The sequence below is a fragment of the Streptomyces sp. NPDC047453 genome, from assembly GCF_040643155.1.
In the GTDB taxonomy this organism is placed as follows: Bacteria; Actinomycetota; Actinomycetes; order Streptomycetales; family Streptomycetaceae; genus Streptomyces.
The window spans coordinates 1-56,554 of sequence record NZ_JBEYTS010000002.1 but is presented as its reverse complement, the minus strand read 5'-3'; the positions used below and the strand labels follow the sequence as shown (position 1 = coordinate 56,554).

Annotated in this window: 49 protein-coding genes and 2 pseudogenes (1 of these 51 cut by a window edge); 18 read left to right on the top strand and 33 right to left on the bottom strand. The window is 72.4% G+C overall.

The window, feature by feature from the left end; translation table 11 throughout:
• The 6 genes from ABZ818_RS02805 to ABZ818_RS02780 all read right to left on the bottom strand — a co-directional run.
• Window positions 1-101 carry the start of a substrate-binding domain-containing protein gene (locus ABZ818_RS02805; RefSeq protein ID WP_361409755.1) on the bottom strand. Its footprint begins 943 nt before the window's first position, so the window shows 101 of its 1,044 coding nt (coding positions 1-101); the start codon lies at window positions 99-101; the stop codon falls past the left edge of the window.
• 60 nt (window positions 102-161) lie between these two features.
• The gene (locus ABZ818_RS02800; RefSeq protein WP_361410471.1) at window positions 162-1,142 is read right to left on the bottom strand and encodes an ABC transporter permease; all 981 of its coding nucleotides are present in this window, start codon (window positions 1,140-1,142) and stop codon (window positions 162-164) included.
• Window positions 1,143-1,159: 17 nt separating this feature from the next.
• A complete protein-coding gene (locus ABZ818_RS02795) occupies window positions 1,160-2,716 on the bottom strand; it encodes a sugar ABC transporter ATP-binding protein (protein WP_361409752.1) in 1,557 nt (518 codons plus the stop codon).
• A gap of 288 nt (window positions 2,717-3,004) precedes the next feature.
• The gene (locus ABZ818_RS02790; RefSeq protein WP_361409750.1) at window positions 3,005-4,186 is read right to left on the bottom strand and encodes an ROK family transcriptional regulator; all 1,182 of its coding nucleotides are present in this window, start codon (window positions 4,184-4,186) and stop codon (window positions 3,005-3,007) included.
• Window positions 4,187-4,463: 277 nt separating this feature from the next.
• Window positions 4,464-5,141: a GntR family transcriptional regulator gene (locus ABZ818_RS02785; RefSeq protein WP_361409747.1), complete on the bottom strand. Its 678-nt coding sequence runs from the start codon at window positions 5,139-5,141 to the stop codon at window positions 4,464-4,466.
• A gap of 238 nt (window positions 5,142-5,379) precedes the next feature.
• Window positions 5,380-6,327 (bottom strand): beta-ketoacyl-ACP synthase III, encoded by a 948-nt coding sequence (locus ABZ818_RS02780; RefSeq protein WP_361409744.1) that lies wholly within the window; start codon window positions 6,325-6,327, stop codon window positions 5,380-5,382.
• A 327-nt stretch (window positions 6,328-6,654) separates the two neighbouring features.
• Here ABZ818_RS02780 and fdhD point away from each other — a divergent pair, with 327 nt between their 5' ends.
• Window positions 6,655-7,503 (top strand): formate dehydrogenase accessory sulfurtransferase FdhD, encoded by an 849-nt coding sequence (gene fdhD, locus ABZ818_RS02775; RefSeq protein ID WP_361409741.1) that lies wholly within the window; start codon window positions 6,655-6,657, stop codon window positions 7,501-7,503.
• Window positions 7,504-7,535: 32 nt separating this feature from the next.
• Here fdhD and ABZ818_RS02770 read toward each other — a convergent pair whose 3' ends face one another.
• Complete coding sequence (locus tag ABZ818_RS02770) at window positions 7,536-8,585, bottom strand: bile acid:sodium symporter family protein (RefSeq protein WP_361410468.1); 1,050 nt, start codon at window positions 8,583-8,585, stop codon at window positions 7,536-7,538.
• A gap of 180 nt (window positions 8,586-8,765) precedes the next feature.
• Here ABZ818_RS02770 and ABZ818_RS02765 point away from each other — a divergent pair, with 180 nt between their 5' ends.
• The 4 genes from ABZ818_RS02765 (at window position 8,766) to ABZ818_RS02750 (ending at window position 13,597) form a co-directional block, all read left to right on the top strand.
• Window positions 8,766-9,638, top strand: coding sequence for a LysR substrate-binding domain-containing protein (locus tag ABZ818_RS02765; protein ID WP_361409738.1), 873 nt, complete (start codon window positions 8,766-8,768; stop codon window positions 9,636-9,638).
• 356 nt (window positions 9,639-9,994) lie between these two features.
• A complete protein-coding gene (locus tag ABZ818_RS02760) occupies window positions 9,995-11,821 on the top strand; it encodes an AMP-binding protein (RefSeq protein ID WP_361409735.1) in 1,827 nt (608 codons plus the stop codon).
• A gap of 125 nt (window positions 11,822-11,946) precedes the next feature.
• Complete coding sequence (locus ABZ818_RS02755; protein WP_361409732.1) at window positions 11,947-12,783, top strand: aldo/keto reductase; 837 nt, start codon at window positions 11,947-11,949, stop codon at window positions 12,781-12,783.
• Between the two features lie 124 nt (window positions 12,784-12,907).
• Complete coding sequence (locus ABZ818_RS02750; RefSeq protein ID WP_361410465.1) at window positions 12,908-13,597, top strand: glycoside hydrolase family 75 protein; 690 nt, start codon at window positions 12,908-12,910, stop codon at window positions 13,595-13,597.
• Here the strand turns inward: ABZ818_RS02750 and ABZ818_RS02745 are convergent.
• The 4 genes and pseudogenes from ABZ818_RS02745 to ABZ818_RS02730 form a co-directional block, all read right to left on the bottom strand.
• Window positions 13,581-14,347, bottom strand: a pseudogene (locus ABZ818_RS02745) (SDR family NAD(P)-dependent oxidoreductase). The gene ABZ818_RS02750 and the pseudogene ABZ818_RS02745 overlap by 17 nt on opposite strands.
• 81 nt (window positions 14,348-14,428) lie before the next feature.
• Window positions 14,429-15,349, bottom strand: coding sequence for a class I SAM-dependent methyltransferase (locus ABZ818_RS02740; RefSeq protein WP_361409729.1), 921 nt, complete (start codon window positions 15,347-15,349; stop codon window positions 14,429-14,431).
• Window positions 15,350-15,527: 178 nt separating this feature from the next.
• The gene (locus ABZ818_RS02735; protein ID WP_361409726.1) at window positions 15,528-17,231 is read right to left on the bottom strand and encodes a glycoside hydrolase family 6 protein; all 1,704 of its coding nucleotides are present in this window, start codon (window positions 17,229-17,231) and stop codon (window positions 15,528-15,530) included.
• A 125-nt stretch (window positions 17,232-17,356) separates the two neighbouring features.
• Entirely contained in the window at window positions 17,357-18,832 is a 1,476-nt protein-coding gene (locus ABZ818_RS02730; RefSeq protein ID WP_361409723.1) for a cellulase family glycosylhydrolase, read from the bottom strand.
• 296 nt (window positions 18,833-19,128) lie between these two features.
• Between ABZ818_RS02730 and ABZ818_RS02725 the strand changes: the two genes are divergently transcribed.
• Entirely contained in the window at window positions 19,129-22,047 is a 2,919-nt protein-coding gene (locus tag ABZ818_RS02725; RefSeq protein WP_361409720.1) for a glycoside hydrolase family 48 protein, read from the top strand.
• 184 nt (window positions 22,048-22,231) lie between these two features.
• Entirely contained in the window at window positions 22,232-24,910 is a 2,679-nt protein-coding gene (locus ABZ818_RS02720) for a cellulose binding domain-containing protein (RefSeq protein WP_361409717.1), read from the top strand.
• 110 nt (window positions 24,911-25,020) lie between these two features.
• Here the strand turns inward: ABZ818_RS02720 and ABZ818_RS02715 are convergent, their stop codons facing one another.
• The 3 genes from ABZ818_RS02715 to ABZ818_RS02705 form a co-directional block, all read right to left on the bottom strand.
• Window positions 25,021-25,779 (bottom strand): class I SAM-dependent methyltransferase, encoded by a 759-nt coding sequence (locus ABZ818_RS02715; RefSeq protein WP_361409714.1) that lies wholly within the window; start codon window positions 25,777-25,779, stop codon window positions 25,021-25,023.
• A gap of 31 nt (window positions 25,780-25,810) precedes the next feature.
• A complete protein-coding gene (locus ABZ818_RS02710) occupies window positions 25,811-26,116 on the bottom strand; it encodes a 4a-hydroxytetrahydrobiopterin dehydratase (protein ID WP_361409711.1) in 306 nt (101 codons plus the stop codon).
• 97 nt (window positions 26,117-26,213) lie between these two features.
• Window positions 26,214-27,317: an ADP-ribosylglycohydrolase family protein gene (locus ABZ818_RS02705; protein ID WP_361409708.1), complete on the bottom strand. Its 1,104-nt coding sequence runs from the start codon at window positions 27,315-27,317 to the stop codon at window positions 26,214-26,216.
• A 29-nt stretch (window positions 27,318-27,346) separates the two neighbouring features.
• Here ABZ818_RS02705 and ABZ818_RS02700 point away from each other — a divergent pair, with 29 nt between their 5' ends.
• Window positions 27,347-28,210, top strand: a complete 864-nt coding sequence (locus tag ABZ818_RS02700) for a helix-turn-helix transcriptional regulator (protein ID WP_361409705.1) — start codon at window positions 27,347-27,349, stop codon at window positions 28,208-28,210.
• A complete protein-coding gene (locus ABZ818_RS02695) occupies window positions 28,203-29,066 on the top strand; it encodes a helix-turn-helix transcriptional regulator (protein WP_361409702.1) in 864 nt (287 codons plus the stop codon). Before ABZ818_RS02700 ends, ABZ818_RS02695 begins: the two co-directional genes overlap by 8 nt.
• A 254-nt stretch (window positions 29,067-29,320) precedes the next feature.
• Here ABZ818_RS02695 and dnaK read toward each other — a convergent pair whose 3' ends face one another.
• Window positions 29,321-31,183 carry a molecular chaperone DnaK gene (dnaK, locus tag ABZ818_RS02690; protein ID WP_361409699.1) on the bottom strand — a complete coding sequence of 621 codons (1,863 nt, stop codon included), beginning with the start codon at window positions 31,181-31,183 and terminating at the stop codon, window positions 29,321-29,323.
• 151 nt (window positions 31,184-31,334) lie between these two features.
• Window positions 31,335-31,760, bottom strand: a complete 426-nt coding sequence (locus ABZ818_RS02685) for an OsmC family protein (RefSeq protein ID WP_361409696.1) — start codon at window positions 31,758-31,760, stop codon at window positions 31,335-31,337.
• A 162-nt stretch (window positions 31,761-31,922) separates the two neighbouring features.
• Here ABZ818_RS02685 and ABZ818_RS02680 point away from each other — a divergent pair, with 162 nt between their 5' ends.
• The gene (locus ABZ818_RS02680) at window positions 31,923-32,696 is read left to right on the top strand and encodes a hypothetical protein (protein ID WP_361409693.1); all 774 of its coding nucleotides are present in this window, start codon (window positions 31,923-31,925) and stop codon (window positions 32,694-32,696) included.
• Window positions 32,686-35,466, top strand: coding sequence for a VWA domain-containing protein (locus ABZ818_RS02675; RefSeq protein ID WP_361409690.1), 2,781 nt, complete (start codon window positions 32,686-32,688; stop codon window positions 35,464-35,466). Before ABZ818_RS02680 ends, ABZ818_RS02675 begins: the two co-directional genes overlap by 11 nt.
• Before the next feature lie 16 nt (window positions 35,467-35,482).
• Here ABZ818_RS02675 and ABZ818_RS02670 read toward each other — a convergent pair whose 3' ends face one another.
• Both ABZ818_RS02670 and ABZ818_RS02665 read right to left on the bottom strand, forming a co-directional pair.
• Complete coding sequence (locus ABZ818_RS02670) at window positions 35,483-37,555, bottom strand: phage holin family protein (RefSeq protein ID WP_361409687.1); 2,073 nt, start codon at window positions 37,553-37,555, stop codon at window positions 35,483-35,485.
• 453 nt (window positions 37,556-38,008) lie between these two features.
• Window positions 38,009-38,446 carry a hypothetical protein gene (locus ABZ818_RS02665; RefSeq protein ID WP_361409684.1) on the bottom strand — a complete coding sequence of 146 codons (438 nt, stop codon included), beginning with the start codon at window positions 38,444-38,446 and terminating at the stop codon, window positions 38,009-38,011.
• A gap of 86 nt (window positions 38,447-38,532) precedes the next feature.
• Between ABZ818_RS02665 and ABZ818_RS02660 the strand changes: the two genes are divergently transcribed.
• Both ABZ818_RS02660 and ABZ818_RS02655 read left to right on the top strand, forming a co-directional pair.
• On the top strand, window positions 38,533-39,306 hold the full coding sequence (locus tag ABZ818_RS02660) for an MBL fold metallo-hydrolase (protein ID WP_361409681.1): 774 nt from the start codon (window positions 38,533-38,535) through the stop codon (window positions 39,304-39,306).
• Complete coding sequence (locus ABZ818_RS02655; protein WP_361409678.1) at window positions 39,303-39,944, top strand: DedA family protein; 642 nt, start codon at window positions 39,303-39,305, stop codon at window positions 39,942-39,944. The genes ABZ818_RS02660 and ABZ818_RS02655 overlap by 4 nt, the downstream gene beginning before the upstream one ends.
• A 42-nt stretch (window positions 39,945-39,986) precedes the next feature.
• On the opposite strand, the pseudogene ABZ818_RS02650 reads toward ABZ818_RS02655, so the two are convergent.
• The 4 genes and pseudogenes from ABZ818_RS02650 to ABZ818_RS02635 form a co-directional block, all read right to left on the bottom strand.
• A pseudogene (locus ABZ818_RS02650) lies at window positions 39,987-41,057 on the bottom strand (MBL fold metallo-hydrolase).
• Complete coding sequence (locus ABZ818_RS02645; RefSeq protein ID WP_361409675.1) at window positions 41,054-42,304, bottom strand: aminotransferase class I/II-fold pyridoxal phosphate-dependent enzyme; 1,251 nt, start codon at window positions 42,302-42,304, stop codon at window positions 41,054-41,056. Before ABZ818_RS02645 ends, ABZ818_RS02650 begins: the two are co-directional and overlap by 4 nt.
• Before the next feature lie 236 nt (window positions 42,305-42,540).
• Entirely contained in the window at window positions 42,541-43,809 is a 1,269-nt protein-coding gene (locus ABZ818_RS02640) for a hypothetical protein (RefSeq protein WP_361409672.1), read from the bottom strand.
• Between the two features lie 165 nt (window positions 43,810-43,974).
• Entirely contained in the window at window positions 43,975-44,769 is a 795-nt protein-coding gene (locus ABZ818_RS02635; protein WP_361409669.1) for an RNA polymerase sigma factor SigF, read from the bottom strand.
• 286 nt (window positions 44,770-45,055) lie between these two features.
• On the opposite strand from ABZ818_RS02635, the gene ABZ818_RS02630 reads away from it, so the two are divergent.
• Complete coding sequence (locus ABZ818_RS02630; RefSeq protein WP_361409666.1) at window positions 45,056-45,457, top strand: DUF2795 domain-containing protein; 402 nt, start codon at window positions 45,056-45,058, stop codon at window positions 45,455-45,457.
• Window positions 45,458-45,555: 98 nt separating this feature from the next.
• Complete coding sequence (locus ABZ818_RS02625) at window positions 45,556-46,098, top strand: type 1 glutamine amidotransferase domain-containing protein (RefSeq protein ID WP_361409663.1); 543 nt, start codon at window positions 45,556-45,558, stop codon at window positions 46,096-46,098.
• A 23-nt stretch (window positions 46,099-46,121) separates the two neighbouring features.
• On the opposite strand, the gene ABZ818_RS02620 is transcribed toward ABZ818_RS02625, so the two are convergent.
• Window positions 46,122-46,370, bottom strand: a complete 249-nt coding sequence (locus ABZ818_RS02620; RefSeq protein WP_361409660.1) for a DUF6158 family protein — start codon at window positions 46,368-46,370, stop codon at window positions 46,122-46,124.
• Between the two features lie 87 nt (window positions 46,371-46,457).
• Between ABZ818_RS02620 and ABZ818_RS02615 the strand changes: the two genes are divergently transcribed.
• Window positions 46,458-47,570 (top strand): Vms1/Ankzf1 family peptidyl-tRNA hydrolase, encoded by a 1,113-nt coding sequence (locus ABZ818_RS02615; RefSeq protein WP_361409657.1) that lies wholly within the window; start codon window positions 46,458-46,460, stop codon window positions 47,568-47,570.
• A 25-nt stretch (window positions 47,571-47,595) separates the two neighbouring features.
• Here ABZ818_RS02615 and ABZ818_RS02610 read toward each other — a convergent pair whose 3' ends face one another.
• Both ABZ818_RS02610 and ABZ818_RS02605 read right to left on the bottom strand, forming a co-directional pair.
• Window positions 47,596-49,215: an ATP-binding cassette domain-containing protein gene (locus ABZ818_RS02610; RefSeq protein WP_361409654.1), complete on the bottom strand. Its 1,620-nt coding sequence runs from the start codon at window positions 49,213-49,215 to the stop codon at window positions 47,596-47,598.
• A gap of 42 nt (window positions 49,216-49,257) precedes the next feature.
• Window positions 49,258-49,911, bottom strand: a complete 654-nt coding sequence (locus ABZ818_RS02605; RefSeq protein ID WP_361409651.1) for a histidine phosphatase family protein — start codon at window positions 49,909-49,911, stop codon at window positions 49,258-49,260.
• A 75-nt stretch (window positions 49,912-49,986) separates the two neighbouring features.
• On the opposite strand from ABZ818_RS02605, the gene ABZ818_RS02600 reads away from it, so the two are divergent.
• Window positions 49,987-51,480, top strand: coding sequence for a phosphatase PAP2 family protein (locus tag ABZ818_RS02600; RefSeq protein ID WP_361409649.1), 1,494 nt, complete (start codon window positions 49,987-49,989; stop codon window positions 51,478-51,480).
• Between the two features lie 125 nt (window positions 51,481-51,605).
• On the top strand, window positions 51,606-52,424 hold the full coding sequence (locus tag ABZ818_RS02595; protein ID WP_361409646.1) for a class I SAM-dependent methyltransferase: 819 nt from the start codon (window positions 51,606-51,608) through the stop codon (window positions 52,422-52,424).
• A 46-nt stretch (window positions 52,425-52,470) separates the two neighbouring features.
• Here the strand turns inward: ABZ818_RS02595 and ABZ818_RS02590 are convergent, their stop codons facing one another.
• From ABZ818_RS02590 to ABZ818_RS02555, 8 genes are all read right to left on the bottom strand, one after another.
• Window positions 52,471-52,752 (bottom strand): gas vesicle protein K, encoded by a 282-nt coding sequence (locus ABZ818_RS02590; RefSeq protein WP_361409643.1) that lies wholly within the window; start codon window positions 52,750-52,752, stop codon window positions 52,471-52,473.
• 2 nt (window positions 52,753-52,754) lie between these two features.
• Complete coding sequence (locus tag ABZ818_RS02585; RefSeq protein ID WP_141356740.1) at window positions 52,755-52,937, bottom strand: gas vesicle protein; 183 nt, start codon at window positions 52,935-52,937, stop codon at window positions 52,755-52,757.
• The gene (locus ABZ818_RS02580; protein WP_361409640.1) at window positions 52,934-53,692 is read right to left on the bottom strand and encodes a GvpL/GvpF family gas vesicle protein; all 759 of its coding nucleotides are present in this window, start codon (window positions 53,690-53,692) and stop codon (window positions 52,934-52,936) included. The genes ABZ818_RS02585 and ABZ818_RS02580 overlap by 4 nt, the downstream gene beginning before the upstream one ends.
• On the bottom strand, window positions 53,689-54,075 hold the full coding sequence (gvpJ, locus tag ABZ818_RS02575; protein WP_361409637.1) for a gas vesicle protein GvpJ: 387 nt from the start codon (window positions 54,073-54,075) through the stop codon (window positions 53,689-53,691). Before gvpJ ends, ABZ818_RS02580 begins: the two co-directional genes overlap by 4 nt.
• Entirely contained in the window at window positions 54,072-55,211 is a 1,140-nt protein-coding gene (locus tag ABZ818_RS02570; protein WP_361409634.1) for an SRPBCC family protein, read from the bottom strand. The genes gvpJ and ABZ818_RS02570 overlap by 4 nt, the downstream gene beginning before the upstream one ends.
• Window positions 55,208-55,915, bottom strand: coding sequence for a DNA primase (locus ABZ818_RS02565; protein ID WP_361409631.1), 708 nt, complete (start codon window positions 55,913-55,915; stop codon window positions 55,208-55,210). The genes ABZ818_RS02570 and ABZ818_RS02565 overlap by 4 nt, the downstream gene beginning before the upstream one ends.
• A complete protein-coding gene (locus tag ABZ818_RS02560; RefSeq protein ID WP_361409628.1) occupies window positions 55,912-56,199 on the bottom strand; it encodes a gas vesicle protein GvpG in 288 nt (95 codons plus the stop codon). Before ABZ818_RS02560 ends, ABZ818_RS02565 begins: the two co-directional genes overlap by 4 nt.
• Window positions 56,200-56,203: 4 nt before the next feature.
• Window positions 56,204-56,554 (bottom strand): GvpL/GvpF family gas vesicle protein (locus ABZ818_RS02555; RefSeq protein ID WP_361409625.1); only part of this gene is annotated, 351 nt, incomplete at its 5' end.

Below are 56,554 nucleotides of genomic sequence, written 5' to 3'. Positions count from 1 at the left end.
TCGTTCTTGGGCTCGTTGCTGGTGCAGGCGGCGAGGAAGGCGGTGGCGCCGACGGCGGCGCTGCCGAAGAGCAGACCTCTGCGGCTCGGTGTCTGAGGCATGGCGATGGCCTTTCCGGTGAGGGCCGTACGGAGCGGGCGGCTCGGCTGGGCTGGGCTGGGCTACGTGGTGGAGGCGGTGCGCCGCTGGACGAGGACGGCGGCGACGATGATGGCGCCCTTGGCGATCTGCTGGACGTCGGTCTGCAGATTGTTCAGGGCGAAGATGTTGGTGATCGTGGTGAAGATCAGGACGCCGAGGACGGAGCCGACGATGGTGCCCCGGCCACCGCTCAGCAGGGTCCCGCCGATGATCGCGGCGGCGATGGCGTCGAGTTCGTACAGGTTGCCGTTGGTGTTCTGGCCGGAGCCGGCCAGGACGATCAGCAGGAAGGCCGCGATGCCGCAGCACAGACCGGACAGCAGGTAGAGGTAGAGGCGCTGGCGGCGGACGTCGATGCCCGCGAGGCGGGCCGCCTCCGCGTTGCCGCCGACGGCGACGGTGCGCCGCCCGAACGTGGTGCGGTTCAGCACGAGCCAGCCGATGACGGTGACGGCGGCGAAGACGAGGACCAGCGGCGGCACGCCGAGGACGTAGGAGTCGCGTTCGCCGAGGCTCAGGATGCCGTCGATGGTGACGATCTGGGTCTTGCCGCCGGTGATCTGCAGGGCGAGTCCGCGTGCGGAGGCGAGCATGGCGAGGGTCGCGATGAACGGGACCATGCCGCCGTACGCGATGAGGACGCCGTTGACGAGTCCGCAGCCGACGCCGACGAGCACGGCCGTGAACAGCACGCCCACGAAGCCGTACTCCTGGGTGGCCACCGTGGTGGCCCACACGGAGGAGAGGGCGACGATCGCGCCGACGGACAGGTCGATGCCGCCGCTCATGATGACGAAGGTCATCCCGACGGTGACGACGCCGATGATGGACGCCTGCGTGAGCACCAGTTGCAGGTTGCGGGTGTCCAGGAACTGGTCGGGTTTGGTGATGCCGCCGATGAGGACGAGGACGGCGAGCACGCCGAGCAGCGACAGGGTGCGCACGTCGGCGCGCGCCCACAGGAGGCGCAGCGGGCCGGCGCCGCCGGCCGGGGCGTCCATGCGGGCGGTGGGGTGCGTCATGACGTCGCGCTCCCTTCCTCGGTTACGGACTGCGTGGACACGGGGCTTCCTTCCATGACCAGGTCGAGTACGCGGTGTTCGTCCAGTTCCCGGGCGGGTGCCGTGTGGACGACGAGCCCCTCGCGGAGCACCAGGACGCGGTCGGCGAGGCCGAGCACCTCGGGCACCTCGCTGGAGACCAGGAGGACGGCCAGGCCCTCGTCGGCGAGGCGGCGCACCACCGCGTACAGCTCGGCGCGTGCGCCGACGTCGACGCCGCGGGTGGGTTCGTCGAGGAGCAGGACGCGGCAGCCGCGCAGCAGCCAGCGGGCGAGGACCGCCTTCTGCTGGTTGCCGCCGGAGAGGGTGCGCACCGGGGCGTCGGGGTTGTCGGGGCGCAGAGAGAGTTCGCGGGTGGCCTGCCGGGCGGCGTTCCGTTCGGCGCGCCGGTCGAGCCAGCCGACGCGGGCGAAGCGCGACAGCGTGGAGACGCTGACGTTGCGGGTGACGGACTCCAGCATCAGCAGGGCCTGGGCCTTGCGTTCCTCGGGGGCGAGCCCGAGTCCGGCGCGGACGGCGGAGCGCACGCTGCCGGGGCGCAGGGGTGTGCCGTCGACGAGGACGCGGCCCGCGCTGGGTTTGCGGGCGCCGTAGATGGTCTCCAGGATCTCGGAGCGGCCGGAGCCGACGAGTCCGGCGAGGCCGACGATCTCGCCGGGCCGCAGTTCGAGGTCGAGGGGAGCGAACTCACCGTCGCGGGCGAGTCCTTCGACGGTGAGGACGGGCGCGGGGTGCACGGCGTCGGCCGGCGGGCGCGGCGGGAAGACGTACTCGACGTTGCGGCCCGTCATCAGGGAGACGATCTCGCGGGTCGGAGTGGATTCGGCGGGCAGTCCGCCGGCGACGGCGCGGCCGTCCTTGAGGACGGTGACCCGGTCGCCGATACGGCGGATCTCCTCCAGGCGGTGGGAGATGTAGACGACGGCGACGCCGTCGGCGGTGAGGTCGCCGACGATGCGGAAGAGGTTGTCGACCTCGTCCGGGTCGAGGGCGGCGGACGGTTCGTCCATCACGATGAGCCGGACGTCGTGGGAGAGGGCCCGGGCCATGGAGACGACCTGCTGCTGGGCGGCGGAGAGGTCGCCGACGAGCCGGGCCGGGTCGATCTCGGGGTGGCCGAGCCGCTTGAGGAGGCCGGCTGCGGCGGAACGGGCCTCGCGGCCGCGGACGACGAAGCCGGCGGTGGTGGGCTCGTGGCCGAGGAAGACGTTCTCCGCCACGGACAGGTGTCCCACCAGGTCGAGTTCCTGGTAGATGGTGGCGATGCCCAGGCTCATGGCGGCGATCGGGGACTTCAGGGTGATGGGCTCGCCCCGCCAGGTGATCTTCCCGTCGTCGGGCTGGTGGGCCCCGGCGAGGACCTTGATGAGGGTGGACTTCCCGGCGCCGTTCTGGCCGAGCAGGCAGTGGACCTCTCCGGCCAGGACCTCCAGGTCGACTCCGTCCAGGGCACGGACTCCGGGGAACGACTTGGTGATGCCGGACATGCTGAGCAGGGGTGATTCTGGAGCCATGGTGGTTCCCCTCGGCGGATACGGCCGGTCTCAGGGCAGGGCTGACGTACGCGGGGCGTACCGGTGCCGGTGCGTGGTACGCGGCGTGTGCTGGGGTGTCGGGGTACGGGGGTGGTATGCGGGTACTCGGGGATGTACGGGGCTGGGATACGCGGGGCGGGCGCGCCGGTCGCACGTGGTGCGTGCCGGTGCTCGGGACGTGCTGGTGGTGCGCGGGACGTGCCGGTGGTGCCGTGCTGCGTGCTGGTGGTGCGGGACGTGCCGGTGGTGCGGGGTGGTGCGCGCCGGTCAGGCCGGCGAGAACAGGTGGTCGCTGATGAGCCGGGCCGCGCCGATGACTCCGGCGGCGGGCCCCAACTCGCCCAGGACGATGGGCAGGTTGCCGGTCGCCAGGGGCAGCGACTGGCGGTAGACCTGGGTGCGGATCGCGGCGAGCAGTGTGTGGCCGAGGCCGGTGACCCCACCGCCGATCACCACCAGGCCGGGGTTGAAGAAGGAGACCAGTCCGGCGATGACCTGGCCGGTGCGGGTGCCGCCCTCCCGGATCAGGCCGAGCGAGGTGGCGTCGCCCGCGGCGGCCGCGGCGGCCACGTCGACGGCGCTGAGGGCTCCGTTCGTCTCCAGCCGGGTCGCCAGCTCGGCCGACAGTCCCTGCTGGGCCGCCTCCAGCGCGTCACGGGCCAGGGCCGCGCCGCTGAAGTGGGCCTCCAGGCAGCCCCGGTTGCCGCAGACGCAGGGGTGTCCGCCGGGCACGGCCTGGATGTGCCCGATGTCGCCCGCGCTGCCGGTCGTTCCGCGGTGGACCTCGCCGCCGACGACGATGCCGCAGCCGATGCCGGTGCCGATCTTGACGCAGAGGAAGTCGCCCACGGAGCGGGCGACGCCCGCGTGCTGCTCCCCCATCGCCATGAGGTTCACGTCGTTGTCGACCATGACCGGGCAGCCGAGTTCCTGGCTGAGCGCCTCCCGCACGGGGAAGCCGTCCCAGCCCGGCATGATCGGGGGTGCCACGGGGACGCCCTGGGGGAAGCGGACGGGGCCGGGGACGCCGATGCCGGCGCCGTCGTAGCCCTCCGCGAGCCCCGACACCTTCAACTTCGCGGCCATGGCGAGGACTTGCTCGAAGACCGCGACGGGCCCCTCGCGTACGTCCAGCGGCTGGTTGAGGTGTCCGAGCACTTCCAGTTCGGCGTTGGTGACCGCGACGTCGACCGAGGTCGCGCCGATGTCGACGCCCAGGAAGCGCAGTTCGGGTGCGAGCCGGACGTTGTGGGAGCGGCGGCCGCCGCGCGAGGCGGCGAGTCCGTCGGCGACGACCAGTCCCGTCTCCAGGAGCCGGTCCACCTCCACGGCCAGCTTCGACCGGGACAGCTCGACGCGGTCGCCGAGCTGTGCCCGGGAGCTGGCTCCCCCATCGCGCAGCAGCTTCAGCAGCCGGGCCTGGTGTGCGTTGGCGGGTCGTGCCGTCATACGTCTCACGTGCCCCTCCCCGCCTCAATTCGGCCTATGCGCAAGGGATTCCGGCCACTTGGCCGCTTGCTTGAGAGAGGAACGTAGCAGCGACTGCCGGAACTGGGAAGAAGTTGCGCATGGATTGCCGCCAACTTTCTCCACCGACAGGACAAAGTTGGCGGCGCCGAGCGGGGCCCCGGACCGGTCTTCATGAGGTCGGGGCCGGGCTCGTTCGGGTCAGGGCACGGCCTGTGGGATCAGAGATCGCCCCGGGGGCAGGGCTCGACGCGCAGGGTCAGGGCTTGGCCTGGCCGTGGTACGACCTGCGGGTGTGCTCCGTGTGCTCGCGCATCAGACGGGTCGCGCGCTGCTCGTCGCGGTCGGCGATCGCCTCGATGAGCGCGCGGTGCTCGATCCAGGACTGGCGGCCGCGCTGCCGGGCCACCGGCGTGTAGTACCAGCGCACCCGGCGGTCGACCTGGGCGGCGAGCTCGGCGAGCACCGCGTTGCCGGCCAGCGCCACGACCTTGGCGTGGAAGCGGGCGTTCAGGGCGACGGCCGTGTCCACGTCGTCGGCGGCGACGGCCTCGAACCCCTGCGCCACCAGCTCCTCCAGGGCGGTGACGCCGTCGCGGTCCGCGTTCGCGGCGGCGAGGCGGGCCGCCTCGGCCTCCAGGAGCATGCGCACGCTGAGGAGCTGGTCGGCCTCCTCCTCCGTCGGCTCGTGCACGAAGGCGCCCTGGGCGGGCCGCAGATCGACCCACCCCTCGGTGTTCAGCCGCTGGAGCGCCTCGCGCACCGGCTGCCGGGAGACGCCGAGGTGCCCGGCGAGTTCGCTCTCGACGAGGTGCTGGCCCGGCTGGAGGGCACGCGTGGTGATGAGCTCCAGCAGGGCTTCGTAGACGCGCTCGCGCAGCGGGCCGGGGCGTTCGAGCCTGGGCACCGCCCCCTGCGGCAGTCCTGTCGACAACATCGCGGTCCCCTCCTCGGCCGGGCGCCGGCGCAGCAGGCGGACACCCGGGTCCTTGACACTCGGCGGAGCGTCGATCGCCGTTCGTCTACAGTCTACGATGCACAGTCGCCACGATCAGCGGCTGTCGCGGGCTTCACACCCGCGCGCGACGCACACGCGCGCGTGAAGCCCGCGCGGGTGTGAAGCCCGCGCGCGTGAACCCCTCACACCCACCGGGCGAGGACCCACGGGCCGCCGATCACGGGCAGCGCACGACCTGCCCGGCGTAGGACAGATTGCCGCCGAAGCCGAACAGCAGCACCGGGTCGCCGGTGGCCACCTCACCCCGTTCGACGAGCTTGGACAGGGCCAGCGGGATGCTCGCGGCCGAAGTGTTGCCGGACTCGCTGACGTCGCGGGCGACCACGGCGTTGACGGCTCCCAGCTTCGCGGCGAGCGGCTCGATGATGCGCAGGTTGGCCTGGTGCAGGACGACCGCGGCGAGTTCCTCGGGCGCGAATCCGGCCCGCTCGCAGGCCTGCCGGGCCAGCGGCGGCAGCTGCGTGGTGGCCCACCGGTAGACGCTCTGCCCCTCCTGCGCGAACCGCGGGGGCGTGCCCTCGATCCGTACCGCGTGCCCCATCTCGGGCACCGAGCCCCACAGCACCGGACCGATTCCGCGCTCCTCGCCCGGCCGGCAGGCCTCGACCACGGCGGCCCCGGCCCCGTCGCCGACGAGCACGCAGGTCGTGCGGTCGGTCCAGTCGGTCACGTCGGTCATCTTGTCGGCGCCGATGACCAGGGCGCGGGTCGCGGCGCCGGCGCGCACGGTGTGGTCGGCGGTGGCCAGGGCGTGGGTGAAGCCCGCGCACACGACGTTGACGTCCATCGCGGCCGGCCGCGGCACGCCGAGCCGGGCGGCGACCCGGGCGGCGGTGTTCGGCGAGCGGTCCGTGGCCGTTGAGGTGGCGACGAGTACCAGGTCGATGTCGGCGGGCGCGAGGCCGGCCGCCGCGAGCGCCTTGGCGGCGGCGTGCGCGGCGAGCTCGTCGACCGGCTCGTCGGGCGCGGCGATGTGCCGGGTACGGATGCCCACCCGGCTCCTGATCCACTCGTCGCTGGTCGCCACGATGCCCTCCAGGTCCTCGTTGGTGAACACCTTGGCGGGCTGGTAGTGACCGACGGCGGTGATGCGCGAGCCGTTCATGGGATCCCCCTCGTGGCCGTGGGTAGCGGGATTCACCAGTCTGATCAGTGACTCACGGGTAACGCGGCAGGTGAAGTCACAGGATTGGCGGGCCCCGCTTGTCGGCTTCCGTCAGAGGGACGCCCACCCTCGCGGCCAGGGACCCTTGCTCCCGTGACGCAGCCAGTAGACAATACATCGTCGACAGTATTCACAGCGTCAGGACAAGGTCACGGCCGCCATGGGCGGGGTTCTCCCGCCGCGATCCCCCTGCCGTGCGTGCAGGACAATGGAGATCGTCAAGGCCGCTTCGGCCGGAGAGCGCACAGAACCGGAGCTGATCAGGACATGGGACGAGTCACGGAACGACGCAAGGTGATCCGCATCCGGGACGGCGCCGTCTCGTCCCGTCCCGACACGCTGGTCGCCGAGGAGCCGCTGGAGATCCGGCTGAACGGCAAGCCGCTCGCGATCACCATGCGCACGCCGGGTGACGACTTCGCGCTGGCGGCCGGTTTCCTGGTGAGCGAAGGCGTGCTGGCCGCCACGTCCGACCTGGTGAACATCGTGTACTGCGCGGGCGCGACGGCGGACGGCTCGAACACGTACAACGTGGTGGACGTGAAGACCGCGCCGGACGTCGTCCTGCCCGACATCACCCTCGAACGCAACGTGTACACGACCTCGTCCTGCGGCCTGTGCGGCAAGGCGAGCCTGGACGCGGTCCGTACGACGGCCCGCTGGCCGATCTCCGACACGCCCCCGCTGCGGGTCGGGCCCGAGCTGCTGGCGAGCCTGCCCGACCGGCTGCGGGCCGCCCAGCGCGTCTTCGACCGCACCGGCGGACTGCACGCGGCGGCCCTGTTCACCGAGGACGGCGAACTGCTGGACATACGGGAGGACGTGGGCCGGCACAACGCGGTCGACAAGCTGATCGGCCGCGCCCTGCAGAACGGCGAGCTGCCCCTGTCCCGCAGGATCCTGCTGGTCTCCGGCCGCGCCTCCTTCGAGCTGGCCCAGAAGGCCGTCATGGCGGGCATACCGGTGCTGGCGGCCGTCTCGGCGCCGTCGTCCCTGGCGGTGGACCTGGCCGCGGAGACGGGACTGACGCTGGTGGGCTTCCTGCGGGGCAGCTCCATGAACGTGTACGCGGGCGCGGAGCGGATCGCCCTGCGGGAGGCGGCCGCCCACGGCTGAGCCGCCCCCACTGTCAACGGGACCTGTCAACGTCAACGGGAACGGGTCGCCGTACCGACCACGGTGCGTGACGCCACGGCCGTCGCCCGCTCGGCGCCCTCCTGCCGTGCCTCGGGGTCGCGTGCCCGGCGCTTGGCGATCACCGCGCACACCATGAGCTGCATCTGGTGGAAGAGCATCAGCGGCAGCACGGCGAGCGAGGCATGGGCGCCGAACAGGACGCTCGCCATGGGCAGCCCGGAGGCCAGCGACTTCTTCGAGCCCGCGAACTGCACCGCGATGCGGTCCTCCCGGGAGAAGCCCAGCGCCCGTGAGCCGTACCAGGTCAGGGCGAGCATCACGGCGAGCAGCAGGGCCTCGACGACGAGCAGCCCACCGAGCCGTACGGGACTGACCTGGTGCCAGATGCCGCGCACCATGCCCTCGCTGAACGCGGTGTAGACGACGAGCAGGATCGAGCCGCGGTCGACCAGCCCGAGGACCTTCTTGTGCCGGGCGACGAAGCCGCCGATCCACGGCCTGAGCACCTGCCCGGCGGCGAACGGCACGAGCAGTTGCACCACGATCGTGACCAGCGAGTGCCCGGAGAAGCCGCCGCCGCTGCTGCCGAGCAGTGCCGCCGCGAGCAGCGGGGTCAGGATGATGCCGACCAGCGAGGAGAAGGAGCCGGCGCAGATCGCGGCGGGCACGTTGCCGCGGGCGATGGAGGTGAACGCGATCGACGACTGGATGGTCGACGGGACCAGGGTGAGGAAGAGCAGGCCCTGGTAGAGCGGCTGGTTCAGCAGCACCGGGACGAGTCCGCCGGCGGCGATGCCGAGCAGCGGGAAGATCAGGAAGGTGCAGGCCAGGACCGTGACATGCAGTCGCCAGTGCTTCAGGCCGTCCAGCGCCTCACGGGTGGACAGCCGGACGCCGTAGAGGAAGAACAGCAGGGCGATCGCGGCGGTCGAGGCGCCCGAGGCCGCATGGGCGGCGGTGCCGCGGGCCGGGAGGAGTGCGGCGATGCCCACCGTCGCCAGCAACAGGACGATGTACGGGTCGATCGGCAGCCAGTTCGTCGTCCGGCGCAGGCGTTTCACGGTGCTCCACTTGCTCGTGCTCTTCGGTTCGGTACGGGCGCCGTCACGCCCGTGCGGCCCTTTCGGTGCGGGGCCGACGGATCCCCCCTCCATCGTGCTCCTTCCGGCGCCGATCGGGAATCCGTCATACCGCTCTGACTGTCATCGCGTTTTGCGATCACCGCTGGTAACCTGAGCCTCGTGTACGACCCCGCCCAGCTGCGCACCTTCCTGACCGTGGCCCAGACCCTCAGCTTCACGGGGGCGGCCCGGCGGCTCGGGCTGCGTCAGTCGACCGTCAGCCAGCACGTGCGCCGTCTCGAGGACGCGACCGGCAGGCTGCTGTTCTCCCGCGACACCCACTCGGTGGAGCTGACCGAGGACGGCGAGGCCATGCTGGGCTTCGCGCGCCGGATCCTCCAGGTGCACGAGCAGGCGACGGCGTTCTTCACCGGCGCCCGGGTGCGCGGCAGGCTGCGGTTCGGCGCGTCGGAGGACTTCGTGCTCACCCGGCTGCCGGAGATCCTGGAGGGCTTCCGCTACGAGCATCCCGAGGTCGACCTGGAGTTGACGGTGGAGCTGTCGGGCACCCTGCACGAGCAGCTCGCCGCCGGAAAGCTCGACCTGGTGCTGGCCAAGCGGCGCCCCGAGGACCCGCACGGCGAGCCGGTCTGGCAAGACCGCCTGGTCTGGATCGGCGCCGAGCGGCTGCGCCTGGACCCCGACCGCCCGGTGCCGCTCATCGTCTACCCGCCGCCCGGCATCTCCCGGGCCCTCGCGCTGGAGGCCCTGGAGCGCCAGGGCCGGCCGTGGCGCGTCGCCTGCACCAGCGGCAGCCTCAACGGCCTGGTCGCCGCCGCCCGCGCGGGCCTCGGCGTGATGGCCCACTCCCGTGGCCTGATCCCGCCGGGCCTGGTGCGCGTCCCGGACCGCGCGGGCCTGCCGGAACTGGGCGGAGTCGACTTCGTCCTCGTCCACGGCCGCCGTCACGACACGCCCCACCACGCGGCCGACGCCCTGGCCACGGCCATCCTGACCAGCGGCGACCGCCTCCACCGGCGCGGAGTCGGCTAGAGCCTCTCGTTTGGCTCATGCCGGGCTCGCGGGCCCTGGCACCGCTCCCCAGACCGCGACCGGTCCGGGCCGTCAACGGCCGTCGCCGCCACCGGCGCCTGGCTTGTTCACGACGGTCGCCGCGACGTCGCGCCGGCCGGTCGCGAGGGCCGTAATCGGGCCGTACAGATTCGGTGGAGATAACGGCACCGAAACTTACTGATCCGTAAGAAAGTCTGTCCGACCCTTCCCCTTGTGAGGGCATTTTCCGGCGTCCGCCGGGGCGCTGCCCGCCTTCGCGGGCCCTCCCGCCCCCTGCCTCACTGGGGTAGCTTTCACGGCGCTGTGCGGAGCGTCACAAGGAACGGGAGCGGGGTTTGCGCGAGTTCACCAACCCTCCGTCGACGTTGCCACCGCCGGTGGGCGGACTGGCCGACGTCGTCTTCCAGCATGCGCTGGACGACCCGCTCCACATCGCGCTCGGCCGCAAGGACGAGTTCGGCAGGTGGCGGGATGTGACCTGCGCCGAGTTCCGCGACGAGGTGCTGGCCCTCGCCAAGGGCCTGCTCGCCCAGGGCATCCGCTTCGGCGACCGCGTCGCGATCATGTCCCGTACCCGCTACGAGTGGACGCTGTTCGACTTCGCGCTGTGGACGATCGGCGCCCAGGTGGTGCCGCTCTACCCCACCTCCTCGGCCGAGCAGTGCTTCTGGATGCTGTACGACGCGGAGGTCACGGCGGCGGTCGTGGAGCACGAGGAGCACGCGATGACGATCGCCACCGTCATCGACCGGCTCCCGCAACTGCGCCTGCTGTGGCAGCTGGACACCGGCGTCGTGCAGCAACTGTACGACGCGGGCGGGCACATCGACGACGACGTGGTGCACCGGCACCGGGAGGCGGTCACCCCGGACTCGGTCGCGACCGTCATCTACACCTCCGGCACCACCGGCCGCCCCAAGGGCTGCGTGATCTCGCACGGCAACTTCATGTTCGAGTCGGACACGGTGATCGAGCGCTGGGAGCCGGTGTTCCAGAGCAGGAAGGACGAGGAGGCGGCGACGCTGTTGTTCCTGCCGCTCGCCCATGTCTTCGGCCGGATGGTGGAGGTCGCCGCGATCCGCGGCAAGGTCCGTTTCGGCCATCAGCCGCAGCTGAACGCCTCCGCGCTGCTGCCCGACCTCCAGGCGTTCCGGCCGACGTTCATCCTGGCGGTGCCGTACATCTTCGAGAAGGTGTTCAGCGCCGCCCGCCGCAAGGCGGAGAAGGAGGGCAGGGACGGGCCGTTCGAGAAGGCCGTCGAGGTCGCCGTGAAGTACGCGGACGCCGTCGAGGCCAAGGCATGGGGCATCGGGCCCGGCCCCTCGGCCGGCCTGCGGATGCAGCACCAGTTCTTCGACACGTTCGTGTACTCCAAGGTGCGCGCCGCGATGGGCGGCAGGATCCGGAACGCGGTGTCCGGCGGCTCGGCGATGGACCGCCGGCTCGGTCTGTTCTTCGCGGGCGCCGGCGTGCAGATCTACGAAGGCTACGGACTGACCGAGTCCACCGCGGCGGCCACCGCCAACCCGCCCGAGCGCACCCGCTACGGCACGGTCGGGCAGCCCATTCCGGGCACCACCGTGCACATCGCCGACGACGGCGAGATCTGGCTGCGCGGCGACAACGTCTTCCAGGGCTATCTCCACAACGAGAAGGCCACCGACGAGACCCTGCACGACGGCTGGCTGGCCACCGGCGACCTCGGCTCCCTCGACGAGGACGGCTATCTGACGATCACCGGCCGTAAGAAGGAGATCCTGGTGACTTCCGGCGGCAAGAGCGTGGCGCCGGGCCTGCTGGAGGAGCGGGTGCGCGATCACCCGCTGATCTCCCAGTGCATCGTCGTCGGCAACGACCGCCCCTACGTCGCCGCGCTGGTCACCCTCGACGCGGAGGCCGTCGAGCACTGGCTCCAGATGCGGGGCAAGCCGCGGATGCCGGCGGCCCGGCTGGTGCACGACCCCGACCTGGAGACGGAGGTCCGCCGTGCGGTGGTCGCCGCCAACACGCTGGTCTCCCAGGCCGAGTCGATCCGCACCTTCCGTATCCTCGCCCAGCCGTTCAGCGAGGAGCACGGTCTGCTGACCCCGTCCCTGAAGCTCAAGCGCAAGGCCATCGAGAACGCGTACGCCGACGAGGTGGAGGCGCTGTACCAGGTCTGAGCGGGGCCGCACGCCCCAGCCGCCCGACGGGTTCCGGCCGGATCGGCCGCTCAGGAATGCGAACAGGCTCGTGATCGTTGACGATGGGACCGACACACGACGACAAGCGAAGGATCGAGAAGCTCGTGAGCAGCAAGGTCCCCCCGATCATCCTCAACAACGGCGTCGAGATGCCCCAGCTGGGCTTCGGCGTCTGGCAGGTGCCGGACGACGAGGCGGAGCAGGCCGTCGCCACCGCACTGGAGGCCGGGTACCGCAGCGTCGACACAGCGGCGATCTACGGCAACGAAGAGGGCACCGGCAAGGCCATCGCCGCATCCGGCATCCCGCGCGAAGAGGTCTTCGTCACCACCAAGCTGTGGAACAGCGACCACGGGTACGACTCCACGCTCCGCGCCTTCGACGCGTCGCTGACCAAGCTCGGCCTGGAGTACGTGGACCTCTACCTGATCCACTGGCCGACACCGGCCCGGGGGAAGTTCGTCGACTCCTACAAGGCGTTCGAGAAGCTGCACTCGGACGGGCGCATCCGGGCGATCGGCACCTCCAACTTCCTTCCCGAGCACCTGGAGCGCCTGATCGCCGAGACCTCGGTGATCCCGGCGGTCAACCAGATCGAACTGCACCCGCACCTCCAGCAGCACGCCGCCCGCGAGTACCACGCGGAGCAGGGCATCGCCACCGAGGCCTGGTCGCCGCTCGGCCAGGGCAAGGGCCTGCTGGAGGTCCCGGCGATCGTGGCGATCGCACAGAAGCACAACCGCACGCCCGCCCAGATCGTGCTGCGCTGGCACCTCCAGCTCGGCAACGTCGTGATCCCGAAGTCCGTGACGCCCTCCCGGATCCGGGAGAACATCGAGGTCTTCGACTTCAGCCTGGACAACGAGGACCTCGCGGCGATCAGCGCCCTGAACGAGGACCGGCGCCTGGGCCCGGACCCGGCGACGTTCGAGATCGTCTGACTCGGACGGCGTAGGGCGCGCCCCGGACCACTGCCCGCGGTTCCGGGGCGCGCCGCGCTTCGTCGCTGTTGCAACGCACCTCCCGGTAAGGAAACTTTCCTGACAGAAGGAGCCCGCAGTGCACATACGAAGACCGCCCCTCGCCACGGCCCTGAGCGCGGCCCTGCTCAGCACCGGAATACTCCCCGCGCACGCCTCCGGCGCCACCGGACCCCGGTTCATACGGGAGGGCTCGGTCGGCGCCGCCGACCTGCTCGCCAGGGTGAAGACCTGCCGGCAGATCTCCAACGGCAAGTACCGCAAGGACGCGGGCGCTTCGGCCACGGTCCCGGTGTGTGGCAAGAACGGGGCGGTGTTCTGGAAGGCCGACATGGACATCGACTGTGACGGCCAGCGCACCACCCACTGCAACGAAAATATCGACCCCTGGTTCCAGAACGACACGGCCTTCCACCAGTCCGACGGCCGGCCGCTCAAGTCCGAGTCGCTGCCGTACGTCGTGGTCCCGAGCGCGAGCAGCATCTGGAACTACGCCGGAGCCGGCATCCGCGGCGGCAGCGTGGTGGCGGTGATCCACGCCGGCAGGGTCGAGTACGCGGTCGTCGGCGACGCCGGCCCCTCGGAGATCATCGGTGAGGCCTCGTACGCCACTGCCAAGGCCCTCGGCATCAACCCGGACCCGGTCACCGGCGGCGTGCACTCCGGCGTGACCTACATCCTGTTCAAGAACTCCCGGGCATCGCCGATCGAGAGCCACGGCGCGGCGGTCGCGCTCGGCGAGCGGCTGGCGAGGCAGTTCATCGCCGCCAACTGAGCGAGGAGGGCGGGCGGGCGCAGTTGGGCCGGCCGAGCGGTCGTACGACGACGGTGTTGACGTCGACTCCCTTCGGCTGCCGGAGCGCCCACAGCACCGAGTCGGCGATCTGGTCGGCGGTCAGCAGACGTCCCGGCGGGAGGCCGCCGTTCTCGTCCCAGAACGGCGTCTCCACCCGGCCGGGCGCGATCAGGGTCACCCCCACGCCCCATTCGGTGACCTGGCGGCGGGTGTTCTCGGCGAGCGCGGTGACCGCCCTCCCCCACCCTCGGCTTCGCTCGAGCGGGCGGTACCCCCATGGTCGCCCCGTAGAGGTTTCCGGGCGTGGGCACGAACCCGGCGACACTGCCGACCAGCACGATCCGCCCCCGGGTCTCCTTCAGGGCGCCGATGGCGGCGCGGACCAGCAGCGCGGGACCGAGCACATTGGTCAGCACCATCTCCCGCCAGCCGGCCGGGGCGCCCTCGGCGACCGTGTCGTGGCCCGGCGTTGGCGACGACCGCGTCGAGCCGGCCGAACTCCTTCACGGTGCTCTCCACGGCGGCCCGCACCTGGCCGTACTCGGCGGTGTCCCCCGCGATCGTCAACAGCCCTTCGGGACGGCCCAGTCCGTCGGCGAAGTCACGGAGGCGCCGCTCACCGCGCCCGGTGACGGCCACCCGGTGCCCGGCGCCGAGCAGCTGCCGGGCGACGGCGGCGCCGATGCCGGAGCCGCCGCCGGTGATGAGCGTGACAGGAGAGTCGGTCATGGTTGCCCCCTACGTGTCGGTGGACGCAGGGGAGTCCATCACTTGGAGCGCTCTTGAAGTCAACCGCCGTGCCCGTCCGGCTCAGCCGGTCCGCACCCCCGTGTGCACCGTGTACGCCTTGAGCACGAAGAGGTCGCTCCTGCGGTGCACGCTCGCCTCGTCCTCGGGGTCGAGGAGCCGGTCGAGGGTGGCACGGTCCTCGTCGTCGATGCCGCTCTCCAGGGACTCGCGGAGCCGGTTCAGTTCGGCGGCGACATAGGCGCGCGCCGGGTCGGAGACCGGGGCGGGCAGGTCCAGCAGGAAGCTGCGGGTACCGCTGGGCTTCAGGCCCGCGGAGGCCAGCAGCGCCGGCCAGTCCTCGGTCTCGGCGACCGAGCCCGGCAGCTCGGCCCGCATACGCGCGAACCAGTCCTCCAGCACCACGTCGAGACGGGCCTGGAGGCCGGGCCGGCCGATGCCGAGGTCGCGGGGCAGGAACCGGGCGGGCAGGCCGCCCTCCAGCAGGGCGAGCGTGCCGCCGGGCGCCAGCCGCTCGGCGAAGGCGGCGAGGGCGGCCCGCTGGTCGCCCAGGTGGTGCAGGCTGTTGCCGGCCCACAGCACATCCGCCGGGTACTCCAACTCATGCAGCACGCCGGGGAGTTCACCGGCGAGGGTGCCGAGGCGATCGGCCAGGCCGAGGCGGGCGGCGCGGGCCCGGGCCCGCTCCAGCAGCGGCTCGGAGCCGTCCACTGCGACGACCCGCGCGCCCGGGAACGCCTCGGCGAAGAGGCAGGAGATCACACCCGGCCCGCTGCCGGCGTCGACGATCAGGCCGGGCTCGGGCGCCTTCTCCCCCAGCCACGCCATGACCTTCCCGTACAGGGGCGCGAACAGCTCCGCCTGGGCTTCGAGCAGCGGAGCCATGACGGCCCAGTCGATGTCGGTGTGACCGTGGCCGTGGTGGTCGTGCCGGCCGGGGTGGGCCCCCTCGTGGCCGTGGTGTCCGTGGGGTGCGTGCGCCATGCTGATCAGCCTCTCTTGTCCGGTGCGGCCAGCCTGCGCCGACGCACCGGGAGAGGGCCACTCCTGTTGCCGAGGCGGCAAAACGGCCGGGGGGCACATGCCCCCCGGCCGCGGGGAGGAGCCGTTCGCCGCCCGCCGGGGCCGCCCGGCAGGGCCGGCCCCGGCGGATCGCCTCAGATCACGGCAGTGCCGGGTACGCGTTCTTCATCAGCTCCTGGAACTGGGCGGAGAACCAGTGCCCGGAGACCGGAGCGTTCGGCAGCGCGCCCGACATGCTGTTGCCGTTGCGGGCGTTGCCGCCGTAGGTCGGGTCGCACATGCGGTCGAAGCCCTTGCCCTCGTCGTTCGGGATGGCCGAGCTGGAACCGTCGGACTCCCCCGGGGGCTTCATCCACACATAGGCGTCGATGCCGGCGGCCGGCGCCGCCTTCGGACGCTCGCCGAGACCGGCGCCCGCCTGGTTGCACCAGTTGCCCGTGTTGAGGCGCCGGTCGTAGCGCCCGCCGTCGACGTAGGTGTCCACGCTGGTCTTGGCGCCCGGGCCGGCCGGACGGGCCGATCCGCCCCAGCCGTTCCTGGAGGTGTCGATCAGCATGCCGATGTTGGAGTTGAAGCCGACCGAGACGAGCTTCTGGCGGAAGGCCTGCGCGAAGGACAGCTCGTCGACGTACTGGTTCCAGTCCACCCACTTGGACTGGCGTACCGACACGCCGTTCACCTGGTCGTTGATCGTGAAGTTGTTCTCCTTCAGCGCGCTGTAGTTGGCGGTGTTGGTGATGAAGCCGGTCACGTCGTTGACGGACGCGCCCTCACTGGTGGCCGCCTGCTTGAAGATGTCGGCCGACGGGCCGAAGTTGTCGTCCCAGCCGATCCAGCCGTGGTGCCCGGCGTCGATGTAGTTGTAGACGTTCGGGATCTTGCCGAGCTTGGCGAGCGCGTAGCCGACACCCTTGACGTAGTTGCCGTTGGCCTTCATGGTGTCGCACTGCGGTGTGGCGGTAGCGCGGCTGCCGGTGTTGGTGACCAGGTTCGGCAGCGAGTCGATCTCGATGGTGGTCACGATCCGCAGCGAGGAGTACTTGGCGTCGCCGAGGATGGCCGCGATCGGATCGATGAACTGGGTCTTGTACTTGTCGATCTCCGTCGGGCCGAGCTCGCCGTTGGAGGCGAGTGCCGCGCAGTCGCGTCCCGGCAGGTCGTAGACGACGACCTGGATGACCTCTTCGCCGCTGCCCTTCTGCTTCAGGGCCTCGTCCAGGTGGGCGCGCAGGCCCATGCCGCCGTTCACGCCGTTGATCGCGGCGATGCGGTCGAGCCAGACGCCGGTGGGCTGGTTGGAGACGCGGGTGCCGCCCGGCTCCGCGGCGGCCTTCGCGGACCACTCCGGGTTCACGTACACCTTGGCGCCGGTGTACGGGTTGTCGACGCGGCTTCCGCCACCGGGGTCACCACCGCCACCGGGGTCACCGCCACCGCTGTCGACGTTGCAGGTGACACCGTCGAGGGTGAAGGCGGCCGGGATCGCGTTGGTGCCGCTGTAGGTGCCCTGGAAGCCGAAGTTGACGGAACCGCCCGTGGGGAGGCTGCCGTTGTAGCTCTCGTTGGCCGCGGTGACGTTGGCACCGCTCTGGCTGATCTTCGCGTTCCAGCCGCTGGTGACCTTCTGGTTGCCGGCGTAGGTCCACTTCAGCGACCAACTCGACTTGGCGGCGCCGTTGTTCTTGACGGTGACATCAGCGGTGAAGCCGCTGTCCCACTGGTTGACCTTGTAGTCGACGGTACAGGGGACGGCGGCGCTGGCGGGAGCGGCGGTCAGCGCCGCCCCTGTGGCGCCGGCCACCAGGGCCATGGCGGCGAGTATCGATGTTCTGGTGCGGCTCATGAGTGCGAAGTGCTCCTTCTTTCGAACGTGACTTGCGGACAGGGGACGTGCGGCCTTTCGGAAGGGGACATGCCGACTCGGAGTTGTGGACTGGAAGTTGCGGTCTCGGACGTGCAGGAAGGGGCTCAGGGGCTGAGGGCGCGCAGGTGGTCGCGCAGCCCGGCGCCGAACGCCGTGGGCGTACCGTCGTAGGCGGAGATCAGGGACGGCCCGGAGGAGCAGTCCCAGGTGTTCCAGGTCCAGCCCAGGTAGGACAGGCCACGGTCGTCGAACCACTTCATGACCTGGTCGATGAATCCGTGCGAGCAGGTGTTCTCGCCGATCTCCCCGGCCACCAGCGGCACCTGGGCCGCGACCGGGGCGAGGGTGGAGTTCCAGCAGCTCGCGCTGGAGCAGGTGTTGAAGTTGTAGACGTGGTAGGAGGCACCCAGATTGCCGGTCGGGTCGCTGGGCCGGTAGGTGAGCCACTGCCCGAGGTCGTTGGAGTACGCGAGACCGCCGGCGAGGATGACGTTCTTGGCCCCGGCACCGCGGATCGCGTCGACGAGGCTCTGCATGCCGGCGACCGGGTATCCGATGCCCGGACAGGTGCCGCCGTCGCGCCAGCACTTCCAGGCGTCGGTGAGACTGGAGGTCGCCCGGTCCGGATAGGGCTCGTTGAACAGGTCGAAGACGACGGCCTGGTCACCCTTGAAGGTACTGGCGACCGAGGACCAGAACGACGGGGTGTACTGGGCGTCTGGCATCGGCTTCTGGCAGGTGGCGTGGATGCCGGAGCAGCCCGCCGAGTTGCCGGTGTACTGGCCGTAGGTCCAGTGCAGTTCGACGATCGGGGTCATTCCGTGCGCCTCGACCCGGGCCACCAACTCCTTGACGGCGCTGATGTAGTTGGCGCCCGCGTACTGCGGTTTGATGTTGGAAAGACCCAGCCAGCACTCCTCGTTGAGGGGGATACGGACGGCGTTCGCCTTCCAGTCGGCGATCGCCTTGATCGCGGCGTCGTCCACGGGGCCGTCCCAGATGCCGTAGCCCTGGACGCACATGAACTCGCCGCCGGAGCGGTTGACTCCGAGCAGCCGGCGGTTTTTCCCGGCGGCGTCGACGAGCTTGCTGCCGGAGACGTGCAGGGCGGGCGCCTTGCCGTCACCGGTCGGCGGCGGATCCGTCGGAGGTGTGGACGGCTCCGAGTCGACGTTGCAGGTGGTGCCGTTGAGCTTGAACGCCGTCGGCACGGGATTGCTCCCCGACTTGGAGCCGAGGAAACCCGCGCTGACACTCGCGCCGGTGCCGAGCGAACCGTTGTAGCTCTCGTTGGCGGCGGTCACCGTCGTACCGGACTGGGACCACTTCGCGTTCCAGCCCTGGGTGACCTTCTGACCGCCCGCGAAGCCGAAGGTCAGACTCCAGCCGCTCAGCGGAGCCTGGTTGTTGGTTATCTTCACGTCGCCCTGGAAGCCGGCGTCCCACTGATTGGTGACGGTGTACTCCACCGTGCACGCGGGTGCGGCTCCGTGCGCCGTGACCGCCGGCACGACCACGCTCCCGACGAGCGCGACCGCACCGGCGATGGCTAAAAGGACTGAACGCGGGGGGTGTCGCATGAGCGACTCCTTGCAGCTCTGGCGCGCCGTGACGGCCGCGTCGACTGATGGAATCGCTCCCACTGGTTCGAGTGAAGGTAGCGACAAGTGACGGCAAAGGACAGAGGGTGTGCGAACTTTTGTCGAACTTCCTCAACTCAGCACCTTTTAAAGGAGGTTGAACGGCGTCGAATCTTTTCGACTCTTCAAGGACCTTGACCCCCTGGACACCCGTCCGCACTATGGGAGCGCTCCCACTGGTTCACGGCTTGACGCTCCTCCCCCACCTCCCCCGAGCCGCAAGGAGGAACCAGCACATGCATCCCCGACGCGGACGCCGCGGCGTGCGGCGGCTATGGACCGCCATCGTGGCGGCCCTCGCCCTTCCGCTCACCATGCTGTCGACGGGGTCGACCACCGCGCACGCGGCGGCCCTGCAGTGCAGCGTGGACTACAAGACCAACGACTGGGGCTCCGGCTTCACCGCGGACCTGACCATCACCAACCGCGGTGCGGACGCCATCAACGGCTGGACCCTGACCTACGGCTACTCGGGCAACCAGAAGCTCAGCAACGGCTGGAACGGCATCTGGTCGCAGTCCGGCCAGACGATCACCGTGAAGAACGAGTCGTACAACGGGACGATCGCCGCCAAAAGCGCCGTGAGCACTGGTGCCCAGTTCAGCTACAGCGGCACCAACACCGCGCCGACGAGCTTCGCGATCAACGGCACCACCTGCGCCGGCGCGCACCAGCCCCCGGTGACGGTGCTGACCAGCCCGGCCGCGGGCGCGGTCTACACCCAGGGCGCCGCGGTACCGCTCGCGGCGACCGCGGCGGCGGCCGACAACGCGAGCATCAGCAAGGTCGAGTTCTACGACGACACGACCCTGCTGGGCACGGACACGAGCGCGCCGTACTCGCTCTCGGTCTCCAACTTGGCCGTGGGCAGTCATTCCCTGGTGGCGAAGGCGTACGACACCCTCGGCGCGTCCGCGGAGTCCACGCCGGTCGGCATCACGGTCTCCTCGGGTCCCGCCGTGGTGGCCTCGCCCACCCAACTGGGCGTTCAGCAGGGCAAGTCGGGGACCTTCGACGTCAAGTTGTCGAACCAGCCCAGCTCCAACGTGACGGTCGGCGTGTCCCGCACGTCCGGCAACACGGGCCTGTCCGTGACCGGCGGCTCCTCGCTCACCTTCACCCCGGCCAACTGGAACACCGCGCAGAAGGTGACCGTCACCGCGGACTCCTCGGGCACCGGCTCGGCGGTCTTCACGGCCTCGGCCACCGGCTACACCAAGGCCACGGTCACCGTGACGGAGCTGGCCGCCTCGAAGGCGTACGACGCCCGCTTCCTGGACCTGTACGGGAAGATCACCAACCCGGCGAACGGCTACTTCTCCCCCGACGGCGTCCCCTACCACTCGGTGGAGACGCTGATCGTGGAGGCGCCCGACCACGGCCACGAGACCACGTCGGAGGCGTACAGCTACCTGCTGTGGCTCCAGGCCATGTACGGCAAGGTGACGGGCGACTGGTCCAAGTTCAACGGCGCCTGGTCGATCATGGAGAAGTACATGATCCCCACCCACGCCGACCAGCCGACCAACTCCTTCTACACCGCCTCCAAGCCGGCGACGTACGCGCCCGAGCTGGACACGCCCAACCAGTACCCGGCCCGGCTCGACTCCGGGGTGTCGGTGGGTCCTGACCCGATCGCGTCCGAGCTGAAGTCCGCGTACGGCACGGACGACATCTACGGCATGCACTGGATCGAGGACGTCGACAACGTCTACGGCTACGGCAACACACCGGGCGGTCAGTGCGAGGCCGGACCCACGGCCAAGGGACCGTCGTACATCAACACCTTCCAGCGCGGCGCCGAGGAGTCGGTCTGGGAGACGGTGCCGCAGACCACCTGCGACGCCTTCAAGTACGGCGGCAAGAACGGCTATCTGGACCTGTTCACCGGTGACGACTCCTACGCCAAGCAGTGGAAGTACACCGACGCCCCCGACGCCGACGCGCGCGCCGTCCAGGCCGCGTACTGGGCCAATCTGTGGGCCAAGGCGCAGGGCAAGGGGTCCGATGTGTCGGCCACCGTCGCCAAGGCGGCGAAGATGGGCGACTACCTGCGGTACTCGATGTACGACAAGTACTTCAAGAAGATCGGCAACTGCACCGGGCCCTCCTCCTGCCCCGCCGGTACCGGCAAGGACGCCTCGCACTACCTGCTCTCCTGGTACTACGCCTGGGGCGGGGCGACCGACACCTCGGCGGGCTGGGCCTGGCGCATCGGCTCCAGCCACGTCCACGGCGGCTACCAGAACCCGCTCGCCGCGTACGCGCTGAGCAGCAACGCCGACCTGAAGCCCAAGTCGGCGACGGGCGCGGCGGACTGGAGCAAGTCGCTCCAGCGGCAGCTGGAGTTCTACCGGTGGCTCCAGTCCTCCGAGGGCGCCATCGCGGGCGGCGCGACCAACAGCTGGCAGGGCCGTTACGCCACCCCGCCGGCCGGCACGCCGACCTTCTACGGCATGTACTACGACTGGCAGCCGGTCTACCACGACCCGCCGTCCAACCAGTGGTTCGGCTTCCAGGCCTGGTCGATGGAGCGGGTCGCCGAGTACTACCAGCAGACGGGTGACGCCGCCGCGAAGACGGTGCTCGACAAGTGGGTCAAGTGGGCGTTGTCCAAGACCACGGTCAACCCCAACGGCACCTTCCAGATCCCCTCCACGCTCCAGTGGTCGGGCCAGCCGGACACCTGGAACGCCTCCTCCCCCGGCTCCAACAGCGGGCTGCACGTCACCGTCGCCGACTACACCAACGACGTCGGTGTGGCCGCCGCGTACGCCAAGACCCTGACGTACTACGCCGCCAGGTCCGGGGACGCGCAGGCCAAGTCGACGGCGAAGGCGCTGCTGGACGGCATGTGGAGCAACAACCAGGACAGCCTGGGCATCGCCGTCCCGGAGACCCGCACCGACTACAGCCGCTTCGGCGACAAGGTGTACGTACCGAGCGGCTGGACCGGCACGATGCCGAACGGCGACAAGATCGACTCCTCGTCGACCTTCGCCTCGATCCGTTCCTTCTACAAGAACGACCCGGCCTGGTCGAAGATCGAGTCCTACCTCAAGGGCGGCGCGGCCCCGGTCTTCACCTACCACCGGTTCTGGGCGCAGGCGGACATCGCGCTCGCCATGGGTTCGTACGCGGAGCTCCTCGAATAAGTCCCCGCTGAACGCTCCGTGTACCGGGGCCCGTCATCCGCCGACGGGACCCCGACCGGGCGGCTCCCTCACAGGGGGAGCCGCCCGGTCGTCACGTCCTTCCCGCTCCTGCCTCCTGGCAGCTTTCCCCCTTCCTCCCTCCCTTACTTCCTTCCTCCTGCCCTCCGTCGAGAGGAGCCCCACCGTGCGAAGAACCTCCCGCACCGGCCGTGTCCTCACGGCCGTGTTCGCACTCGCCGCCGGACTGCTTGCCGGCGCCCCGTCCGCGGCGGCCCGGCCCGCCGCACCGGCCGCGGTCGCGGCGGACACGTACACCTGGAAGAACGCCCGCGTCGACGGGGGCGGCTTCGTCCCGGGCATCGTCTTCAACCGCAGTGAGAAGAACCTGGTCTACGCCCGCACCGACATCGGCGGCGCCTACCGCTGGCAGCAGTCGACGAAGACCTGGACCCCGCTGCTGGACTCCGTCGGCTGGGACGACTGGGGCCACACCGGCGTCGTCTCCCTCGCCTCCGACTCCGCCGCCCCCGACCGGGTGTACGCGGCCGTCGGCACGTACACCAACAGCTGGGACCCGGGCAACGGCGCCGTGCTGCGCTCCACCGACCGGGGCGCGAGCTGGAAGAAGACCGACCTGCCGTTCAAGCTCGGCGGGAACATGCCGGGCCGCGGGATGGGCGAGCGGCTGGCGGTCGACCCGAACAAGAACAGCGTGCTGTACCTGGGCGCGCCCAGCGGCAAGGGCCTGTGGCGGTCGACGGACTCGGGGGCGACCTGGTCGCGGGTCACCAGCTTCACCAACCCGGGCAACTACGCGCAGGACCCGAGCGACACGTCCGGCTACGCCAGTGACAACCAGGGCGTCGTCTGGGTCACCTTCGACGAGTCCACCGGCACCCCGGGCAACGCGACGAAGACCGTCTACGCCGGGGTCGCCGACAAGGACAACGCGGTGTACCGCTCGACGGACGCGGGCGCGACCTGGCAGCGGCTGCCGGGGCAGCCGACCGGGTACCTGGCCCACAAGGGCGTACTGGACGCGAAGAACGGCTACCTGTACCTCGCCTACAGCGACACGGGCGGACCGTACGATGGCGGCAAGGGCCAGTTGTGGCGGTACGCGACCGCGACCGGCACCTGGACGAACATCAGCCCGGTCGCGGTGGCCGACACCTACTACGGCTTCAGCGGTCTCACGCTCGACCGGCAGCACCCGGGCACGGTGATGGCGACGGCCTACAGCTCCTGGTGGCCGGACACGCAGATCTTCCGCTCCACCGACAGCGGCGCGACCTGGACACAGGCCTGGGACTACACGTCGTACCCGAACCGCTCCAACCGCTACACCATGGACGTGTCGTCCACGCCCTGGCTGACCTTCGGCGCCAACCCCTCACCGCCCGAACAGACCCCGAAACTGGGCTGGATGACGGAGTCGCTGGAGATCGACCCGTTCGACTCCAACCGGATGATGTACGGCACGGGCGCGACGATCTACGGCACCGAGAACCTCACCCGGTGGGACGACGGCGGCCAGTTCACCGTGCGCCCGATGGTGCAGGGCCTGGAGGAGACCGCGGTGAACGACCTGGCGTCGCCGCCCTCCGGAGCGCCGCTGCTCAGCGCGCTGGGCGACATCGGCGGCTTCCGGCACACGGATCTGGCGAAGGTCCCGTCGATGATGTTCACCTCCCCCACCTTCACCACGAGCACCAGTCTGGACTTCGCCGAGACGAACCCGAACACGGTGGTGCGGGTGGGCGACACCGACTCGGGCGCGCACATCGGGTTCTCGACCGACAACGGCGCCAACTGGTTCGCCGGCACCGACCCGTCGGGCGTGAGCGGCGGCGGGACGGTCGCGGCCGCCGCGGACGGCAGCCGGTTCGTGTGGAGCCCGGCGGGCACGGGCGTGCGGTACACGACGGGCTTCGGGTCCTCGTGGTCGGCGTCGGCCGGGATCCCGGCGGGCGCCGTCGTGGAGTCGGACCGGGTGGATCCGAAGACCTTCTACGGCTTCAAGTCCGGCAAGTTCTACGTGAGTCCGGACGGCGGCGCCACCTTCGCCGCCTCGTCGGCCACGGGACTGCCCAGCGGTGACAATGTGCGCTTCAAGGCGCTGCCGGGCACGAAGGGCGACATCTGGCTGGCGGGCGGCGCGAGCGACGGCGCGTACGGGCTGTGGCACTCCACCAACGGGGGCGCGTCCTTCACCAAGCTGGCGGGCATCGAGCAGGCCGACACCATCGGCTTCGGCAAGGCGGCGAGCGGCGCCTCGTACCAGACGCTGTACACGAGCGCGAAGATCGGCGGGGTGCGGGGCATCTTCCGCTCCACCGACAAGGGCGCGAGCTGGACCCGGATCAACGACGACGCCCACCAGTGGGGTTGGACCGGCGCGGCGATCACGGGCGACCCCCGGGTCTACGGCCGCGTGTACGTCTCCACCAACGGCCGCGGCGTGATCTCCGGCGACGCCTCCGGCACCGGCGGCGGGGACACGGGCGGCGGGGACTCGGGCGGCGGCACGACACCGCCGGCCGGCCCCTGCGCGGTGACGTACAAGGTCACCAACCAGTGGACCGACGGCTTCCAGGCCGACGTCCAGCTGACCAACACCGGTTCCACGGCCTGGAACGGCTGGTCGCTCACCTGGTCCTTCCCGAACGGGCAGAAGGTGACCCAGCTGTGGAACGCCGACTACTCCCAGTCGGGCGCGTCGGTGACGGCACGGAACGTGAGCTGGAACGGCACCGTGGCGGCCGGTTCCTCGGTGGGCTTCGGCTTCACGGGGAGCTGGTCGGGGACCAACGGCAGACCGGCCACCTTCACGGTCGGCGGCCAGGCCTGCATGGTCTCCTGACGGGGGGAGGGGCGCGTGCCGGACGCGGCACGCGCCCCTTCGTCCGGCTCGGCGGCTCGCCGCCCCTTGCTTCCCCTCGCGGAAGCTCCTCTTTGCTCCCCCTTGCTCCTCTACTCCTCTGCTCCTCTCTCCTCCTTGCGGAACGCCCGCAGGGTGAAGACCGGGTCCGGGCGGCGGCGGTCCTGGTCGGGCAGGGCCGCCAGCCGCGTGGCGAAGGCCTGGGCGAGGGATTCGCCCGGCGGCAGCGTGACGAACCAGCCGCGGCGCAGGTCGGCGATGGTGCTGCGGGGGCTGCGGCCCTGGTCGCGGCCCGGGAAGAGGGCCTGCCCGGCCGGGACCAGGCCGTGCGCGGCGGCGTACTCGCCGACGAGGCCGGCGTCGTCGCGGGCCGGGCGGCGGGGCCGGGAGGCGAGTACGGCGTCGATGTCGCTGCCGACGTTGTGCGCGGCGGCCTTGTCGACCGTGGTCACGTACACCCCGCCGGGCCGGAGCACCCGGGCGCACTCGGCGACGATCGCCCGCGCGTCCTCGGGGCCGGGCGCCAGGTGCAGCAGCCACACGCTGGTGACGGCGTCGAACCGACCCTCGGGGAAGGGCAGGCTGCGGCTGTCGGCGAGCACGACGGCACCGGGCAGGCGTGCCCCGGCATGCCGGGCCATCGTGGGCGCCCGGTCGACTCCGGTCACCCGCAGACCGGCGCGGGCGGCGGCGAGGCGGCGGGTCACGATGCCGGTGCCGCAGCCCACGTCGAGCAGTTCGCGCGTCTGCCGCGGCACGAGGCCGAGGACGGCCTCCGCCGCGGCCTCCGCTCTCGGTTCGCCGCCGCGCGAGGCGTCGTAGCGCTCGGCTTCCTCGTCGTAGTCCAGCACGCGGATCCCCCCACCCCGCCCCGGCGGCGGCTCAGCTCGCCCCGTGTCCCGGTGCGAGGTCCTGCACCCGGCGGGCGAGTTCGAAGTCCTTCTCGGTGACGGCGCCGCCCGCGCTGTGGGTGTTCACGCTGAGCGAGACCGTGTTGTAGCCCAGGGTCAGGTCGGAGTGGTGGTTGAGCTCCTCCTGCACCTGGGCGATGTGCACGACCATCGCCGTCGCCGCGAAGTGCGAGCCGAGCCGGAAGGAGCGGGTGAGGCGGTCCCCGTCGACGGACCAGCCGGGCAGTTCGGCCAGCCGGTCCTCGATCTCCTTGTGCGACAGCGGTGCGACGGGCATGGGGCCGGCTCCCTTCCTGGACCTCTCCTGGACCTCGCGTTCCTGTTCAGCCTGCCACAGGAGGGCCGCCGCGTCCCGGGCCGGAACGGGCCCCGGCTCAGCGGGCCACGCACTCGGCCGCGAGGTCGTCCGCCAGGGCGGCGATCCTGGCACGGCCCTCGACGTGTTCCACCCAGGTGTGCGGCAGACCGTGGTCGCCGTGCCGGGCGCCGAGGATGTTTCCGCAGAGGGAGCCGGTGGAGTCGCTGTCACCCGAGTGGTTGACGGCGAGCAGCAGGGCGTCCTCGACGCGCGGGGCGGCCAGGGCGCTGTAGACGCCGATGGCGAGGGCCTCCTCGGCGACCCATCCGGCGCCGAGCCGCTGAAGCCTCTCGGGCGTCGGAGTGCCCTGTCCGGCCAGGTCGAGGGCCTGCTCCAGGGCGGCACTGGTCTCCTCGTGCCCTGGATGGCGGGCGAGCAGCCGCAGCGCGCGCAGGACCGCGCCCTCGACGGAGTCCCCGGACACGAGGTACGCGACGATCACGGCGAGCGCGCCGGCCGCGTAGTAACCGGTGGGGTGGCCGTGGGTCGTCTGGGCGCAGCGGGCGGCCATGCCGAAGGCGGTGGCGGGGTCGGTGCGGGTCAGTCCGAAGGGCGCCGAGCGCATCACGGCGCCGCAGCCCTTGGAGTCGGAGTTGACCGGGCCGGGCGAGCCGAGTTCGGCCGCCGGATCGGGCACGAAGTCCTGGGACAGCCCGGACAGGCAGGCGTTTCCGGGGGCGCGGCGGGCGTACAGCCACCGCTCGGTGATCAGTCCGCCGCGCGGACCCTCGTAGGAGCCCCCGGCGGGCCCGGCCATCTCGCTGTCCTCGGGGCCCTGCCTGCGCTGGGTCTCCAGCCAGCGCTCGTAGGCCCAGCGCACCAGGCGGGGCCAGCCGCCGCCGATGCCCCGCAGCCGCTCGCGCTCGTGGGCCTGGCGCAGGCCCTCCACGGTGAACAGGGTCATCTGGGTGTCGTCGGTGATCCGGCCCACCGCGCCGTCCCCGTCGGGCACCAGGCCGGTCACGCCGCGCGGACCGTGCACGGCGCGGATCCGCTCCAGGGAGTCGAATTCGACCGGATAGCCGAGCGCGTCCCCGACGGCGCCGCCCAGCAGGCAGCCGCGCACTCTGGCGCGGTACACCGCCGTCGCCTCCCAGGACGGCTTCCACGGCTCGGTCATACGCCCCCTCCTCGACTACGGTCGTGCGTATGACCATTGTCGCGTCCGGCACCACCGCGTCCCCCACCGCCCCCGCAGCCCAGGGCGTGGGCCCGCTGCTGCGGTCCTGGCGGGAGCGGCGGCGGATCAGCCAGCTCGAACTGGCGCTGCGCGCCGACTCCTCGGCCCGGCACATCAGCTTCGTCGAGACCGGACGGTCCCGGCCTAGCGAGGAGATGGTGCTGCGGCTGGCGGAGCACCTGGAGGTACCGGTGCGGGAGCGCAACGCCCTGCTGCTGGCCGCCGGTTACGCCCCGAGGTACCGGCAGACCCCGCTGGACGACCCGGCGCTCGGCCCGCTGCGCGAGGGCCTGGAGCGGCTGATCCGGGGGTACGAGCCGTATCCGGCGCTGGTGGTCGACGCGAAGTACAACGTGGTGAGCGCGAATCGGGGCATCACGATGCTCCTGGAGGGCCTGCCGGAGCGGCTGCTCGCCCTGCCGCTGAACGCGATGCGGCTGACCCTGCACCCAGAGGGCCTGGCGCCGCGCATCCGCAATCTGCGCGAGTGGCGCGGGCACCTGCTCGCCCAGATGGAGCGGCAGGTCGCGCTGCACCGTTCGGCCGCGCTGCGCGAGCTGTACGAGGAGGTGGCGGCCTATCCGCTGCCGCGCAACGCGCCGGAGGAAGTGGCGGAGCCGCCCGCGCAGGTGCCGTACTTCGCGCTGCCGCTGCGGATCGAGCACGACGGGCGGGTGCTGTCGTTCGTCTCCTCCATCTCCACCTTCAACACGCCCATGGACGTGACGGTGGCGGAGCTGGCGATCGAGACGTTCCTGCCCGCCGATCCGGCCACCGTCGAGTACCTTCACTCGTCGTGGGCGGGAGAGAGCCGGGGTGCATGGCGTGAGTGAGCGGCGGGCGGCGCCCACCGTGGGACAGGTGGTGCTCGGCAAACGGCTTCAGGAACTCCGGGAGAAGGCCGGACTGGGACGCGAGGCGGCCGCGCGCGTCCTGCGGGTGGCCCCCGCGACGGTACGGCGGATGGAGACGGCCGAGGTCGCACTGAAGATCCCGTACGTGCAGATGCTGCTGAGCGCGTACGGGGTGGGCGACGAGGCCGCCGCCGCGTTCGTCGCGCTGGCCGAGGAGGCCAACGCGCCGGGCTGGTGGCAGCGGTTCCACGACGTGCTGCCGGAGTGGTTCAGCCTGTATGTGAGCCTGGAGGGCTCCGCCCGGCTGATCCGCTCCTACGAGCCGCACTTCGTACCGGGACTGCTCCAGACGGAGGACTATGCGCGGGCGGTGCTGGAGGCGGGGACGGTCGGGCAGCGCAGGCCGGACGCGGTCGAGCGGCACGTGTCGCTGCGGATGGCCCGGCAGCGGCTGCTGGAGCGGGCCGATCCGCCGCACCTGTGGGTGATCATCGACGAGACGGTGCTGCGGCGGCCGGTGAGCGACCGCCCCGAGGTGATGCGCGAGCAGCTGGACAAGCTGCTCCTCTACACCGAGCGGGACCGGGTGACGCTGCAGGTCGCCGAGTTCTCGCGGGGGCCGCACGCGGGGACGTACGCGCCGTTCTCGCTGTTCCGCTTCGCCGAGCCGGAGCTGCCCGACCTGGTCTACACCGAGTACCTGACCGGCGCCCTGTACCTGGATTCCCGCACGGAGATCTCCGCGCACCTCGAGGTCCTGGACCGTATGACGGCCGCCGCCGCCACCGCCGAGCAGACCCGCGAGCTGCTGCGGAAGTACCGCGAGAACCTGTGAGGCATGCCCGGCGGGCGAGCGACCTGTACCACTAGTGCCGCGGCAGGCAACGTTTGCCCGTGAAGGAGCGGCGTCCGGTGCGTGCTCTGGGGGTCCCCCCTGCTCGAAGAGCTTGGGGGAGTGCCGGCCGGAAGTCCTCGTACTGGACGTACTTGGGCTTTCGGCCGGTGCGGCGAGTGGGGGTCCCCCCTGCTCGAAGAGCTCGGGGGAGCGTGCCGGGCGTCGCGACGGGGCGAACGTTGCCTGTTGGGGCACTAGGCGGCTCCGCCCCTGGTGTCGCGTTCGTCGTCGACGATCTCCGCGTCCACCACCGTGTCCTCGTCGGGCGGTGCCGTCCGCGGTCCGGTGCTCTCCGTGCCGCTCTGCTGGGCCTGGGCGTACATCGCCTGACCCATCCGCTGGCTGACGGAGGCCAGTTTGTCGATGGCCGTGCGCAGCGCGGGGGTCTCCGCCTGCTGCTCCAGGAGGGCCTTCACCTCGGCGGCGGCGGCCTCGACCTCCGACTTGGTGTCGGCGGGCACGCGGTCGCCGTTGTCGCGAAGGAAGTTCTCCGTCTGGTAGACGAGCTGCTCGGCCTGGTTGCGGGTCTCGGCGGTCTCCCGGCGCTTGCGGTCCTCCTCGGCGTACTGCTCGGCCTCCCGCATCATGCGGTCGATGTCGTCCTTGGGCAGCGCCGAGCCGCCGGTCACGGTCATCTTCTGCTCGCGGCCCGTGGCGAGGTCCTTGGCCGAGACGTGCATGATCCCGTTGGCGTCGATGTCGAAGGCGACCTCGATCTGCGGCACCCCGCGCGGGGCGGGCGGCAGGCCGGTGAGGTCGAAGACGCCGAGCTTCTTGTTGTACGCGGCGATCTCACGTTCGCCCTGGTAGACCTGGATGCCGACCGAGGGCTGGTTGTCGGTGGCGGTGGTGAAGATCTCCGAACGCCGGGTCGGGATCGTGGTGTTGCGCTCGATGAGCTTGGTCATGATGCCGCCCTTGGTCTCGATGCCGAGGGACAGCGGGGTGACGTCGAGGAGGAGGACGTCCTTGACGTCGCCGCGGATCACGCCCGCCTGGAGGGCGGCGCCCACGGCCACCACCTCGTCGGGGTTGACGCCCTTGTGCGGGTCCTTGCCGGTCAGCTCCCGCACCAGGTCGGTCACGGCCGGCATCCGGGTGGAGCCGCCGACGAGGATCACGTGGTCGACGACCGAGAGCTTGATGCCCGCGTCCTTGACGGCCTGGTGGAAGGGCTTGCGGCAGCGGTCCAGCAGATCGGCGGTGAGCTCCTGGAACTGGGCCCGGGTCAGCTTCTCGTCCAGGTGCAGCGGGCCCTCGGCGGAAGCCGTGATGTAGGGCAGGTTGATCGTCGTCTCGGAGGACGACGACAGCTCGACCTTGGCCTTCTCGGCGGCCTCGCGCAGCCGCTGCAACGCCATCTTGTCGTTGCCGAGGTCGACGCCGTACTGGCCCTTGAACCGCTTGACCAGGTGCTCGACGATCCGCTGGTCCCAGTCGTCGCCGCCGAGGTGGGTGTCGCCGTTGGTGGCCTTGACCTCGATGACGCCGTCGCCGATCTCCAGCAGGGAGACGTCGAAGGTGCCGCCGCCGAGGTCGAAGACGAGCACGGTCTGCTCCTCGCCCCGGTCCAGTCCGTAGGCGAGCGCGGCGGCCGTCGGCTCGTTGATGATCCTCAGGACCTTCAGACCGGCGATCTCCCCGGCCTCCTTCGTCGCCTGCCGCTGGGCGTCGTCGAAGTACGCCGGTACGGTGATCACCGCGTCCGTGACGTCCTCGCCGAGGTACGCCTCCGCGTCCCGCTTCAGCTTCTGCAGGACGCGCGCGGACAGCTCCTGCGCCCGGTAGCGGGTTCCGTCGACGGAGCCCTGGTCCGGGAAGCGCCAGTTCGCGTCCCCCATGTGGCGCTTGACCGAGCGTGCGGTGCGCTCCACGTTCGTCACCGCCTGCCGCTTGGCCACCTCGCCGACGAGCACCTCGCCGTTCTTGGCGAACGCCACGACCGACGGCGTGGTGCGCGCGCCCTCGGCGTTGGCGACGACGGTGGGGTCGCCGCCTTCCAGCAGGGCCACCACCGAGTTCGTCGTCCCGAGATCGATCCCGACCGCACGTGCCATCTTCGTCCCCTTCCGGGCGCCTCCTGCTCTCCAGCACAAAACTTGAGTGCGCTGTTGTCAATGCCGCGTACCCGCCGGCTGCCGCTCTACCCGGGAACACCGATGCCGCGCCCGGGACGAGGGGCGCGGCATCGTCGGACGTGGCCTCGGCTCAGGCGAGCTTCGCGTCCAGGGTGATCGTCGTACCGGCCAGGGCCTGGCTGACCGGGCAGTTCTTCTTGGCTTCCTCGGCCGCGGCGACGAACGCGTCGTTGTCGATGCCGGGGACCGTGCCCTCGACGCTGAGGTGGATGCCTGTGATGCCCTCGCCCGGCTGGAAGGTGACGTCCGCCTTCGTCCGCAGGGTGGTGGGCGGGGTGCCGGCGCCGGCGAGGCCGTGCGACAGCGCCATGGAGAAGCAGCTCGAGTGGGCGGCTGCGATCAGCTCCTCGGGGCTGGTCTTCCCGTTCGCCTGCTCGGCGCGCGACGGCCACGACACCGGCTGCTGGCCGATGCCGGAGGAGTCGAAGGTGACGACGCCGTTGCCCTCGAGCAGGTTGCCTTCCCAGACGGTGTGAGCGGTGCGCGTGGTTGCCACGGTTGGTTCCATACCTTTCGCCAAGGTTCCCGTTGCCGGGGTTCCGTAACCGCCATCCGATCACATCCGCGCCATGCGCGACCACCGAACAGGCCGCGACCTGCCGTGGAAGGTGTGTGAATCGCCTGCCGGACGGCGGGAGGAGGCCCTACAGTCCGTTCCATGGTCGAACTCTTCCAAGTCCTCGGGGGAATCGCAGGATTTGGTGGGGTCGCTCTCGGCGTCCTGTACCTGCTCTACCGGGACCTCGTGCGCGACATCATCCGCAGGCGGATGTTCCGGACGCTCACGTCGGCGCAGGCGACCGCCCTGTTCGGAACCGTGGTCGTGCTCGCCTTCGCCGTGGCGATCCTCGGGATCTTCGCCACCCTCGCCGAAAGCACGGGTGTCCGGCAGTTCCTGGTCCTCGTGGGCATGCTGCTGCTGTTCCTGCTGGCGGTGCTGTTCCTCGCGGTGCGCCTGGTCACCGGTCCGGCGGCCCGCGCGAAGGCCGGCGGCGGTGCGGAGCGCAGGCTCACCACGGTGCGCCGGCACGTCGAGAGCGGGGAGGCCGACCAGGCGGAGCGCGCCCTGGAGGCATCCCGGCTGGACCGCGAGTCGTCCGTGTTCTGGTACTGGAAGGCCAGGATCGCGCTGGTCCGGTCCAACCTCGACGTGGCGTACGGATATGTCGAGGAGGCGCTGAAGCTGGACGGCCGGGACCCGTACGGCATCGCGCTGAAGATGGAGCTGCTTCTGCTGGCGGGCGACCCCGACCGGCGTGACCGGGCCGCGCGGCTGTCGGTGGAGAGCACCGGCTTGAACGCCGAACTCGACGCGTGGCTGCGCCAGTTGCGGGCCGAGGGAATGTTCGACGGTGGGGTACGCACCCGCACGGAGCTCGAGGCGCGGTGCCCGCTTCCCACCCGTACCACGGAGGATGTCCATGCGGAGTGAGCGGAGCAGGCACAGGGAGCAGCGGAAGGCGGTCCTCTTCCTCCCGTCGGCCACCGTCGCGGACGAGGGCGCGGGCGGTGGGTCGTGCGACGAGCCGGAGGAGGCGCTGCGGGAGGCACTGACCGCCGCGGCCAGGGCGGACCTGTTCCCGCTCTCTCCGCCGGCCCGTACGGCGGAGGAGGCCGACGCGCTCCTCGCCCGGCACCCGGACGCGGTGCTCCTGATCCACCCCGGCGGCCGGATCCAGCGCGACGCGCGCCCCCAACCGGGCGGCGCGCTGTGGCAACTCCTGCGCTGCGGAGCCGGACTGCGGCTGTGCGAACCGGCCACGGTGGCGGAGGCCGCTCTTCCGGAAGGCTCTTTGCACCCGGAGGGGGCCTCTCGTGTGGTGGGTGCCTCTCGTGTGGAGGGTGCCTCGTCGTCGGTGGGGGCGTCGTCCTCGGAGGAGTCGCCGCCCCCGCCGGGTGCCCCGCTTCCGGGCGGTTCGGCCGCGCCGGGGCCCATGGGCCCGGACGGCGAGGACCGGCTGGCACTGCTGGTGGTGGAGCTGCCCCGGGAGGGTGCTCCCGCCGCGGCCGGGCGGGCGGTACGCGCCGAGCGCGCGCCGCTGTGCCGGGACTTCGCGGCCCGCATCGGGCTGCCGGCCGGGCCGGTGCTCGGGGAGAGCGCCGAGGACTGGGCGGTGGAGCTACGAGGGGCCGTGCGCTGGAACCTGACGCTGACGGCGATCGTGCACCCCGGGATCACCCCGCCCGCCCCGGACAGTCCGGACGCCCCGCTGTGGGGATGGCTGCGGGCGGGTCGGGAGATCCGGTCGGCGTCCGCCCCGCGCGACGGGCGATTCTCCCTGCGGGGGTCGGGGGCGGCGTCCGAAGGGGACACCGTCTACATCGGCCGTCTGAGCGCTCCGCCTCCGGAGGAGGAGGACTGGCTCCTCCCCGCCTCACTCGACGGGGAGATCCAAGCGCGCACGCGGCACGCCGCGCAACCTCCGCCGGGTTCGCGCGGGCCCGCCGGGCCACCGCCGCCCGAGGACGAGGCCTACGAGGACTACGAAGCCGATGAGTTCCTCCGCCGTCGCGGCCCCCGCGACCCGGTCCCCGAATCCGCGGCCGCCGATCACCTCGGTGCCGCCGCGCGACGTCGCACCATCAGCTATGGCGCCCAGCCGCCCGGCCGTCGCCTGCCCCTGTTCCGCCGCACCGGCCGGCCCCTCCCCCACGACGGACTCTTCATCCGCCGCAACAGCGCCTTCGGCACCCGTTCCCCCCTCGGCGTGCGGGATCTCATCGAGCAGGGCGTGATCATCGGGCAGGAGCAGATCCGGTTCGACGACTTCGTGGCGGCCCGCACGGAGCAGGTGCCCGGTCCCCCGCCCGGCCGGGCCGTCGGCGTCAGCCACGGGCTGGCGGCCGCGCAGGGCGAGTTCAGGGCCGACGAGGCGACGACCCACTTCCTGGAGATCACCCTCAAGGCGGGCGAAGCACCCCCCGAGGACGCCCCCGCCGAGCCGCTTCCGGTGAACTTCGTCTTCGTCGTGGACACCAGCGGCTCGATGCACGGCGAGAAGCTCGACGGCGTCAAGGCGGCCCTGCAGACCCTCTACGACCGACTGCGGCCGACGGACTGCCTGGGCGTCATCACCTTCGAGCACCACGTCCGCACGGTGCTGCCCGCCACCGCCAAGCGGGAGCTGCCGCGCGAGCGCTTCGCCCAGGTGGTGGCCGGGCTGAGAGCCGGCGGCGGCACGGACATCAACCTCGGTGTGCAGTACGGCATCGACGAGATCGGCCGGAACGCCCTCGGCGGGGGCACGGTCAACTGCCTGTACCTCTTCTCCGACGGCGGCCCGACCTCCGGCGAACTGGACTGGGTCAGGATCCGCACGAACATCGCGGCCAAGCTCCGCGGCGACCTCACCGTGTCGTGCTTCGGCTTCGGCTCCGACGCCCGGATGCCCGAACTGGCGGCGCTGGCCGGGCTGGCCGGCGGTCACGCGACGTTCGTCACCCGGCCCGAGCAGGTGGGCACGGACCTGCTCGCCGACCTGAACCGGCGCGACCACCTGGCCGCCATCGACATCCAGCTCCGCCTCGACATCGCCCCCGACGTGGAGATCCGGCACCTGTACGGCCACGACCTGGTCACCGACCCGCGCGCCCGGGCGGCGGTGCTGCGGGAGGCGGCCCAGGCGGCCAAGCGCGCACAGCGGGACTACGGCGCCGAGGCCCTCCCGGACCTCATCACCGAGGAGACCGGCATCCGCATCTTCGCGCCCGACCTCGCGTTCGGGGAGACGTACTGGATCGTCCTCGAACTGACCGTGCCGCCGGGCCGCGAGCCGCACCCCCTGGGCACCGGGGCCGTGCAGTACGTCGACACCGTCACCCGCGAGGGGCACCGGCACGAACTCGGCCTGGCCGCGGACCTCACCCTCACCGAGGAGACCGTGGCCGTGCACGCCATGGGCCTGTGGACCAGCGAGGTCACCTTCCACGCCCTGGACGACCTGTACGACCGGGACCGCGACACGGCGACGAAGCGGCTGAAGCAGCACATCGAGGTGCTGCGGGCCGCGCACGGCCGGCTGCCGGCGCGGGAGTTCCGCGACGACCAGGTCACCCTGCAGAAGCTGATCACGCTGACCGGCTCGCTGGACACGGTGGTGTCGTTCAGCGACCGGCCGCACGGCCCGGGCGGCATGGCGCCCGCGGTCATGATGATGAGCGACTTCGGCCGGGTCCGGTCGGGCTTCTGGCCGCACTACTGACCGCCGGACCAGGGGGTCAGGCGGCCCGTTCCTCCGGTTCCACGGTGAGCGGCGTCCCGGTCCCTGCGGCCTCGTGCAGCCAGCGCCGCAGCACGCGGTGGACGTGCTCGGCACCGACGAGGTCCTCGCCCTCCTGTACCGGCGGGGAGCAGTCGAGCGGCGACAGCAGGAACGGGTGGCCCTGCGCGCCGCCGAGGCCGCCGTGGGAGCCGATCTGCTCCTCGAAGGCGAGAACCTCTCCGTCGGCCGGGTCGTGGCTGGAGTTGACCATGATGTCGGCGACGTGCGGGAAGGAGTGGGTGCGGCGTACTGCGTCGGCGGCGCCGGGGCCGAAGAGGGCGAGCGGGCCGGGATCGGCGTCGAGTTCGGCCAGCGGTATCCGTACACCGCGCGCGCCGAGCACGACACCGCCGTGCTCCTCGCTGCGCACGAGCAGGAAGCCGACACCCGGGTGGTCGGCGAGCGTGGACAGCAGCGCGGGATGGCGGGCGTCGATCTCCTCCTGGCTCATGCGGTGCGGCACGTCCGGGAAGGAGACCAGGCCGAGGTTGCCGGAGGCCAGCACGACGGGCTCCGAGCGGCGGGCGGGCCGGCGGTCCTCACCGCTCTCCTCGACCGGGCGGCCGAGCGCGGCCCGCACGGCGGCCCGTGCCTCGGCGCCACTGCGCGTCCTTCCCGCCCGTCGCGGTACGGACAGGCCGCAGCCGGCCCGGACCAGGTCGCCCAGGGTCAGACCGTAGCGGGAGCGGAAGGTCTCGCCGGGGCTCTGTCCGTGGTCGGACAGGAGGACGAACCGGTACGGGCGCGGGGCGTGCTCGGCGACCTTCTCGATCAGCGCCAGCGAGCGGTCCAGACGCCGCAGCACCTGCGCCGCGTCACGACTGTGCGGCCCGGAGTGGTGGGCCACCTCGTCGTACGCCACCAGGTCGGCGTAGACGGCGGTGCGCCCGGCGAGCAGGTCGCCCATCACCGCGGCCACGACGACGTCCCGTTCGACGACCGTCGCGAAGGCGCGGATCAGCGGGTACAGGCCGCCGCGGGAGACACGCGGGCGCTCCTCGCGGAGCCGGGCGCGCAGGGACTGGCCGATCTCGCGGCCGGCGTCGGCGACGAAGGACAGGAAGGTGCGGACGGCGTTGGCGGGGTCGGAGAAGTAGGCGAAGTAGCCCGCGCGGGAGCGGCTGGCGCGGTCGCGGCGGGCCGCGACCGACAGGACGAGCGCGAGTTCGCCGGCGCCGCCGCCGAAGAGGTTGCCGCGGCTGGCCCCGTCGGCGGTGAGCAGTCCGCCGTCGCCGGTGCGCCGCACGGCGCGGCGCTGGAGTTCGACGGCGCTGCTCGGACGGTTGCAGACCATCACCTCGCCGGTGTCCTTCTCGTACCAGCGGAAGGCGGGGACGTCGTGGTTGGTTCCGTGCAGGATGCCGAGCTGGCTGGCGCCGGTCTGGCTGGACCAGTCGGTGCGCCAGGGGGTGAGCCGGTGGGTGGGCTGCCCCTCGCCGGCGCCGAGCCATCGGGCAACGGTCGGCATCAGGCCCTCGTCCACCGCGTCCCGCAGCACGTCGTGACCGACGCCGTCGAGCTGGACGACGACGGTACCGGGGGTCGACGAGCAGGGCGGCAGCCGTCTGCGGCGGCGGTCGGCGAGCCGGTGGAGCCGGCGCCGGTAGGCGTCGTCGTCGCGCACGGCGAGGGCGGCGCCGGTGGCGGAGGCGACCGCGGACATCACCGCGGCCACGATGACGGCGGTCTCGGGGGCCGCCTCGGCCTGTCCGGAGGGGGTGATGCGCAGGGCGAGCAGGAGCAGTGAGCCGTTGAGGAAGAACACCAGCAGCCCGAGGACCAGCGCGGGCACGAGCAGCAGCAGCCGGACGAGCAGCGGCCACACCACGGCGGACAGCACACCGAAGGCGCCCGCGCCGAGCGCGGCGGTCACGGCGACGGTGGTGGCGCTGTCGCCGTCGGGCGACTGCAACTGGAAGTCCGGCAGGATCCCGGCGAGCACGAGCAGGGTGACCGTGGAGACGGCCCACACGGCGACACTGCGCCCGACCTGACTGGCGGCCCGCCGCCACCGCCGCCCGCCACCCATGCCGGCACATCCTCCGTTCCCGCCCCCGCCCCGCGCCTCCACGCAGACCCACCCCAGCTTGTCACACACCCCCACAAACCCCCGTGACCTGCGGTAACACCCATCATCACGGCCCCGCCACCGGCGCTCGCCGACGCACCCGCGCTCAGCCCCGCCGCGCCGACGGCGCCGAGCGCACCGGTGACGCGATGGGGGTCCGGAGACGGTGCGGGGCGCGGTCCGGGCCGTCGGACGCGCCGGATCCCCGGCCCTCCGGTCCCGGCCTGCGGCGCCTCCGACCGCACGGCACCGGCCCACCGGAGCCGGCCACTCCCCCTTTCGTCGCCCTGACCCTCGGCCGCACGGCCGCCCCGCTCGCAGGGCCGGCGCACCACGGAGCCGACCGGCCGGCGCGCGGCCATCGGCCGTGTGACCGGGCCGTCGTCGGTGGGACGGTGTGGGCGGCGGGCTGGGTCAGCGGCCGTCGTAGCCGGCGGTCGGCATGGAGAGGCGGCGGTGTACGTGGGCCTTCATCTGGGCGTCGTACGCGGGCTCGGCCTGGCCCACCGTCTCCACCCGGACCCCGCGTCGCGCGCACTCCGCGGTGAACTCCTCCACGGAGGACAGCGCCCGCTCCAGCACCCGCCGGCTGGGCGCGACGAACAGGTCCACGCCCGGGCGCACTCCCTCCCACAGGGCGAGGTGGTCGGCCCGCAGCCCCCGGACGAGCAGTTCCCGCGCGATCACGTAGCCGTGCTCGGCCGCCCAGCGGGCGCACATCGCGTGCTGGCCGCGGGAGTCCACCAGGAAGGGGTCGTCGTTCAGCTCCTCCAGGGGCGTCAGGCTCGCGATCGCCGTGACGCGGACGGCCGCCGGAGCGCCCCCGCCGGGGGCATCCCGCACTTCTCCCATGGCGTCCCCCCTCACCTCCGGGTTTCCGCCGCCGACCCTACTCCTGCCCGTAGGCTCAGGGGGAGTCGCACGAAGGAGGCAAAGGAGTGCCGGTGGAGATCACCTGGTGGGGTCACGCCACCTGCACGGTCGAGGACTCGGACGTCCGCGTGCTGACCGATCCCCTGTTCGCCCGCCGGCTCGCGCACCTGCGCCGCCGCCGCGGCGCGCCACCGCCGCCCACCGCCTGGCACGCGGACGTGGCCCTGGTCTCCCACCTGCACGCCGACCATCTGCACGTACCCTCACTGGCCAGGCTGGAGCCGGGCACGCGCCTGCTGGTGCCCCGGGGCGCACTCGGGGCGGTCGCGGGACTGCGCCGGCTCGCCCACCTACGCATCACCGAGGTGACGCCCGGTGACCGGGTCGAGGTCGGCGGTGTCGTCGTACGGGTGGTGCCGGCCCGGCACGACGGGCGCCGGCTGCCGGTCGGGCGGCACCGTTCGCCGGCGCTCGGCTACGTCGTCGAGGGCGAGGCGCGGACGTACTTCGCCGGGGACACCGGCCTGTTCGAGACGATGGCCGAGGAGGTCGGACCGGTCGACGCGGCGCTGCTGCCGGTGGGCGGCTGGGGACCGTACCTCGGTGCGGGGCATCTGGACGCGGGACGGGCGGCGCAGGCGCTGGCCCGGCTGGCGCCGGGGAGCGCAGTGCCGGTGCACTACGGCACGTACTGGCCGATCGGGATGGACGCCGTGCGCCCCCATGAGTTCCATGCGCCGGGTGACGAGTTCGCGCGCCTCGCCGCCGAGCGTGCGCCGGGGGTCGCGGTGCACCGGCTCGGGCACGGGGAGAGCGTGCGCCTGGAGGGCGCCCGGTGATACGGATCGCCGCCGCCGTGACCTCGGTGGTGCCGCCGGAGTCCACCCAGCAGGCGCTCGGGTATCCCTCGCTGTTCCTGCTGGTGCTGATCGGGGCGCTGGTGCCGGTGGTGCCGACGGGTGCGCTGGTCAGTTCGGCGGCGGTGGTCGCCCTGCACCAGACGGCGCCGTTCTCGCTGGCGCTGGTGTTCCTGACGGCGTCGCTGGCCGCGTTCCTCGGGGACGCGGCGCTGTACTGGCTGGGGCGGCGCGGACTGGGGTCGAGGAACGGATCGCGCTGGCTGGAGGCGATCCGCACGCGCGCCCCGGAGGACCGGCTGGCGCAGGCGCAGCGGAAGCTGACCGAGCACGGGGTCGCGGTCCTGGTCCTGTCCCGCCTCGTCCCGGCGGGCCGCATACCGGTGATGCTGGCCTGCCTGCTGGCGAAGTGGCCGCTGCGCCGCTTCTCCCGGGGCAACCTCCCCGCGTGCCTGGCCTGGGCGGTGACGTACCAGCTGATCGGCCTCCTCGGCGGCTCCCTGTTCGAGGAGCCCTGGGAAGGCGTGGTCAGCGCGATCGCGCTGACCGTCCTGCTGGGCGCCGCCCCCTCCGTATGGCGCCGCCTGCGCCGGCTGATCCCGGTCCACCGCTCGCACTGACCTCGGCGGGGGCTCCGAACGCGAGGGGGCGGCGACCGGCCGCTACTCCAGGACCCGGGAGGCGCCCACCGGCAGGTCCCACAGCCGTTCCCGGGGAAGGCCGGCCTCCTGCCAGGCCCTGCGGACCCGGGTCAGGGGTTCCAGGAGGGGTTCGGCGGAGAGGACGAAGGTGCCCCAGTGCATGGGCGCCATGTGCCGGGCGCCGAGGTCCTGGGCGGCCTGGACGGCTTCCTCCGGGTCGCAGTGGACGTCGCTGAGCCACCAGCGGGGGTCGTAGGCGCCGATGGGGAGCAGGGCGAGGTCGATGCCGGGGTAGCGGCGGCCGATGCGGGAGAACCAATGGCCGTAGCCCGTGTCGCCGGCGAAGTACACGCGCTGCCCGTCGGGGTCGGTGAGCACTCAGCCGCCCCACAGGCTGCGGCAGGTGTCGGTGAGGGTGCGCTTGGACCAGTGGTGTGCGGGGACGAAGTCGAGGCGGACTCCGGACAGTTCGGCCGCCTCCCACCAGTCCAGTTCGGTGACGCGGGTGAACCGGCGCCGCTGGAACCAGCGGCCGAGTCCGGCCGGCACGAACACCGGGGTGTCGCGCGGGAGTCGGCGCAGGGTGGGCGCGTCCAGGTGGTCGTAGTGGTTGTGGCTGATGACGACCGCGTCGACGTGCGGCAGCGCCTCCCAGGCCACGCCGACGGGCGTGACCCGGGCCGGGGTGCCGATGATGCGGCGCGACCACACCGGGTCGGTCAGCACGGTCAGCCCGCCGATCCGGACCACCCAGCTCGCGTGCCCCGCCCAACTGACGGCGACGGTACGGGTGTCCACGCGGGGCAGATCGGCGGGCCGGTACGGCAGCAGCGGGATGTCGGCGAGGGCCTCCTTGTCCGGCCGCAGGGCGCCCTCGCGGGCGAACCGGGCGAAGGCCTTCAGACCGGGCAGCGGGGCGGTGAGCCGGTCGTGGAAGGTGCGCGGCCACACCCGCCGCTCCGCCAGCGGCCGGGGTTCGGCCAGCGGCGGGAACGGGGCGGGCGGGGAGGTCAGGAGGGACGAGGCCGCGGGATCGTCGGCCTCCTGGGCGGTGGTGCTCGTGGACGTGGTCGACTCGGACTGCTGCGTCATCGAGGAGGCTCCCATCGCTGAGCGTCGTCGCGGAGATCGTCGAGTACCGACCTCAAGGAGAGCAACGCGCGTTGCACGTGTGGCAGTTCCAACGGCTCGGGGGACAGGAGGCATTCCGCGCGTTCCTCGTCGGTGCGGCCGAGGAGTTCCGCGGTGGACAGCCGCACGCGCAGCGCGCCGAGGTCGTCGCCGAAGCGGTGGCCGCCGTGCACGGGCAGTTCCAGGCGGGTGGTGAGGAAGTCCTCCAACTCCTGTGCGTCGCCGACCGCGTGGGCGTCGAACGCGGAGCGCAGCGGGCCGAGGTCGGCATAGAGGTGGCGACCGGCCTGCGGCGGCAGGGCGAGCGCGCCCGCGGCGACCAGGGCCGCGTGGACGGCCCGCGCCACGCGCGCGTGCAGGCGTACCGAGGCCGCCAGGCGCGCGGTGACCGGCCCGGGTTCGTCGAGGACGCGGGCGGCCGCGACGGCGACCGGTTCGGCGACACGGGCGTCCAGTGCGGTGAGGACGTCGAGCACCCGCGCGTGCAGGGCCTCGCCGGTGGCGCCGGCGGGGAAGCGGGCGATCGCGGCGGGCCAGCCGGCGGGCAGGAAGGGGCCGGCGAGGTCGGTGACGACGGTGACCCGGTCGGGCAGCATCTCGGCGGGACTGAGCAGCACCGTCTCGTGCGGCGCGTGCACGGTGTCGCGCCAGGTCTCGTCGCTGACCAGGTGCAGTCCCTCGGCCGTGGCGGCCTCGACGGTCTCGTGCAGCACCTCCGGCGGTGCCACGGTGGCGGTGGGGTCGTCGGCGACGGACAGCACGAGCAGCCGGGGGTCGCCGCCCTCGGCACGGACCCTGCGGACGGTTTCCAGCAGGGCGTACGGGTCGGGGACGCCGCCGCACTCGGCCGGCGTCGCCACGGGGAAGGCGGGGGTGCCCAGCAGGCGCGCGTACGGCGCCCACCAGGCCGCGCAGGGCCGGGGCACCAGGACGTCGCCGCCGAGCGTGGCCGTCAGCGCGAGCAGCAGGGCGGGTGCGCCGGGTGCGGCCGCCACCCGGCCGGGCCGGGTGGGCAGTCCGCGTCGCAGCCAGTACCCACAGGCGGCGTCCAGCAGTTCGGTGCCGCCGCCGATCGGTCCGCGCCGGGTCCGGTTCGCGGCCCCGGCGAGCGCGGCGGACACCTCCGGCAGCACCGGCAGTCCGTCGTCGGGGAGGGCCGACGGACCATAGCGGACGGGGCCGTGGCCTTCCGGGTCCGTCCGCCGCATGGGTACCTCCGCGAAGTCCCTGATGCCGTACGGCGCCGCCGAGTCGTGCCGCCGCCGGTCCGTAGCGGCCGCGTGCGCCCGGCCCACCGCCCGGTGTCCGGGGGCGGGTCCGTCCGCACGGCGCCGGCCGTGCCTTCGGGGCTCCGTGTACCCAGGGCGGCGCCGTCCCAAGGCCACCCGGCCGGCTCGGGCAGGTCACACGGGCCCGCGTCCCCGCACGGCCTCCGGCTGCCCGGTCAGGCCTCGGCCCGCCCGCGCCGCCACACCCGGTGGACCGCCCCGCCGAGCGCCGCCGCGATCAGTGCGCCGCCGCCGATCAGGGCCGGCAGGGAACCGGTGAACGAACCGCCCGCACCGGCCTGCACACCGTGCTGCGCCGCCTCGCGTGAGGGGTCGCGGTCCGCGGGGTCGCGGCCCGCGGCCGGGTCGCGGTCCGGGCCGTTGCCGAACTGGCCGCGGGAGGGGTCCCACGAGCCGTCGTCACGGGACGGGCCGCCGGCGTCCGGACCTCGGGACGGGGCACGGAAAGGGTCCCGGGAGGGGTCCCGGGAGTCCTGCGGCCGGGAGGGGTCGTAGGGGGCGTTGGGCCCCGGCAGGACCTGGGTTCCGAACGAATCCTGCGGGCGGGAAGGGTCGACGGAGGCGTTCGGGCCCGGCAGGACCTGGGGTCCGAACGAGTCATGCGGGCGGGAAGGGTCGTAGGGGGCGTTGGGGCCCGGCAGGACCTGGGGTCCGAACAAGTCCTGCGGGCGGGAAGAGTCGACGGAGGCGTTCGGGCCCGGCAGGACCTGGGTTCCGAACGAATCCTGCGGCCGGGAAGGGTCGAAGGAGCCGTTGAGGTCCGGCACGACCTGGCTGCGGGAAGGGTCGTAGGTGGGTACGTCGCGGAGCGTCTCGCGGGCCGGGTCGCGCGGGACCTGGCCGGAAGCCGGGTCTCGGGGCGGGATCTGCGCGGGTCGGCCCGGGGCAGGCTCACGGGGCGACGACTGCCCGAACCGGCCCGAGGCCGGGTCACGGAGCGAGAACTGCCCGGACTCGGGGCGGAACGAGTCGTTGGCCGGCGCGTCCTGGAGGACCGGGTCCCGCGACGTGTCCGCCGGGGCCTGGGCCGGTGCCGCGGCCGCCGCGTCGCGGAGGGCGCCCCCGGACGGCCTGGCGCGGGCAGCGTCCGACGGGACCGCGTCCCCGGACGGTCTGGCGCGGGCCGTACCGGACGGGACCGCGGACACCCCACCGCGCCTGCCCGCGCCGGATCCGGCTGCCGACGCGCAGGCCTCGTCCGCGGCGCGCAAGGCGGCACCGTCCGGGCCGCACACGACGGTGACGGCGGCGCCCTCACCGGTCCGCGGGGCGTGGGCGGTGTGCGCGGCGTACCGCAGGGCGGGGGGACGAGCGTGCGAGCCGACCGGCGCGACCGGGCTCGCGAAGGCGGCCGACGCGGCGCCGCCCGCTATGGCTCCGGCCAGGACGGCGGCGGGCAGGGCGCGGGGCACGGTACGGCGCATGAGCGGGGCTCCTTGGAACCGACGGCGGCTGGCGGCACGGGTTCGTGCCCTTCGCTGCCATCTCAGCCGCTGGGGCCGCGGGTCGCGCGCGGCCGAGCCCCATTGGCGGGACACCGACGACCTATCGAGTGACGCCGGCGGCCCGCCCCGGAAGCGGGGCCGCCCCTACACGCCCTCCCGCATCACCTGCTCCCGCAGCCGGTCGCAGCACCGGTTGATCAGCCGGGACACGTGCATCTGCGAGATGCCCAGTTGCTCGGCGATCCGGCTCTGCGTCATGTCGCCGAAGAACCGCATGTACAGGATGGCCCGCTCCCGTTCGGGCAGCGCCGCCAGCCGCGGCCTGACCGACTCGCGGTCCACCACGGTGTCCAGGGCCGGGTCGGGCGAACCCAGGCTGTCGCTCAGGGAGTAGCCGTCCTCGCTGCCGGGCAGTTCCGCGTCGAGCGAGAGCGCGGTGAAGCTCTCCAGCGCCTCCTGCCCGATCCGCACCTCCTCCTCGCTGAGGTGGGCGTGCTCGGCGATCTCGGTGACGGTGGGGCCGCGGCCGGAGATCGTCCGGGAGAGGTCCTGGGAGGCGAAGCGGACCCGGTTGCGCAGCTCCTGCACCCGGCGCGGGACGTGCACCGTCCACATGTGGTCGCGGAAGTGCCGTTTGATCTCACCGGTGATGGTGGGCACGGCGTAGCTCTCGAAGGCGTTGCCGCGCCCGGAGTCGTAGCGGTCGACCGCCTTGACCAGGCCGAGCGCGGCGACCTGGCGCAGGTCCTCGGAGCTCTCGCCGCGGCTGCGGAACCGGCCGGCGAGCCGTTCGGCCATCGGCAGCCAGGCCTCGACGATCTCGTCGCGGACCTCGTTGCGCCGCTGCCCCGGGGGGAGTGCGGCAAGCCGGCGGAAGGCTTCCGCGGTGGCGGGGGCGTCGTCGTGGGGGTGGTGCCCGGCGCTCGCTCGCGTTGGCATGGTGCGTCGCAGCTCCCTCGCGGTCCTCTCGGGTGGACGGTCACCGTGGGAGCGCGGGCGCGTGGACCGGACGGCCGCGCGTGGCGGCGTGTGCGCCGCTGCCACGGGCGTGCCTCCAGTCCGAAGCACTGGCTCCGCGTCTGCCCCCGGTCCCGGGCGCCCAAACACGTCGCCGCGGCGGGGAAGGACACCGGCCGCCCCCGGGTGTCATCCCGTCCCGGAAAACCGGTGTCGGCTCCCCGCGCACGGGTACGCGGTGGCCACCCCCGACGATCTGGAGGGAGACATGCAGCGAGGCAGTGACCGGCTGAGTGTCCACCGTGACGACGAGATGAAGCACGAGCTGCAGGGGCTTCTGAGGTCCGGCCATCCCACGCGGAGCGAGGAGTGGCACGACCCGGAGCCGACCGCTGAGGACGATCCGGAGGTGTGGGGCGGACCGGTGGCGCCGGGCGGCTCACGGGCTTCCCTGGAGACCGTCCGCCTGGAACTGGCCAGGATCCTGGGCCGCAGTGCCTTTCCCGCGGGTCCGGGCGAGCTGACCCGCCAGCTCCGGCGCAAGAACGCGCCCGACACGCTGATCGAGGCGCTCCAGCGACTGCCGCGCAAGGCGCGCTACGCCAATGTGCAGGAGCTGGCCCGGGAGCTGACGCACACCGAGGCGCCCGCACGGGAGGAGCGCGCGTAGGCCCGTGCCCGGGGGCGCCGCGGCCGGCGCCACGAGAGATAGGCGCCCCGGGGACGGCAGGGCCCGTCCCCGGGGCGGTGAAAGGACGTTGAGGCATCATGCGCATCGCATTTCTGACCGCGCCCGAGGGCGTGGAACAGGTCGAGCTCACCGAACCGTGGAAGGCGGCGAAGGACGCCGGTCACGAGACGGTGCTCGTCTCGACGAAGTCCGGGGAGATCCAGGCCTTCGACCACCTGGACAAGGCCGACAGGTTCCCCGTGGACGCGGTCGTCGGCGAGGCCTCCCCCGACTCCTTCGACGCGCTGGTCCTGCCGGGCGGCGTGGCCAACCCGGACTTCCTGCGGATGGACGAGAAGGCGGTGGCGTTCGTGGGAGCGTTCTTCGCGCAGGGCCGTCCGGTGGCCGCGATCTGCCACGCGCCGTGGACGCTGGTCGAGGCGGATGTCGTACGGGGACGGGTGCTGACCTCGTGGCCGAGTCTGCGGACGGACATCCGCAACGCGGGCGGCATCTGGGTCGACGAGCAGGTGAAGGTCTGCGACCACGGCCCGAACAAGCTGATCACCAGCCGCAAGCCGGACGATCTGAAAGCGTTCTGCGAGGCCTTCCTCGACGTCCTCACCGAGAAGGCCGGCTGACCCGCCGGCGCCCGGGACCTTCTTCAGAAGCGGGGAGTCGCCGACTCCCCGCATCCGCGTTCCCGGGCTCCCTCGCGGGTGCGGCCGGCGGCGACCGGGCGGCGCGGGTTGCGGCGCAGGTACTCGCCCTCGAGCTGCGCCATGCGTTCGTTGTGGGCGCGCAGCGCGTCGTTCGAGCCGTACAGCAGCGTGTCGTGGCGCGTGCGGTGGATCGTCTCCAGCTCCTTCATCAGCTGCTGGTCGTCCAGCCGTCCCGGGTCGACTCCGTTCATGGTGGTGCCCCGTTCGTCGTGTTCGTACCTGCGGTCCGGGTACCCGCCCGGCGTGCGGCGCCACCGAACGGTCCCCAGGAGGGAGCCATGGATCTCGCCTTTCTGCATCCACTGTACGAACAGCCGGGCCCCTGGGCCTCCGTGTACGTCGACACCTCGCGGCACGCGGAGGACACGGCCCACCAGTTGGAGCTGACGGCCCGGGCCATGGGGCGCGAGCTGGCGCGGCAGGGCGCGGACGAGGCCACCTGCCGAGCGGTGGAGGAGGCCGTACGGGAGCTTCGCCACGTCCCCGACCCGCACGGGCGGGTGCTGTTCGCGCGGGCCGGCGCGGTCGTGCTCGACCCGCTGCTGGCCCGTCCGCCGCGGGGCGGCAGCCGGGCGGAGTGGGCGCCGCTGCCGCGCGTGGCGCCGCTGCTGGACCTGGCGGACGAGGATCCGGTCGCGATCGTCGCGTACGTCGACCGCAGAGGCGCGGACTTCGAGCTGCGCAGCTCGCTGGGCCGGGAGGACGCGGGGACGGTGGTGGGGCTGGAGTGGCCCATCCACGGGACGGCCGGTGCGGACTGGTCGGAGCGGCACTTCCAGCTGAAGGTGGAGAACACCTGGGAGCACAACGCGGCGGAGATCGCCGACGCGCTCAGCGTCTGCCAGGAGGAGACGGATGCCGACCTGCTGATCCTGGTCGGCGAGGAACGGGAGCGGCGCGAGGTGCGCGAGCGGCTGCCGAAGCGGCTGCACGACCGCGTGGCGGAGGCCGCCCACGGCACCGGCAGCCGGCTGCTGGACGAGGACGTGGAGCGGATCCGCGCCGAGCACGTGCACCGGCGTGTCGAGTCCGAGCTGGACCGGTTCCGGGCGGCCAGGACGCCGGACGACGAGGGTCGGTCGGGGGCCGCCGAGGGGGTGTCCGCGCTGGTCGAGGCGGCCCGCGAGCACCGTCTTGAGGAACTGCTGATCCGCCCGGACGGAGCCGACGCCCACCGCGAGGTGTGGATCGGCGAGGACGCCGACCAGCTTGCCGTGCGCCGCACGGAGCTTAAGGCCCTCGGCGAGCGGCACTCCTGGCCGGCCCGGGCCGACGACGCCCTGCTCCGCTCGGCGGTCTGCCAGGACGCCACGGCCCTGTCCCTGGACCCGGCCGCCGCCGGCGAGGACGTGCCGACGGGCGGTCTGGGCGCCGTCCTGCGCCGGCAGTGAGCGGCCCGGCGGCGGCAGACGTGCGTTACCGCGCCCGCCGCACCCGCCGTTCGTCCCACACCGGCTCCGGGGTCTCGCGGACCTGGCCGTCGCTGCCGAAGACCAGGAACCGGTCGAAGGAGCGCGCGAACCAGCGGTCGTGGGTGACCGCGAGGACCGTGCCCTCGAAGGCCTCCAGGCCTTCCTGGAGGGCCTCGGCGGAATCCAGGTCGAGGTTGTCGGTCGGCTCGTCCAGGAGCAGGGCGGTGGCGCCCGCCAGCTCCAGCAGCAGGATCTGGAACCGGGCCTGCTGGCCGCCGGAGAGCCGGTCGAAGGTCTGCTCGGCCTGGCCGGTCAGTTCGTAGCGGCGCAGCCGGGACATGGCGGCGCCGCGGTCCTGGGAGTGCTCCTTCCACAGGATGTCCAGCAGGGTGCGGCCCACCAACTCGGGGTGTGCGTGGGTCTGGGCGAAGTGCCCGGGGACCACCCGCGCGCCGAGCTTCCACATGCCGGTGTGCGCCACGTCCTCGCCGGCCAGCAACCGCAGGAAGTGCGACTTGCCGGATCCGTTGGAGCCGAGCACCGCGACGCGTTCGCCGTAGAAGACCTCCAGGTCGAAGGGCTGCATCAGGCCGGTCAGCTCCAGGCCCTGGCAGGTGACGGCCCGGACGCCGGTGCGGCCGCCCTTCAGGCGCATGCGGATGTCCTGCTCACGCGGCGGCTCCGGCGGCGGACCGGCCTCCTCGAACTTGCGCAGCCGGGTCTGGGCGGCCTGGTAGCGGGAGGCCAGTTCATGGCTGACGGTGGCGGCCTGCCGCAGGTTCAGCACCAGCTTCTTCAGCTGCGCGTGCTTCTCGTCCCAGCGCCTGCGCAACTCCTCGAAGCGGGCGAAGCGCTCGCGCCGGGCCTCGTGGTAGGTGGCGAAACCGCCGCCGTGCACCCAGGCGTCGGCGCCGGCCGGGCCGGGTTCGAGGGAGACGATCCGGCCGGCGGCGCGGGCGAGGAGTTCACGGTCGTGGGAGACGAACAGCACCGTCTTGCGGGTCTCCTTCAGACGCTCCTCCAGCCAGCGCTTGCCGGGCACGTCGAGGTAGTTGTCCGGCTCGTCGAGCAGCAGCACCTCGTCCGTGCCGCGCAGCAGCGCCTCCAGCACCAGCCGCTTCTGCTCGCCGCCGGACAGCGTGCGCACCTGCCGCCACTGCGCCTTGTCGTAGGGCATGCCGAGCGCGGCCGTCGTGCACATGTCCCACAGCGTCTCGGCCTCGTAGCCGCGCGCCTCCGCCCAGTCGGCCAGCGCCTGCGCGTACTGGAGCTGGGCGGCCTCGTCGTCGACGGTCATGATGGCGTGCTCGGCCGTGTCGACGGCCCGCGCGGCCTCCCTCACCCGCGGCGACGCGACCGACACGAGCAGGTCGCGCACGGTCGTCTCGTCCCGCACCGACCCCACGAACTGCCGCATCACACCGAGACCGCCGCTGACGGTCACGGTGCCGCCGTGCGGCTTCAGCTCGCCGGAGACCATGCGGAGCAGGGTGGTCTTGCCCGCGCCGTTGGGTCCGACGAGGGCCACGGCGGCCCCCTCGCCCACCCGGAAGGACACATCGCCGAGCAGCGTCCTCCCGTCGGGAAGGCTGTACTCCAGGTGCGCGGCTTCCAGATGTCCCATGGTCAGGCATTCTGGCCGCGACCGCGCGGGCCGGGCAAACGCTTATCCGAAGTCCACGGGCCGTCCCGCCGGGCCGCTCTCCCGCGCCGGGATGACGACCGCGTCCGCCCACGTCAGGGCCGTCCATCCGGCGTCGGCCGAGCCCTGGAGGACCACCACGCCGGTGTTCTCCAGGGGGTGGGTGGCGGCGAACTCCGCGTCGAGGTTGCGGGCGCGGACCGCGGTCCACAGGCGGATGGCCGCGCCGTGACTGACCATGGCGACGGTTCCGGCGCCGTCCGCGGTGGCCTCGGCGACGACGGCGTCGTAGCGGGCCAGTACCTCGGTGCCGCTCTCGCCGCCGGGAATACGCGTCCGGGGGTCACCGGCGGCCCAGCCCAGCAGCGTGCGCATGTAGACCTGTCCGCGCTCGGAGTCGCCCGGCTCCGTCTCCAGGTCGCCCGCCGACACCTCGCGGATGCCGTCGCGGACGATCACGTCGAGTCCGCGGACGGCGGCCAGGGGCCCGGCGGTGAGCTGGGTGCGGACCAGCGTGGAGGCGTAGAGCGCCTCGATGTCCTCGCCGGCGAGTGCCTGCGGCAGCGCGGCGGCCTGCCGTTCGCCGAGTTCGGTCAGGCCCGGCCCGGGGATCCGCGTGTCCAGCAGGTGGTCCACGTTGGAGGGGGTCTGGGCGTGGCGGATGAGGAGCAGACGCATGCAAGGGTCCCTACGACGGCCGGTGTGCCGCCCCGCGCACACAAGAAACGGCGACTTCAGGGTAACGGTGCCGGTATGAGCCCAGACGTCGACCTCACCGTCCCGAAGACCGGCGCCCGCGCCGTCCTGAAGCGCCTGACGGCCCTGGACGGCCGGCTGTTCGAGTTCGCGGCCGAGCGCCGCTGGCCCGGCGCCGGGCCCGTGCTGCCGAGGCTGAGCCGGGCCGCGAACCACGGTGTGCTGTGGTGCGCGGCGGCGGCCGCCATCTCGGCGAGCCGCACCCCGAGGGCCCGCCGGGCAGCCGTCCGCGGCCTGGCCTCCCTGAGCCTGGCGTCCCTCACCGTCAACACCCTGGGCAAGCGTTCGGTGCGCCGCGACCGGCCGGTCCTGGATCCCGTCCCGATCATGCGCCGGCTCAAGCGGCAGCCGTTCACCACGTCGTTCCCGTCCGGGCACGCGGCGTCCGCGGCCGCTTTCGCGACCGGCGTCGCCCTGGAGTCCCCGGCCTGGGGCGCGGCGGTGGCCCCCGTCGCCGCGTCGGTGGCGCTCTCGCGCGTCTACACCGGCGTCCACTTCCCGAGCGACGTCCTGGCGGGGGCCGCACTGGGCGCCGGCGTCGCGTTCGCGGCACGGGCCCTGGTGCCCACCCGCGCGCAGACCGGCCCGCCGCCCCACCCCCGCGCCGATCTGCCGGCGCTGCCCGGCGGCGCGGGCCTGGTGCTCGTGGCCAACCGGGCCTCCGGCACCGCGGACCGCGCCGGCGCGCTGCGGGACGTACTGCCGGAGGCGGACGTCGTCGAGTGCGAACCGGGGGAGGTCCAGGCCGAGCTGGAGAAGGCGGCGGACCGCGCCCGGGTGCTCGGGGTGTGCGGCGGCGACGGCACCGTGAACGCGGCCGCCGAGGTCGCCCTGCGCCGCGGCCTGCCGCTCGCGGTACTGCCCGGCGGCACGCTGAACCACTTTGCCCACGACCTCGGCGTGGAGGACGCGCGGGCCCTCGGCCGGGCCCTGGAGCACGGTCACGGCGTACGCGTGGACGTGGGCCGCTTCCGCTCCGGGAGCAAGCGGGGCGTCTTCCTCAACACCTTCAGCCTCGGCCTGTACCCGGAGCTGGTGCGCGAGCGCGAGCGCTGGTCCGGCCGGATCGGCGGCTGGCCGGCCGGGGTGCTGGCGACGCTGAAGGTGCTGAGCGCCGACCGCCATCCGCTGCGGGCGGTGGTGCAGGGCCGCACCCACCCGCTGTGGCTGCTGTTCGCCGGAAACGGCACGTACCACCGCATGGGGCTCGCGCCGGGCCGCCGGCTCGACCTGACGGACGGAAAGCTCGACGTCCGGGTGGTGCACGGGGGCCGCAGGCCGGCGCTGCGCCTGCTGTCCGCGGCTCTGGCCGGCCCGCTGACCCGGTCCCCCGCCCACGCCGCGGTCCAGGTGAAGCGCCTGCGCCTGACCGGTGTCGCGCCCGGCACCCTGCTCGCCCACGACGGCGAGGTGATGGAGGTGGAGGACGAGCTGTGGCTGGAGAAGCTGCCCGAGGCGCTGGCGGTGTACCGGCCGCTGCCCGGAGACTGACCACCTGCCCCCGTCCGTCCGAATGCTGAAATCGAGGTCTCACCATCCGGCACGGAGGCGTACCGTGATCCGTGCCGCCCGGGGCCGCGGGCCCACGGGGTCAGGGGACGAGAAGGGGTACAGCCATGCCGAAGCGGGAGACGGCCGTCTACACGCACGGGCACCACGAGTCCGTGCTGCGTTCGCACACCTGGCGCACCGCCGCCAACTCCGCGGCCTACCTGCTCGGCTCGCTCCAGCCGCACATGAGGATCCTCGACATCGGCTGCGGTCCCGGCACCATCACCGCCGACCTGGCGGCCCTGGTCCCCCAAGGGCACGTCACGGGTGTCGACCGGGCGCCCGGCGTCCTGGAGCAGGCCCGCGCCACAGCCGCCGGGCGGGGCCTGACCAACGTCGACTTCGCGGTGGCCGACGTGCACGCCCTCGACCATCCCGACGACACGTTCTGCGTCGTCCACGCCCACCAGGTGCTCCAGCACGTGGGGGACCCCGTGCAGGCACTGCGCGAGATGCGGCGGGTGACGAAGCCGGGCGGGTACGTCGCCGTCCGCGACGCGGACTACGCGGCGATGACCTGGTACCCGCGGGAGCCGGGGCTGGACGACTGGCTGGACCTGTACCGACGGGTCGCCCGCGCCAACGGGGGCGAGCCGGACGCCGGACGCCGACTGCGGTCCTGGGCGCTGGCGGCCGGCTTCACCGACGTCACGGCCACCTCCGGCACCTGGACCTACGCCACCGAGGACGAGCGCGCCTGGTGGAGCGGGCTCTGGGCCGACCGCACCCTGGCGTCGGCGTACGCCGAGCGCGCCGTCGCGGGCGGACACGCGACCGAGGAGCGGCTGCGGGCCGTGTCGGCGGCATGGCGGGAGTGGGGCGAGCGGCACGACGGCTGGTTCGCGGTCCTGCACGGGGAGATCCTGTGCCGCAAGGAGGGCTGATTCACCAGCGCTCCTTGCGGACCTCTCCGCCGCCGTTCCCGAAGCGTCACTGCCGGGGAAGCAGGGGTCCCAGCGGTCCGAGGTCCAGATTCAGGTCCTCGGGCCGCAGTCCGTACCGGTCGCGCAGCTCGGCCATGCGGTCCTCCAGGAGCATGAGCGTGAGACCGATCCGCTCCTCCTGCTCCTCGCTCAGGTCCCCCTCGTCGAAGCGGCGCAGCGCCTGCCGCTCCATGAGCTGGCGCAATAGTTCCACGACGGTGAGCACGAGCTTCACCAGGTCCCGCTCGACCGTGTCGGGTTCCAGATCCAGTCGCTTGCGCGGGGCCACGGCTACTCCTCGAAGGGTGACGGCACTTGGGCGTTCACCGAACTGATCAGCGCGTTCAGGTCGATGCGGACGAGGTCCACGTCGGCGATGCGCAGGGTGATGTCCCCGGTGATGACGACACCGCCGGCCAGCAGCCGGTCGAGCAGGTCGACCAGGGCGATCTCACGGCGTTCGACGACCGTCACGCCTCCTCCCCCGCGAAGGAGTACGCCGCCCAGGGCCCGGTGAGCTCCACGCGCAGCCCAGGCACGTCGTCCTTCGTGCGGTCCACGAGCTCCACGAACTCCTCGGAGTCGCCGCGCGGCACCAGGTAGGCGGCGTTGAGCACGTTCCGCCCCGCCGCGCCGGAGAGGGTGGGGTTCTGCGGGGCGTGCAGCCGGGACTCCTCGGCGAAGGCGGAGAGCTGCTCGTGCAGCCGGGTCGCGAAGGTCTCCGCCTTCTGCCACAAGTCCTCGCCCGCCCGGGCCTGCTGCCGCCGCTGGCGCAGATAGTCCCGGCCCGACGCGGCCTTGGGCGCGGGCTGCGCGGCCTGCTGGGGCTGCTCGGTCTCGGCGTAGATCTTCACGCCCCACTCCACACGCCCCTCCAGCCGGTCCAGGGTGCGGCGGATGTGGTCCTCACGGGCCTCGATCATCGAGCGCACGGCGCTGTCGTCCCGGAAGACGGTGGCGAGCCTGAGCGGCAGCGGTGTGGTGACGACGGTCAGCGCGTCGACGACGCCCTGGTGGGCGCGGGCGGTGGCGGCGAGCCAGTCGAGGTCCTCCAGATGGGCGTGCAGCGGGCCCTCGCCGAAGTCACGCTCCGGCACCTCGCTGATGACGGCGACCAGGCCGTGGTGGTTGAGCTGCTTGGCCGGGGCGCCCGCCACCCCGGTCAGCTGCGCCTGGAGGGGCGCGCCGAGGGGCCGGCAGACGGCGTAGACGTACCGCAGTCCGGTCATGGTGCCTCCTTGCGGGCGCGGCCCTGGTCCACGCGGCCCCGGTCCAGGCGGCCGGGCTCCGGGCGGCCACGGTCCAGCTCCAGTTCCTCCAGTCGCGCCAGCCGCTCGCGCAGCTCCGCGTTCTCCCGGGCGAGTTCATCGCGGCGGGCGCGGGACGAGAGCGCCGGGTCGCTCTCCCACCAGTCGATGCCCATCTCCTTGGCCTTGTCGACCGAGGCGACGACGAGCCGGAGCTTGATGGTGAGCAGTTCGATGTCGAGCAGGTTGATGCGGATGTCGCCCGCGATGACGATGCCCTTGTCGAGCACGCGCTCGAGGATGTCGGCGAGGTTGGCCCCGCTGCTCGGGCCGTACGGTTCGGGCAGTCGGCTGGGCGTCGTCATCGGCGGCCCCCGCCCTCGGCGTACTCGTACTCGGGCTCCTCTTCTTCCTCTTCCTCGTCCTCGTACTCGGGCTCTCCCTCGTCCTCGGGCTCCCCGGACTCTGCGGGCTCGTACTCCTCGTCTTCCTCCGCCTCGGGCTCCTCCTCGGGCTCTTCCTCCTCGGCCTCGTACTCGCCGTTCTCCTCCTCCTCGTACGGCTGCTCCTCGTCCTCGTATCCGGCCTCCTCCTCGGACTCCCGCTCCTCCTCGGCCACCGCGTCCTCGTGGCTGCGGACGACCTCGCCGTCGCGGATCTCGCCACGCCAGCCCTCGTCGGCCTCTCCTTTGAGGGTGACGAAGCGGACGTAGTTCTTCAGGTCCAGCCGGGCGCGGCGGCCCTGGGCCCGCCAGATGTTCCCGGTCTTCTCGAAGAAGCCGCTCGGGTAGTACTCCATGACCAGCAGGACCCGGGTGAGGTTCTCCTCGAGGCGGTGGAAGGAGACGACACCCTTCGTGGTGCCCTTCGCTCCCTCCGACGTCCACTGGATGCGCTGGTCGGCCACCTGCTCGGTGGTGTGGGCCTTCCAGCTTCGGCTGGACCAGAACACCTTCAACTGCCAGTCGGAGGAGGTGTCGTCGGCGCGGCTCGCGCTCTTGACGCCCTTGGCGAAGGTGCTGAAGTCCTGGAACTGGGTCCACTGGTCGTAGGCGGTGCGCAGCGGCACGCCGACATCGACGGACTCGATGATGACGGTGGGCTTGTTGCCCCCGCCGCGCTTGCGCTTGCCCCCGCCGCCACCTCCGAGGTTCTTCAGCGCGCCCATGACGTTGTCCTTGGCCCGGGAGGCGCCCAGCTCCAGGACCGTGCGCACCGGGCCCTTGCCCTGGGCGACCTTGCGTGCGGCGTCGAGGGCGAGCTTGGCGAAGCCCGGGCTTTTGCCCTCGGCTATGTCGTTGAGCATGCCGGTGGTCTCGCCGAGCTTGTGGCCGAAGCCGACCAGCAGTCGCTGGGCCTGGACGGCGAGGTAGTCCTGCACCTCGGCCTTGAGCCGGTCGGCGGCCTCGCTGTGGGCGAGGTCGCTCAGCGGGCTTTCCTTCGCCGCGCCGCGCGCCGCGCCGCCGGCCGCGGAGGTCGCGGATCCGAGGGCCTCGGTCATCGGTCACCACCACCCTTCGGCCGCCGGGAGCGGGCAGCGCGGGTCGCGCCGCCGGCCGCGGCCGTCCTCTTCGCGGCCGTCCTCCCGGCCGCGGTCTTCTTCGCCGCCGCCTTCTTGGCGGGGGCCTTCTTCGCCACTTCCTTCCGGGCCGGTGCGCCCGCCGACGCCTTCTTGGCGGCCTTCGGAGGCGCCTTCTTGGCCGGTCCCTTCTTCGCGGGGGCCTTCCTGGCCGCTTCCTTCCGTCCCGGTCCGTCCCGGTCCCCGGACCCGCCCCGGCTCTCCTCCCCGGCCTCGCGGCCCTCCCCCCGGTCCTCGTACTCGTCCTCGTAGTCGTCCGAGTACGCGTCCTCCCTCTCGGTCTCCTCGTCCCCGCCGGGCTGCGGCACGACGCCGGCCAGCTCGTCGCGGACCTGCGCGGTCCGCCCGTGCAGCCGGTCGGCGAGCGCGGTCATCTGCCGTTCGACCATGGCTCCCGAAGCCGCCTTGCCCACGCCCTTCAGGTCGTCGCGCAGCTGGTCGCCGATCTCCTTGAGCTGCGGGTTGCTCGTCAGTTGCTGGTTGACCAGCTGCGCGATCCCGCCCGGACCGAGGTTCAGCTTCTTGCCCGCCACCAGGCTGCCCACCGTGAGGGCGAGCTTCGCCTTCTTCGTCCGTCCCAGGAGGTAACCGGCCCCTAGCGCGAGGCCGAGTCCCACTTTGTTCATCGTGCCGTCTCCTCGCCTGTCTCCGCGCCTGTCTCTGTGCCTGTCTCCGTGCCTGAGCGCAGGCCGGTCTCGAGCCGGTCCAGAAGCTCGTCCTCCCTGCGGTCGAACTCCTCGGCGCTGATCTCGCCCGCCTCCAACTGCTGTTCCAGTCGCGCGAGTTCGGCCTGCACCGTGGCCGGGTCGTAGTAGATGCGCTCGGCCTCGCGCAGTACCTGCCGGATCGCCCAGGCGCTTCCGCGTGCCGGCGCGAACGGCAGCAGCAGTACTTCGGAGATGAGTCCCATGACGTCACCCCGCTCCTGTGTCGGCTCCGGCCGTGGTGCTCGCGGGTTCGGCGGGGCCGGGTTCGACGAAGCTGTACGGCGGCAGGGGGCCGTTGACGCGTAGTTCGAGGTGGGGCAGGTCCTTGCGGGCTTGTTCGACGGCGGTCACGAACTCCTCGGCCGCCTCGCGGTCGACCAGGAAGGAGGTGTTGACGAGCCAGCCGGTGGAGGGCGGGCCGTCGCTGACCGCGGCGGCGTACGGCTCCAGCGCGTGGACGATGTCGCGGGCGTCGTCGGCCTCGCGGGCCTGCACGGCGGCCGCGACCAGCTCACCGAGCCGGAGCTTGTCCTGGTAACCCCCGCCGCCGGAGCGCCG

Excerpts from the sequence above, each read along its gene's own strand:
- ABZ818_RS02800 (WP_361410471.1), bottom strand. The coding sequence starts at position 1,142 with ATGGACGCCCCGGCCGGCGGCGCCGGCCCGCTGCGCCTCCTGTGGGCG.
- ABZ818_RS02795 (WP_361409752.1), bottom strand. The coding sequence starts at position 2,716 with ATGGCTCCAGAATCACCCCTGCTCAGCATGTCCGGCATCACCAAGTCG.
- ABZ818_RS02790 (WP_361409750.1), bottom strand. The coding sequence starts at position 4,186 with ATGACGGCACGACCCGCCAACGCACACCAGGCCCGGCTGCTGAAGCTG.
- ABZ818_RS02785 (WP_361409747.1), bottom strand. The coding sequence starts at position 5,141 with ATGTTGTCGACAGGACTGCCGCAGGGGGCGGTGCCCAGGCTCGAACGC.
- ABZ818_RS02780 (WP_361409744.1), bottom strand. The coding sequence starts at position 6,327 with ATGAACGGCTCGCGCATCACCGCCGTCGGTCACTACCAGCCCGCCAAG.
- fdhD (WP_361409741.1), top strand. The coding sequence starts at position 6,655 with ATGGGACGAGTCACGGAACGACGCAAGGTGATCCGCATCCGGGACGGC.
- ABZ818_RS02740 (WP_361409729.1), bottom strand. The coding sequence starts at position 15,349 with ATGGCGCACGCACCCCACGGACACCACGGCCACGAGGGGGCCCACCCC.
- ABZ818_RS02735 (WP_361409726.1), bottom strand. The coding sequence starts at position 17,231 with ATGAGCCGCACCAGAACATCGATACTCGCCGCCATGGCCCTGGTGGCC.
- ABZ818_RS02730 (WP_361409723.1), bottom strand. The coding sequence starts at position 18,832 with ATGCGACACCCCCCGCGTTCAGTCCTTTTAGCCATCGCCGGTGCGGTC.
- ABZ818_RS02725 (WP_361409720.1), top strand. The coding sequence starts at position 19,129 with ATGCATCCCCGACGCGGACGCCGCGGCGTGCGGCGGCTATGGACCGCC.
- ABZ818_RS02710 (WP_361409711.1), bottom strand. The coding sequence starts at position 26,116 with ATGCCCGTCGCACCGCTGTCGCACAAGGAGATCGAGGACCGGCTGGCC.
- ABZ818_RS02705 (WP_361409708.1), bottom strand. The coding sequence starts at position 27,317 with ATGACCGAGCCGTGGAAGCCGTCCTGGGAGGCGACGGCGGTGTACCGC.
- ABZ818_RS02700 (WP_361409705.1), top strand. The coding sequence starts at position 27,347 with ATGACCATTGTCGCGTCCGGCACCACCGCGTCCCCCACCGCCCCCGCA.
- dnaK (WP_361409699.1), bottom strand. The coding sequence starts at position 31,183 with ATGGCACGTGCGGTCGGGATCGATCTCGGGACGACGAACTCGGTGGTG.
- ABZ818_RS02680 (WP_361409693.1), top strand. The coding sequence starts at position 31,923 with ATGGTCGAACTCTTCCAAGTCCTCGGGGGAATCGCAGGATTTGGTGGG.
- ABZ818_RS02675 (WP_361409690.1), top strand. The coding sequence starts at position 32,686 with ATGCGGAGTGAGCGGAGCAGGCACAGGGAGCAGCGGAAGGCGGTCCTC.
- ABZ818_RS02670 (WP_361409687.1), bottom strand. The coding sequence starts at position 37,555 with ATGGGTGGCGGGCGGCGGTGGCGGCGGGCCGCCAGTCAGGTCGGGCGC.
- ABZ818_RS02665 (WP_361409684.1), bottom strand. The coding sequence starts at position 38,446 with ATGGGAGAAGTGCGGGATGCCCCCGGCGGGGGCGCTCCGGCGGCCGTC.
- ABZ818_RS02645 (WP_361409675.1), bottom strand. The coding sequence starts at position 42,304 with ATGCGGCGGACGGACCCGGAAGGCCACGGCCCCGTCCGCTATGGTCCG.
- ABZ818_RS02640 (WP_361409672.1), bottom strand. The coding sequence starts at position 43,809 with ATGCGCCGTACCGTGCCCCGCGCCCTGCCCGCCGCCGTCCTGGCCGGA.
- ABZ818_RS02635 (WP_361409669.1), bottom strand. The coding sequence starts at position 44,769 with ATGCCAACGCGAGCGAGCGCCGGGCACCACCCCCACGACGACGCCCCC.
- ABZ818_RS02630 (WP_361409666.1), top strand. The coding sequence starts at position 45,056 with ATGCAGCGAGGCAGTGACCGGCTGAGTGTCCACCGTGACGACGAGATG.
- ABZ818_RS02625 (WP_361409663.1), top strand. The coding sequence starts at position 45,556 with ATGCGCATCGCATTTCTGACCGCGCCCGAGGGCGTGGAACAGGTCGAG.
- ABZ818_RS02620 (WP_361409660.1), bottom strand. The coding sequence starts at position 46,370 with ATGAACGGAGTCGACCCGGGACGGCTGGACGACCAGCAGCTGATGAAG.
- ABZ818_RS02615 (WP_361409657.1), top strand. The coding sequence starts at position 46,458 with ATGGATCTCGCCTTTCTGCATCCACTGTACGAACAGCCGGGCCCCTGG.
- ABZ818_RS02610 (WP_361409654.1), bottom strand. The coding sequence starts at position 49,215 with ATGGGACATCTGGAAGCCGCGCACCTGGAGTACAGCCTTCCCGACGGG.
- ABZ818_RS02605 (WP_361409651.1), bottom strand. The coding sequence starts at position 49,911 with ATGCGTCTGCTCCTCATCCGCCACGCCCAGACCCCCTCCAACGTGGAC.
- ABZ818_RS02600 (WP_361409649.1), top strand. The coding sequence starts at position 49,987 with ATGAGCCCAGACGTCGACCTCACCGTCCCGAAGACCGGCGCCCGCGCC.
- ABZ818_RS02595 (WP_361409646.1), top strand. The coding sequence starts at position 51,606 with ATGCCGAAGCGGGAGACGGCCGTCTACACGCACGGGCACCACGAGTCC.
- ABZ818_RS02580 (WP_361409640.1), bottom strand. The coding sequence starts at position 53,692 with ATGACCGGACTGCGGTACGTCTACGCCGTCTGCCGGCCCCTCGGCGCG.
- gvpJ (WP_361409637.1), bottom strand. The coding sequence starts at position 54,075 with ATGACGACGCCCAGCCGACTGCCCGAACCGTACGGCCCGAGCAGCGGG.
- ABZ818_RS02570 (WP_361409634.1), bottom strand. The coding sequence starts at position 55,211 with ATGACCGAGGCCCTCGGATCCGCGACCTCCGCGGCCGGCGGCGCGGCG.
- ABZ818_RS02565 (WP_361409631.1), bottom strand. The coding sequence starts at position 55,915 with ATGAACAAAGTGGGACTCGGCCTCGCGCTAGGGGCCGGTTACCTCCTG.
- ABZ818_RS02560 (WP_361409628.1), bottom strand. The coding sequence starts at position 56,199 with ATGGGACTCATCTCCGAAGTACTGCTGCTGCCGTTCGCGCCGGCACGC.